This window comes from Pantoea sp. USMM079 (assembly GCF_037153115.1).
Lineage (GTDB): Bacteria > Pseudomonadota > Gammaproteobacteria > Enterobacterales > Enterobacteriaceae > Pantoea > Pantoea communis.
This window is the reverse complement of record NZ_JBBCKX010000004.1, coordinates 227,849-284,468: the sequence shown is the minus strand read 5'-3', so window position 1 is coordinate 284,468 and position 56,620 is coordinate 227,849. Positions and strand designations below refer to the sequence as shown.

The 56,620-nt window shown below is 53.8% G+C and carries 57 protein-coding genes and 3 tRNA genes (1 of these 60 only partly in view); 40 read left to right on the top strand and 20 right to left on the bottom strand.

The window, feature by feature from the left end; translation table 11 throughout:
• On the bottom strand, nt 1-1,298 hold the 5' portion of the coding sequence (gene cycA / locus WFP70_RS09590; protein ID WP_058959632.1) for a D-serine/D-alanine/glycine transporter. The gene continues 94 nt to the left of window position 1, outside the view; only the first 1,298 of its 1,392 coding nucleotides appear in the window; the start codon lies at nt 1,296-1,298; its stop codon lies off the left edge, out of view.
• 284 nt (nt 1,299-1,582) lie between these two features.
• On the opposite strand from cycA, the gene WFP70_RS09585 reads away from it, so the two are divergent.
• Nucleotides 1,583-2,281, top strand: a complete 699-nt coding sequence (locus WFP70_RS09585) for an extensin-like domain-containing protein (protein WP_337023184.1) — start codon at nt 1,583-1,585, stop codon at nt 2,279-2,281.
• Here the strand turns inward: WFP70_RS09585 and WFP70_RS09580 are convergent, their stop codons facing one another.
• A complete protein-coding gene (locus WFP70_RS09580) occupies nt 2,282-2,956 on the bottom strand; it encodes a DUF4396 domain-containing protein (protein WP_337023185.1) in 675 nt (224 codons plus the stop codon).
• A 551-nt stretch (nt 2,957-3,507) separates the two neighbouring features.
• Between WFP70_RS09580 and sdiA the strand changes: the two genes are divergently transcribed.
• Both sdiA and WFP70_RS09570 read left to right on the top strand, forming a co-directional pair.
• Complete coding sequence (gene sdiA, locus WFP70_RS09575; RefSeq protein WP_034820310.1) at nt 3,508-4,230, top strand: transcriptional regulator SdiA; 723 nt, start codon at nt 3,508-3,510, stop codon at nt 4,228-4,230.
• Nucleotides 4,231-4,352: 122 nt separating this feature from the next.
• On the top strand, nt 4,353-4,964 hold the full coding sequence (locus WFP70_RS09570) for an acyl-homoserine-lactone synthase (protein WP_034820307.1): 612 nt from the start codon (nt 4,353-4,355) through the stop codon (nt 4,962-4,964).
• Between the two features lie 31 nt (nt 4,965-4,995).
• Here WFP70_RS09570 and WFP70_RS09565 read toward each other — a convergent pair whose 3' ends face one another.
• Nucleotides 4,996-5,223, bottom strand: coding sequence for a DUF2594 family protein (locus WFP70_RS09565; protein ID WP_034820303.1), 228 nt, complete (start codon nt 5,221-5,223; stop codon nt 4,996-4,998).
• Nucleotides 5,224-5,652: 429 nt separating this feature from the next.
• Here WFP70_RS09565 and uvrY point away from each other — a divergent pair, with 429 nt between their 5' ends.
• The 6 genes from uvrY (at nt 5,653) to WFP70_RS09535 (ending at nt 9,184) form a co-directional block, all read left to right on the top strand.
• On the top strand, nt 5,653-6,312 hold the full coding sequence (gene uvrY / locus WFP70_RS09560) for a UvrY/SirA/GacA family response regulator transcription factor (protein WP_337023186.1): 660 nt from the start codon (nt 5,653-5,655) through the stop codon (nt 6,310-6,312).
• Nucleotides 6,305-8,137 carry an excinuclease ABC subunit UvrC gene (uvrC, locus tag WFP70_RS09555; protein WP_034820298.1) on the top strand — a complete coding sequence of 611 codons (1,833 nt, stop codon included), beginning with the start codon at nt 6,305-6,307 and terminating at the stop codon, nt 8,135-8,137. Before uvrY ends, uvrC begins: the two co-directional genes overlap by 8 nt.
• A 68-nt stretch (nt 8,138-8,205) precedes the next feature.
• The gene (pgsA, locus tag WFP70_RS09550) at nt 8,206-8,754 is read left to right on the top strand and encodes a CDP-diacylglycerol--glycerol-3-phosphate 3-phosphatidyltransferase (RefSeq protein WP_034820295.1); all 549 of its coding nucleotides are present in this window, start codon (nt 8,206-8,208) and stop codon (nt 8,752-8,754) included.
• Between the two features lie 141 nt (nt 8,755-8,895).
• Nucleotides 8,896-8,971, top strand: a tRNA-Gly gene (locus WFP70_RS09545).
• A 42-nt stretch (nt 8,972-9,013) separates the two neighbouring features.
• Nucleotides 9,014-9,087, top strand: a tRNA-Cys gene (locus tag WFP70_RS09540).
• An 11-nt stretch (nt 9,088-9,098) separates the two neighbouring features.
• Nucleotides 9,099-9,184: transfer RNA gene (locus tag WFP70_RS09535), tRNA-Leu, on the top strand.
• A 586-nt stretch (nt 9,185-9,770) separates the two neighbouring features.
• On the opposite strand, the gene WFP70_RS09530 is transcribed toward WFP70_RS09535, so the two are convergent.
• A complete protein-coding gene (locus WFP70_RS09530; RefSeq protein ID WP_337023187.1) occupies nt 9,771-11,267 on the bottom strand; it encodes a SulP family inorganic anion transporter in 1,497 nt (498 codons plus the stop codon).
• A gap of 151 nt (nt 11,268-11,418) precedes the next feature.
• Entirely contained in the window at nt 11,419-11,676 is a 258-nt protein-coding gene (locus WFP70_RS09525) for a biofilm/acid-resistance regulator YmgB/AriR (protein ID WP_034820289.1), read from the bottom strand.
• A gap of 486 nt (nt 11,677-12,162) precedes the next feature.
• On the opposite strand from WFP70_RS09525, the gene WFP70_RS09520 reads away from it, so the two are divergent.
• The 23 genes from WFP70_RS09520 (at nt 12,163) to WFP70_RS09410 (ending at nt 34,012) form a co-directional block, all read left to right on the top strand.
• Entirely contained in the window at nt 12,163-12,594 is a 432-nt protein-coding gene (locus WFP70_RS09520) for a MarR family winged helix-turn-helix transcriptional regulator (protein ID WP_034820286.1), read from the top strand.
• A 2-nt stretch (nt 12,595-12,596) separates the two neighbouring features.
• Nucleotides 12,597-14,276, top strand: coding sequence for an MFS transporter (locus WFP70_RS09515; RefSeq protein ID WP_034820282.1), 1,680 nt, complete (start codon nt 12,597-12,599; stop codon nt 14,274-14,276).
• Nucleotides 14,273-15,361 carry an HlyD family secretion protein gene (locus tag WFP70_RS09510; RefSeq protein ID WP_097119580.1) on the top strand — a complete coding sequence of 363 codons (1,089 nt, stop codon included), beginning with the start codon at nt 14,273-14,275 and terminating at the stop codon, nt 15,359-15,361. Before WFP70_RS09515 ends, WFP70_RS09510 begins: the two co-directional genes overlap by 4 nt.
• Complete coding sequence (locus tag WFP70_RS09505) at nt 15,358-16,728, top strand: efflux transporter outer membrane subunit (protein WP_337023188.1); 1,371 nt, start codon at nt 15,358-15,360, stop codon at nt 16,726-16,728. The genes WFP70_RS09510 and WFP70_RS09505 overlap by 4 nt, the downstream gene beginning before the upstream one ends.
• 231 nt (nt 16,729-16,959) lie before the next feature.
• Nucleotides 16,960-17,352, top strand: coding sequence for a hypothetical protein (locus tag WFP70_RS09500; protein WP_097119582.1), 393 nt, complete (start codon nt 16,960-16,962; stop codon nt 17,350-17,352).
• A gap of 197 nt (nt 17,353-17,549) precedes the next feature.
• On the top strand, nt 17,550-18,281 hold the full coding sequence (locus WFP70_RS09495) for a beta-ketoacyl synthase chain length factor (RefSeq protein ID WP_337023189.1): 732 nt from the start codon (nt 17,550-17,552) through the stop codon (nt 18,279-18,281).
• Entirely contained in the window at nt 18,271-19,071 is an 801-nt protein-coding gene (locus WFP70_RS09490; protein WP_097119584.1) for a lysophospholipid acyltransferase family protein, read from the top strand. Before WFP70_RS09495 ends, WFP70_RS09490 begins: the two co-directional genes overlap by 11 nt.
• 3 nt (nt 19,072-19,074) lie before the next feature.
• The gene (locus WFP70_RS09485; RefSeq protein WP_034820252.1) at nt 19,075-19,332 is read left to right on the top strand and encodes a phosphopantetheine-binding protein; all 258 of its coding nucleotides are present in this window, start codon (nt 19,075-19,077) and stop codon (nt 19,330-19,332) included.
• 11 nt (nt 19,333-19,343) lie between these two features.
• The gene (locus tag WFP70_RS09480) at nt 19,344-19,598 is read left to right on the top strand and encodes an acyl carrier protein (protein WP_034820249.1); all 255 of its coding nucleotides are present in this window, start codon (nt 19,344-19,346) and stop codon (nt 19,596-19,598) included.
• An 8-nt stretch (nt 19,599-19,606) separates the two neighbouring features.
• Nucleotides 19,607-20,167, top strand: coding sequence for a hypothetical protein (locus WFP70_RS09475; RefSeq protein WP_337023190.1), 561 nt, complete (start codon nt 19,607-19,609; stop codon nt 20,165-20,167).
• Complete coding sequence (locus WFP70_RS09470) at nt 20,164-21,489, top strand: AMP-binding protein (protein ID WP_337023191.1); 1,326 nt, start codon at nt 20,164-20,166, stop codon at nt 21,487-21,489. The genes WFP70_RS09475 and WFP70_RS09470 overlap by 4 nt, the downstream gene beginning before the upstream one ends.
• Entirely contained in the window at nt 21,476-21,823 is a 348-nt protein-coding gene (locus tag WFP70_RS09465; protein WP_337023192.1) for an ApeI family dehydratase, read from the top strand. The genes WFP70_RS09470 and WFP70_RS09465 overlap by 14 nt, the downstream gene beginning before the upstream one ends.
• Complete coding sequence (locus WFP70_RS09460; protein WP_337023193.1) at nt 21,817-23,511, top strand: glycosyltransferase family 2 protein; 1,695 nt, start codon at nt 21,817-21,819, stop codon at nt 23,509-23,511. The genes WFP70_RS09465 and WFP70_RS09460 overlap by 7 nt, the downstream gene beginning before the upstream one ends.
• Nucleotides 23,504-23,920 (top strand): acyl-CoA thioesterase, encoded by a 417-nt coding sequence (locus WFP70_RS09455; protein WP_097119589.1) that lies wholly within the window; start codon nt 23,504-23,506, stop codon nt 23,918-23,920. Before WFP70_RS09460 ends, WFP70_RS09455 begins: the two co-directional genes overlap by 8 nt.
• A 17-nt stretch (nt 23,921-23,937) precedes the next feature.
• On the top strand, nt 23,938-24,528 hold the full coding sequence (locus WFP70_RS09450) for an outer membrane lipoprotein carrier protein LolA (protein WP_337023279.1): 591 nt from the start codon (nt 23,938-23,940) through the stop codon (nt 24,526-24,528).
• A complete protein-coding gene (locus WFP70_RS09445) occupies nt 24,494-26,815 on the top strand; it encodes an MMPL family transporter (RefSeq protein WP_337023194.1) in 2,322 nt (773 codons plus the stop codon). Before WFP70_RS09450 ends, WFP70_RS09445 begins: the two co-directional genes overlap by 35 nt.
• Nucleotides 26,812-27,387, top strand: a complete 576-nt coding sequence (locus tag WFP70_RS09440; RefSeq protein WP_097119592.1) for a DUF3261 domain-containing protein — start codon at nt 26,812-26,814, stop codon at nt 27,385-27,387. The genes WFP70_RS09445 and WFP70_RS09440 overlap by 4 nt, the downstream gene beginning before the upstream one ends.
• Nucleotides 27,384-28,541, top strand: coding sequence for a beta-ketoacyl-[acyl-carrier-protein] synthase family protein (locus tag WFP70_RS09435; protein ID WP_283216018.1), 1,158 nt, complete (start codon nt 27,384-27,386; stop codon nt 28,539-28,541). The genes WFP70_RS09440 and WFP70_RS09435 overlap by 4 nt, the downstream gene beginning before the upstream one ends.
• A complete protein-coding gene (locus WFP70_RS09430) occupies nt 28,534-29,007 on the top strand; it encodes an ApeP family dehydratase (protein WP_097119594.1) in 474 nt (157 codons plus the stop codon). The genes WFP70_RS09435 and WFP70_RS09430 overlap by 8 nt, the downstream gene beginning before the upstream one ends.
• Entirely contained in the window at nt 29,004-29,735 is a 732-nt protein-coding gene (locus WFP70_RS09425; RefSeq protein WP_337023195.1) for a 3-ketoacyl-ACP reductase FabG2, read from the top strand. Before WFP70_RS09430 ends, WFP70_RS09425 begins: the two co-directional genes overlap by 4 nt.
• Nucleotides 29,735-30,967: a beta-ketoacyl-ACP synthase gene (locus tag WFP70_RS09420; protein WP_097119595.1), complete on the top strand. Its 1,233-nt coding sequence runs from the start codon at nt 29,735-29,737 to the stop codon at nt 30,965-30,967. Before WFP70_RS09425 ends, WFP70_RS09420 begins: the two co-directional genes overlap by 1 nt.
• 357 nt (nt 30,968-31,324) lie before the next feature.
• Nucleotides 31,325-33,523: a TonB-dependent receptor gene (locus WFP70_RS09415; RefSeq protein ID WP_058959611.1), complete on the top strand. Its 2,199-nt coding sequence runs from the start codon at nt 31,325-31,327 to the stop codon at nt 33,521-33,523.
• 315 nt (nt 33,524-33,838) lie between these two features.
• The gene (locus WFP70_RS09410; protein WP_166931874.1) at nt 33,839-34,012 is read left to right on the top strand and encodes a hypothetical protein; all 174 of its coding nucleotides are present in this window, start codon (nt 33,839-33,841) and stop codon (nt 34,010-34,012) included.
• On the opposite strand, the gene WFP70_RS09405 is transcribed toward WFP70_RS09410, so the two are convergent.
• Nucleotides 34,009-35,157 carry a beta-glucosidase gene (locus WFP70_RS09405; protein WP_337023196.1) on the bottom strand — a complete coding sequence of 383 codons (1,149 nt, stop codon included), beginning with the start codon at nt 35,155-35,157 and terminating at the stop codon, nt 34,009-34,011. The two genes, WFP70_RS09410 and WFP70_RS09405, sit on opposite strands and share 4 nt — an antisense overlap.
• Nucleotides 35,158-35,312: 155 nt before the next feature.
• Here WFP70_RS09405 and WFP70_RS09400 point away from each other — a divergent pair, with 155 nt between their 5' ends.
• A complete protein-coding gene (locus WFP70_RS09400; protein WP_337023197.1) occupies nt 35,313-36,770 on the top strand; it encodes a phospholipase D-like domain-containing protein in 1,458 nt (485 codons plus the stop codon).
• 64 nt (nt 36,771-36,834) lie between these two features.
• On the opposite strand, the gene mdoC is transcribed toward WFP70_RS09400, so the two are convergent.
• The gene (mdoC, locus tag WFP70_RS09395; protein ID WP_337023198.1) at nt 36,835-37,986 is read right to left on the bottom strand and encodes a glucans biosynthesis protein MdoC; all 1,152 of its coding nucleotides are present in this window, start codon (nt 37,984-37,986) and stop codon (nt 36,835-36,837) included.
• A gap of 279 nt (nt 37,987-38,265) precedes the next feature.
• On the opposite strand from mdoC, the gene WFP70_RS09390 reads away from it, so the two are divergent.
• The 3 genes from WFP70_RS09390 (at nt 38,266) to WFP70_RS09380 (ending at nt 42,721) form a co-directional block, all read left to right on the top strand.
• Entirely contained in the window at nt 38,266-39,801 is a 1,536-nt protein-coding gene (locus tag WFP70_RS09390; RefSeq protein ID WP_182058499.1) for a glucan biosynthesis protein G, read from the top strand.
• Nucleotides 39,794-42,343 carry a glucans biosynthesis glucosyltransferase MdoH gene (mdoH, locus tag WFP70_RS09385; protein ID WP_058959607.1) on the top strand — a complete coding sequence of 850 codons (2,550 nt, stop codon included), beginning with the start codon at nt 39,794-39,796 and terminating at the stop codon, nt 42,341-42,343. Before WFP70_RS09390 ends, mdoH begins: the two co-directional genes overlap by 8 nt.
• A gap of 138 nt (nt 42,344-42,481) precedes the next feature.
• Nucleotides 42,482-42,721 (top strand): YceK/YidQ family lipoprotein, encoded by a 240-nt coding sequence (locus tag WFP70_RS09380; protein WP_211727775.1) that lies wholly within the window; start codon nt 42,482-42,484, stop codon nt 42,719-42,721.
• A gap of 3 nt (nt 42,722-42,724) precedes the next feature.
• Here the strand turns inward: WFP70_RS09380 and WFP70_RS09375 are convergent, their stop codons facing one another.
• The 3 genes from WFP70_RS09375 to WFP70_RS09365 all read right to left on the bottom strand — a co-directional run bounded on the left by WFP70_RS09375 (nt 42,725) and on the right by WFP70_RS09365 (nt 44,990).
• Complete coding sequence (locus WFP70_RS09375) at nt 42,725-43,123, bottom strand: MysB family protein (protein ID WP_337023199.1); 399 nt, start codon at nt 43,121-43,123, stop codon at nt 42,725-42,727.
• A gap of 118 nt (nt 43,124-43,241) precedes the next feature.
• A complete protein-coding gene (locus tag WFP70_RS09370) occupies nt 43,242-43,508 on the bottom strand; it encodes a hypothetical protein (RefSeq protein ID WP_034820172.1) in 267 nt (88 codons plus the stop codon).
• A gap of 558 nt (nt 43,509-44,066) precedes the next feature.
• Entirely contained in the window at nt 44,067-44,990 is a 924-nt protein-coding gene (locus WFP70_RS09365; RefSeq protein WP_034820169.1) for a Kdo(2)-lipid IV(A) acyltransferase, read from the bottom strand.
• A gap of 268 nt (nt 44,991-45,258) precedes the next feature.
• Here WFP70_RS09365 and trhO point away from each other — a divergent pair, with 268 nt between their 5' ends.
• Nucleotides 45,259-46,314, top strand: a complete 1,056-nt coding sequence (gene trhO, locus WFP70_RS09360) for an oxygen-dependent tRNA uridine(34) hydroxylase TrhO (protein ID WP_337023200.1) — start codon at nt 45,259-45,261, stop codon at nt 46,312-46,314.
• 44 nt (nt 46,315-46,358) lie between these two features.
• Here trhO and WFP70_RS09355 read toward each other — a convergent pair whose 3' ends face one another.
• The 10 genes from WFP70_RS09355 to mdtH all read right to left on the bottom strand — a co-directional run bounded on the left by WFP70_RS09355 (nt 46,359) and on the right by mdtH (nt 54,093).
• Nucleotides 46,359-46,934: a YceI family protein gene (locus WFP70_RS09355; RefSeq protein WP_337023201.1), complete on the bottom strand. Its 576-nt coding sequence runs from the start codon at nt 46,932-46,934 to the stop codon at nt 46,359-46,361.
• Nucleotide 46,935: 1 nt separating this feature from the next.
• Nucleotides 46,936-47,508, bottom strand: a complete 573-nt coding sequence (locus WFP70_RS09350) for a cytochrome b (protein ID WP_337023202.1) — start codon at nt 47,506-47,508, stop codon at nt 46,936-46,938.
• A gap of 294 nt (nt 47,509-47,802) precedes the next feature.
• Nucleotides 47,803-48,918, bottom strand: a complete 1,116-nt coding sequence (gene solA, locus WFP70_RS09345; protein WP_337023203.1) for an N-methyl-L-tryptophan oxidase — start codon at nt 48,916-48,918, stop codon at nt 47,803-47,805.
• Nucleotides 48,919-49,025: 107 nt separating this feature from the next.
• Nucleotides 49,026-49,280: a biofilm formation regulator BssS gene (gene bssS, locus WFP70_RS09340; protein ID WP_013508627.1), complete on the bottom strand. Its 255-nt coding sequence runs from the start codon at nt 49,278-49,280 to the stop codon at nt 49,026-49,028.
• Nucleotides 49,281-49,568: 288 nt separating this feature from the next.
• Nucleotides 49,569-49,838 (bottom strand): hypothetical protein, encoded by a 270-nt coding sequence (locus tag WFP70_RS09335; RefSeq protein WP_034820140.1) that lies wholly within the window; start codon nt 49,836-49,838, stop codon nt 49,569-49,571.
• 143 nt (nt 49,839-49,981) lie between these two features.
• Nucleotides 49,982-50,227, bottom strand: coding sequence for a DNA damage-inducible protein I (gene dinI, locus WFP70_RS09330; protein ID WP_034820137.1), 246 nt, complete (start codon nt 50,225-50,227; stop codon nt 49,982-49,984).
• Between the two features lie 68 nt (nt 50,228-50,295).
• The gene (pyrC, locus tag WFP70_RS09325) at nt 50,296-51,342 is read right to left on the bottom strand and encodes a dihydroorotase (RefSeq protein ID WP_045833074.1); all 1,047 of its coding nucleotides are present in this window, start codon (nt 51,340-51,342) and stop codon (nt 50,296-50,298) included.
• A 135-nt stretch (nt 51,343-51,477) separates the two neighbouring features.
• Nucleotides 51,478-52,041, bottom strand: coding sequence for a lipoprotein (locus WFP70_RS09320; RefSeq protein ID WP_034820132.1), 564 nt, complete (start codon nt 52,039-52,041; stop codon nt 51,478-51,480).
• A 110-nt stretch (nt 52,042-52,151) separates the two neighbouring features.
• Nucleotides 52,152-52,799, bottom strand: a complete 648-nt coding sequence (grxB, locus tag WFP70_RS09315) for a glutaredoxin 2 (RefSeq protein ID WP_058959598.1) — start codon at nt 52,797-52,799, stop codon at nt 52,152-52,154.
• A gap of 91 nt (nt 52,800-52,890) precedes the next feature.
• Nucleotides 52,891-54,093 (bottom strand): multidrug efflux MFS transporter MdtH, encoded by a 1,203-nt coding sequence (gene mdtH, locus WFP70_RS09310; protein ID WP_337023204.1) that lies wholly within the window; start codon nt 54,091-54,093, stop codon nt 52,891-52,893.
• A 244-nt stretch (nt 54,094-54,337) separates the two neighbouring features.
• On the opposite strand from mdtH, the gene rimJ reads away from it, so the two are divergent.
• The 3 genes from rimJ to WFP70_RS09295 are packed head-to-tail and all read left to right on the top strand — an operon-like array spanning nt 54,338 to nt 56,507.
• Nucleotides 54,338-54,931, top strand: a complete 594-nt coding sequence (gene rimJ, locus WFP70_RS09305) for a ribosomal protein S5-alanine N-acetyltransferase (RefSeq protein ID WP_034820126.1) — start codon at nt 54,338-54,340, stop codon at nt 54,929-54,931.
• A 12-nt stretch (nt 54,932-54,943) separates the two neighbouring features.
• Nucleotides 54,944-55,585, top strand: a complete 642-nt coding sequence (locus WFP70_RS09300) for a DUF480 domain-containing protein (protein ID WP_034820121.1) — start codon at nt 54,944-54,946, stop codon at nt 55,583-55,585.
• A 1-nt stretch (nt 55,586) separates the two neighbouring features.
• Nucleotides 55,587-56,507, top strand: coding sequence for a Gfo/Idh/MocA family protein (locus tag WFP70_RS09295; RefSeq protein ID WP_337023205.1), 921 nt, complete (start codon nt 55,587-55,589; stop codon nt 56,505-56,507).
• Nucleotides 56,508-56,620: the final 113 nt, after the last annotated feature.

Here is a 56,620-nt window from a genome sequence, read left to right as displayed (position 1 = left end):
GTCAGCAAGACAATTACAAAGGCGAAGAACGCCATGCACACCCAGCACATCAGCTTGCCCAGCGGCATCTTGAACTTCGACTCAGCGTGACGTTGCGGATGCTGTTTGCGGTAAGCCAGGTAGCTGCACAGGATGATGGTCCAGACGAACATAAACAGAATCGCCGATACCGTGGTGACCATGGTGAATACCGTCATCACATCGGGGATCAGGTAAATCAGCGCAACGCCGCACAGCAGGCAGAAGCAGGAGAAAAACAGCCCGGTGGTGGGAACCGCGCGTGCCGACAGGCGGCCAAATGCTTTGTGTGCCACGCCTTGTTCTGCCAAACCGTACAACATACGGCTGGTGGAGAAAATGCCACTGTTGGCGGATGATGCAGCAGAAGTCAGCACCACGAAGTTAACGATGCTGGCGGCGGCGGGTAATCCGATCAGCACAAACATCTCAACAAAGGGGCTGCGGTCCGGCATGACCTGATTCCACGGCGTCACCGCCATGATCACCAGCAGTGCCAGAACGTAAAACATAATGATACGCACCGGGATAGCGTTAATCGCACGTGGCAGCACCTTGTGCGGATCTTTGGTTTCCGCTGCGGCCGTGCCGACTAACTCAATGCCGACGAAGGCAAACACCGCAATCTGGAAGCCAGCAAAGAAGCCGCTCAATCCTTTCGGGAACATACCACCGTGATCCCAGATATTGCTCAGGGCTGCCGCGCTGCCGCTGGGCGAAGGATAATGCATGCTCACCAGCACGATGCCAGTCACGATCAGGGCAACAATCGCCACGATTTTAATAATCGCGAACCAGAACTCCATCTCACCAAACAATTTCACCGTCGCAATATTGAGTGCCAGGAACACAAATATACACAGCAGTGCACTCATCCAGATGGAGAAGTCGGGGAACCAGAGTTGGAAATAGGCACTAATGGCCACCACATCGGCAATGCCCGTCACCACCCAACAGAACCAGTAAGTCCAGCCGGTAAAATAGCCCGCCCACGGGCCGAGTAAATCGGCGGCAAAATCGCTGAAGGATTTATATTCGAGATTAGAGAGCAGCAATTCGCCCATTGCGCGCATCACGAAGAACAGCATAAAGCCGATGATCATATAAACGAAAATGATCGAGGGGCCGGCCAGGCTGATAGTTTTACCTGAGCCCATAAACAACCCGGTGCCGATCGCGCCACCGATGGCAATCAGTTGGATATGGCGGTTATGTAGATTACGCTGGAGCTTATCGGGCTGCTCGGCCTCGATAAGCGCCTCTTTGGATTGATCAACCATAAATATATCTTTCCTGTTTTGATGTTGTGTCAGCTCTACTGGCTGTTAGATAACGTGCCGTTTGATAGGGCAAGTGGCATAAGATAGTGGAAAGGTTGCAACTCTCGGTAATTGTTTTTTTACAATTGTGACCTTTTGCGGGGTTTACTCTGTCAGTAAATATTTACATGGCATAATTCACGGTGAATTTGCGTAAATCTTCAGCAATTAAGCCTTTTCTGCGTTATCTCTCCATTTTGCCACCTACACTTACGTCTTCTTTTTATGAGTAAATGTGAGGTGTGATGCGCGCATTATTAGCGATTGCTCTGTTGGCATTATGTGGCTGGTGGAGTTTGCCGTGGCTGAAAACGCATTTGCCGCCGCAGTGGAATCCATTTACACCGCTGTCGGTGACTGACCCTCCAGGATGGATGATGCGCTACAAATTGCAGCGCCTGAGTCACGATCCTGCGGCCTGTATGGCGGTGATGCATCGAGCCAGTCAGCAGGGGTGGGTACAATTTCGCGCCGTGCCAGCACTGCAAGGTGATTGCCCTATTGAACAACCTTTGCGCGTGACTGGTTTTGGTGAAGTGACATTGAGCAGCAGCTTTCTTGCCAGTTGCCCGATGGCGGTGAGCAGCACAATGTTTGTCGTCAACAGCACTCACGCCCTTCAGCAGGCAGGTATCAACAGCCCGATTCGGCGAATCACCCACGTCGGCAGTTACGCCTGTCGAAATATCTATCATCGCCAGCAGGGGCGTTTAAGCGAGCATGCAACAGCAGATGCATGGGATGTGACTGGGTTTCAGCTTGCAGATGGACGCTGGCTGCAGGTGGCAAAAAACTGGCATCAACCTGAGGATGCGGCTGCAGGGCTTCGCGCTTTATGGCACAACGGCTGTGCGACCTTTGGTAATGCGTTAGGACCGGATTACAACGCCGCGCATGCCGGACATTTTCACCTGGGCATGCGCGGCGCCGGATACTGTCGTTAGTCAGACGGCGGGATTAAGCCCTCGTTTTATCAGGAAATGATTAGCGGGCCAGGAGAATAGAAAACCGATGATCATGGCCAGTTGTAACATAAACCAGAAAGCCACCAGCAATGGATTGATTTGTTGGTTGAGAACAAATTTTAGTGCCAGTGCCATAAAGATAAAAATACCTAATTGATAAATCAGCAGGGGAAACGTTTCGGTTTTAAATGCTAATAATAACGCCCGGCCAAATGAACGTTTTTCACGTTGGCGGATAGCCAGGAACTGGAAAAATAAACCCACCACCAGAGAAACTATCAAGCAAATAATTGCCTGCATCCAGAGCGTTGGCATAATGGTGAACTGATTTAGCAAGGTGATTATTGGTAGGGTCATTATGTCGCCAAATATACAGGCCGCGGCAGATAATGAGGTGGAAATAAATATTGTTTGCCAGCTGGCATTACTCTGAATTTTTTGTGGAACCAGCAGCGCAAGTTTTACCTGACGTGAAGGTTTACGGCCCAGATACCACCAGGCTAACCATCCGATGAACGGCATATAGAGGCCGGTCAGCGGCCAGATGATATTCATGATGGCCACCGGATGCGGGTGACGGAAAAGATCTTTTAAGATCATCAGCGCTGTACAACCGCCCAGTACAAGGAAAGGTAATGCCAGTTGGTTCATCATAGTCAGCCCCGTTATGATGCTCGAATACGCATGACAATGCGCCAGTATGGGTGAGGGCGCAACGTCTTCCCCTGAAAAGTCCACAGCGTCATCCCCCGCACATCCTCTAAGCGTAGCTGGAAAAGAGGGTGACGGAAATCACGTTATACCGCTCACCACAGAAATCACTGGGATTAAGAATGAACCGAATAGCCGTCGTCCCACAAATACCGCTATTACCCTCAGTAACCGCTTTCAAAGTGAGTGATTTTAGTTAATGACGATGCTAAAAATTTATCAATCTAATGATGATTTTCGATGAATAGGGTGATTGAAACTCCTTCGGAAAAATCCTATTCTAATCAGGAAAGAGGATTAAAGTTGTGAAGCTGTTGGCAAAATGTATCTGCTTTCAGTTCCCCATAATGGTAACGCATTGACAACAGGATGGTTATGATTGTTACCCCGCGGGCTGCTCTCATTTCAATCAATATTTTTTCTCTAGTTAATTTATTTTTTGTGTTAATCAGAACGAATAACAAGTTAAAGCGTGAAACAACGCTGAGGCAATAATGACGACCGATAATTATTTCGTCTGGCGTGGCGAAACTGAAAATGAATTTCAGGCGCTGACGGAAGTGATTCAAGTAAAAACGCTATTACAAAAACACATTGAAGCGATGGGTTTCGATTCATTCGCTTTCCTGGTTCAACATCCCGTGCCTTTTACCCGGCCGCGCGTGTTTTTGTTCAGTACTTACCCGGAAAGCTGGGTTAAGCGCTATGAAAGCGAAAATTATTATGCTGTCGATCCGGTGCTGTTGCTTTGTCAGCGGCCGGGACGAGGCGTGGAATGGACGCGGGATTTATTTACCGGTGCCGGTAATTTATGGGCTGAAGCGAATGCGGCAGGGCTCAACAGCGGCTTTTCTTGTTCGGCAATGGCGCCAAATCGTGCCATTGGTATATTATCTATAGCATCATCGCTTCACAGTCAGACTCAACACTTACGCGTTCAACTGGAGGTGAAACTGCACCTTCTGGCGGAACTGAGTTTGCGCGTGCTGGAGCGGCTAAATGATAGTTCAATGGCGGTTTTATCTAACGATTTTAGTCAACGCGAACTGGAAATTTTGAAATGGACGGCGGAAGGAAAAACTTCTGCGGAAATTTCACTGATTTTAGCGATTTCAGAACATACGGTGAATTTTCACCAAAAGAATATGCAAAAGCGTTTTAATGTTTCCAATAAAACGCAGATTGCGTGTTATGCGGCGGCAATTGGCCTGATATAGCAAAAAGGCAACTACTAATTTTAGTAGTTCCCACTCTTTAGTCAGTTGTCTACCCTGCGCCGGAACTTTGCCAGGCTGGCGCAAAGAAATCATTGCAAACATGGGGATGTCAGGGGCGCATGATGAAAGTAATTCAAACACAGCTTAAGGATATGCCGTCCTCTCTGTTGGCAGAATTAGGAACGTATCGCTATAGCGTTTTTGCGCGGGGTGAAGGTTGGTCTATCCCGCCGCGCTTAAGTACGCCCGGACAGGAGTATGATCGCTTTGATCGCTCCGATGTCACCTGGATGATCGCCTGGAATGCGCGCCAGGGGATTTGCGGCTGTGCACGTTTGTTGCCCTGGCATGAACCAGAAGTGCCTGAAGGCATGGTGCTGCCGTTCGATCAGGAAAAAGTCTGGGAAATGTCACGCTTTTCAGCACGCCTTGAGGTGGATGCAGAACTGCCACTGACGATTTTGTGGCATGCGGTGCAGTTGGCGGAACTCAGCGGTATGGAGTACCTGATCAGTTCAGCAACGCCGATGCTGGAAAAAATGTTTGAGCAGCACCACGTCGTGTACGAACCTTTATCACCCGGGTTGATTCAATCTGAGGATAATCTGTTTGCCATTCGTATTCCGGTTCATCAGCCGGCACTGGCGGACAAGTATCGTGGCACACGCCGGTTTAGTCCGGAAGAGGTGCTGCCGTCACTGGGTGTTTCAGTGAACTGGCAGTCACACAGTTGACCACCCCGCGCATCGCGCGGGGCTTCACCGCTTACTGACGGTAGGCGGTTTTAATCTGACGAATGGTGTTGCTGAACACTTCCGCCTGCGGCTTATCCGCTAACGCGCTTTGCACATAGCGCTCCATGTTAATGATCACCTTACCGGCATCCGCCTGGCCCATCCCTTTCAGAATCAGCGTCACCATCATTTTCAGGCAAGCGACTTCATCGGCCAGTGCCTGGGTATCCCGCGATGTTGAAAAGTCTTCATCACTCATCTTTGACTCCTTGGTGGTGTTACTGAATGTAGACACAATATCTGTGTGTAAAAAACAGAGTATATCATATGGTTGAATGAGGAATTTATCCCAGGCGAAGCGGTGGAGATTAAACCAACATTAAATGGATGTTTGCGTTATTAACAGGCAGGAAAAATCAGGCGTTGAAGTTATTTTTATTAAGCAAAGCCCAGCGGTCAATGAAAAGAGCATAAATTATAACATAATGATATTAGTCACAATTTCACATTTTAATTCTTGCATGCTAAGCGTTTCACTCAAAAGATATCTGGGATTGAGCTCAATTTGATGTGTATCATTTCATTTGAGATTTATCTGCGTAGCCAGATGTTTTTTCCCCGGCAAACCCGGTAAGATGGCCCTCCTGAAATATATTTTTCCCCTCACTAACCTGCGGAGTACGTCCCGTTGATCAGTCTGCTTCTTGTTGATGACCATGAACTGGTACGCGCCGGTATTCGCCGCATACTGGAAGATATGAAGGGATTGGTAATTGCCGGGGAAGTGGCTTGTGGTGAAGACGCGGTGAAATGGTGCCGCAACAATCCGGTCGACGTGGTGCTGATGGACATGAATATGCCGGGCATCGGCGGTCTGGAAGCCACGCGAAAAATTGTGCGCTTCAATCCTGACATCCGCATTATTATGCTGACCATCCATACCGAAAATCCGCTGCCGGCAAAAGTAATGCAAGCCGGTGCGGCGGGTTATCTGAGCAAAGGTGCGGCCCCGCAGGAAGTGGTGAGTGCGATTCGTTCGGTGCACTCAGGCCAGCGCTATATCGCATCAGATATTGCGCAGCAAATGGCGCTTAGCCAAATCGAGCCGCAAAAAGCCGAATCGCCCTTTAGCTGTTTGTCGGAAAGGGAATTGCAGATTATGCTGATGATCACCCGAGGGCAAAAGGTGACGGAAATTTCCGAGCAGCTTAATCTCAGCCCGAAAACCGTTAACAGTTACCGTTATCGCATGTTCAGTAAGTTGAACATCAGTGGCGACGTAGAGTTAACGCATCTGGCCATTCGACATGGTCTCTATAATGCGGAGCCGTTAATCAGTAGTGAGTGACGTTTTCAATTCCAAAGCCTTTCTGAGCACCGTGACCAGTCAGCCCGGCGTCTACCGTATGTATGACGCGACAGGCACGGTGATCTATGTCGGTAAAGCGAAAGACCTCAAAAAGCGCCTGACCAGTTATTTCCGCACTCAGGTGGGCAGCCGAAAAACCGAAGTCCTGGTCAGTAACATCCAAAACATCGACGTGACGGTGACGCATACCGAAACCGAAGCGTTGCTGCTTGAACACAATTACATCAAGCTCTATCAGCCTCGCTATAACGTGCTGCTGCGTGATGATAAATCCTATCCCTATATATTTCTGAGTGCAGACGCGCATCCGCGACTGGCGATGCATCGTGGTGCCAAACACGCGAAAGGGGAATACTTTGGGCCTTTCCCTAATGGCTATGCGGTGCGTGAAACCCTGGCGCTGTTGCAGAAAGTGTTCCCGATTCGACAGTGTGAAAACAGTGTTTATCGCAACCGCTCTCGCCCCTGTTTGCAATATCAGATTGGCCGTTGCCTTGGGCCGTGTGTAGCGGGTTTGGTCAGCGAAGATGAGTATGCGCAGCAAACCGATTACGTGCGGCTGTTTCTCGCCGGCAAAGATGATCAAGTAATCAACCAACTGGTCAAACGCATGGAAGAGGCCAGCTATGGATTGCGCTTCGAAGAAGCGGCGCGTCTGCGCGATCAGATTCAGGCGGTACGACGCGTCACAGAGAAGCAGTTTGTCTCCAATCAGGGGGATGACCTTGATGTGATGGGGGTGGCATTCGACGCCGGTATGGCTTGTCTGCACGTGCTGTTTATTCGGCAGGGCAAAGTGCTGGGTAGCCGCAGTTATTTCCCGAAAGTGCCTGCTGATACCGATCTCACCGAAGTGGTGCAAACCTTTGTCGGCCAGTTTTATCTGCAGGGGAGCGAAGCACGCACTTTGCCAGCTGATATTCTGCTGGACTTCAGTCTGCCCGAACGTGAGTTGCTGGCCGATTCCTTGAGTGAATTGGCCGGCCGCAAGGTCAATATTCAAAGCAAACCGCGCGGCGATCGGGCACGCTACCTTAAACTGGCGCGCACCAATGCGGCCACCGCTTTGACCACTAAACTGTCTCAGCACTCCACTATTCAGCAGCGACTAGCGGCGCTGGCCGTCTTTCTCGAACTCGACAGCATCAAGCGCATGGAGTGTTTCGACATCAGTCACACCATGGGTGAGCAGACGATAGCTTCGTGTGTGGTCTTTAACCGCGATGGACCGCTGCGTTCGGATTACCGTCGCTATAACATTGAAGGCATCACGCCCGGCGACGATTACGCCGCGATGAACCAGGTACTACGTCGTCGTTATGGTAAAGCGCTGGAGGAGGACAAAATCCCTGATGTGATTATCATCGATGGCGGTAAAGGCCAGCTGGCACAGGCGAAACAGGTGTTCGCAGAGCTGGATGTGCCCTGGGATAAAGATCATCCCATTCTGCTGGGCGTGGCAAAAGGCACTGACCGTAAAGCGGGTCTGGAAACGCTGTTCTTTGAAGCGGAAGGCGAGGGCGTTTCGTTGCCGCCAGACTCGCCTGCACTGCATGTGATTCAACATATTCGTGATGACTCTCACAATCATGCAATTTCGGGGCACCGGAAAAAACGCGCTAAAGTGAAGAACACCAGCGCGCTTGAAAGCATTGAAGGGGTAGGGCCAAAACGGCGTCAACAGCTGCTTAAGTACATGGGGGGCCTGCAACCCCTGATGAATGCCAGCGTGGATGAGATTGCTAAAGTGCCGGGGATTTCCTTCGCGCTGGCGGAAAAAATCTACTACTCGCTGAAACACTAGCATTGAAACAGGGGGGGCAATGTAGGAACATACGTTAAATTCTACTCACACCAGACAGTTACTGGCATATGCAATTTAACATTCCGACGTGTCTTACCCTGTTTCGAGTTGTACTGATTCCATTCTTTGTGCTGGCATTTTATCTGCCTTTTCAATGGGCACCTTTTGCCACTGCATTGATCTTTGTGGTTGCCGCCGTGACTGACTGGTTTGATGGTTTTCTTGCCCGCCGCTGGAAGCAAACTACGCGTTTTGGCGCTTTCCTCGATCCTGTGGCAGACAAAGTGATGGTGGCCATTGCGTTGGTACTGGTCGCCGAGTATTTCCACGCCTGGTGGATTACCTTACCGGCAGCGACCATGATTGCGCGCGAAATTATTATCTCAGCCTTACGTGAGTGGATGGCGGAGATTGGTAAGCGCAGCAGCGTGGCTGTTTCCTGGATTGGCAAAGTGAAAACCACGGCGCAGATGTTCTCACTGTTCGCCTTGCTGTGGCGTCCAGACGCAACCGTAGTGGGCGTGGGCGTGGTGGCACTGTATATCGCCGCGGTGCTGACCTTCTGGTCAATGTTCCAGTATTTAAGCGCCGCACGCGGTGATCTGCTCGATAGCTGATCGATACGATTTAAAAAGCAGCAAACGGACGCGCTGTGTGGATAATTCTATTGACTCATTGCGTCAGATAAGTAGAATGCATCGCATCGAACGGCAGCGAGTCTGCAAGAAGCTGAATAAAATCAGCGAGTTCGGTGAATTGCGGGAATAGCTCAGTTGGTAGAGCACGACCTTGCCAAGGTCGGGGTCGCGAGTTCGAGTCTCGTTTCCCGCTCCAAATTTAGTCCTCCGTTGTTAACGGATGACACATCAGAATAAAGGCGCGTTGGCAGAGTGGCCATGCAACGGATTGCAAATCCGTCTACCTCGGTTCGACTCCGGGACGCGCCTCCAATTTACACCCTGCCCGGGTGGTGAAATCGGTAGACACAAGGGATTTAAAATCCCTCGGCTTATGGCTGTGCGGGTTCAAGTCCCGCCCCGGGTACCATATTTAGTAGTCGCTAAAACCAAATAAAATCAAAGCAATATGCAGTAATGTCGTGACCGCCCAAGGGCGGTTTTTTTGTGCCTGCAATACACTTCCGAATACCCATTCCAGTATCAATCCACGATATCAACTGCTCAACTGCTCAACTGCTCAACTGCTCAACTGCTCAACTGCTCAACTGCTCAACTGCTCAACTGCTCAACTGCTCAACTGCTCAACTGCTCAACTGCTCAACTGCTCTCGGGCACGATTAACCTTAAGCTTGCGGTTGCCCCACAGGCCCTTTGCTCATCGGCCCGCCCGGAATAGGCTGCTTGGTGGGCACGTTGGGGCGTCCATCTGGCCCAATTGGCCTGTCGGATTGCTGGCAGCCTATTAACGTTGCCAGACAAGTGATAATCATCATCCCAGCGAAAAAATGCTTCATCAATAACGTCCTTTCTTCGGGCAACCAGGCGTTGCCTCCTAAGCGTAGTTGATCTCTCGCTGACTCAAGCACATAAAAAAGCTGTCAGCTCGTTGGAGATGACAGCTCAGAGAATCATCATTCTGGATGAAGTGACTCAGACTCACTTCATTAAAATCATCACCCCAGGTTACCGCTCAGGCGATCGCGGAAATCGCTACTGCGATTATCCAGCCCGGTAACCGTGACCGTTGCACCATGGCGTTGATAGCGGTATTCAATGGCATCCAGTGCCGCAACGCTGGATGCATCCCAGATTTGTGCATGTGTCAGGTCAATGGTGACGACTTTCGGATCGTGCCCGTAATCGAAATGTTCGAATAAATCATTGCTGCTGCCAAAGAACAGCGGGCCGCGCACCGTGTAATAAACCTGTTCACCGTCATCGCTTAACTTGCGTTCAGCATGGATAACATGGGCAATACGACGTGCAAACAGCATCATGGCGAGGATGACGCCAATCAATACGCCCAGCGCCAGGTTGCCAGTCCAAACGGTGACCACAACCGTCAGGGCCATCACCGAGGTTTCTGACCACGGCATACGTTTTAGCGTGGCGGGTTGCAGGCTGTGCCAGTTAACAGTTTTCACTGCGACCACCATCATGATGGCCGCGAGGACCACCATAGGAATCTGCGCCATGATCTGACTCAGTCCGGTGACCAGCAGCAACAGCACAATACCTGCAGCAATGGTTGAGATGCGCGTGCGTGCTTTGCCCAGCTCAACGTTAACAATGGTCTGACCGATCATGGCACAGCCAGCGATACCGCCATAAAAACCGGCCAAAATATTACCGACACCCAGTGCCCAGGACTCGCGGCGCTTACCTGAAGGCGTATCGGTAATATCGTCCACCAGTTTGGCGGTGAGCAGAGATTCCATCAAACCCACGAAGGCGATACTCAGCGCGGTAGGCCAGACAATCTGTAACGTCTGTAAATTAAACGGCACCAGCAGCGTGGTAAATCCGGGCAAGCCTGAACTCATTGGCCCTTCATCGCCCACATTAGGCACGCGATAACCCAGCAACAACGCCACCCCGGTGACGACGACAATGGCGACCAGCGGTGACGGGACGCTTTTCAGGATTTTGGGTAACAGCAGCACAATCGCCAGGGTCACGGCAAACAGCACCCATACCAATCCCGATTGCCCCCAGACGTGGGGAACCTGCGCGAAGAAAATCAGAATGCCCAACGCATTCACAAAGCCCAGCATCACTGAACGCGGAATATAGCGCATCATGCGGGACAGCCCGGCAAGACCAAAAATAATCTGAATGATACCGCCGAGGATTACCGCAGGAAGAATGTATTCAACCCCATGCGCGTGCACCATCGGTCCAATCACCAGTGCCACCGATCCCGCTGCTGCCGTGACCATGGCTGGGCGGCCACCTAAAATCGACAAGGTCAGACACAGCACCACCGAGGCGACAAGGCTCACTTTGGGATCGACACCCGCAATAACAGAAAAGGAGATCACTTCCGGGATCAGTGCCAGTGCGGTAATCACTCCCGCCAGACACTCACGGGTAAGCAGCGCAGGCGAGCGTAAAACGCTGCCCACGGTAATATCGTTCGCCGCAGGGGCGTGTTCTGTAGATCGGCTCATAAATGTGCAGGCTCTTTTATTATTTTGCGCATACCGTCACGGCATGGCAGCAACCAGTTGGACACTAAACGCGGATGATGTTAGCGGGCATTGAGGGATGAAGCTAGCGGGAGAGCGAAGAAGAGAGTGATTCCGTCCCTGGAATCCGGTATTACACCGAGAGATCGTCAGGCGTTTTGTTAACCACCAGTTCGAGAAGATGACGATAAATATCCAGTTGGATCACATCACTTTCCATCTCAAGGCGATTAATCAGCGAAGCGATGATGGCTTTATTGGTGACCGGCATGCCGGCTTGCAGGATTTCAGCGATGATCTGCCCGAAAACTTCCATCTCGGTGCTGTCGCTGTTACCGGCGAGTTTAAAGTAGTCAGCGATAGCGTCACTGCTGGTGGCGGCGTTTTGCATGTATGAAGCCCTTCAGATCGGTCTGATGGCAACCTGGCCTTCAGTTCCATGATGAAAAAACTTACGCGCGGACAGGCGCGTAAGACCCAAACTCATCAACCAACGCAAAAAAGACACCTCTGAAGGTGGAAATCCAAAAACACCTTCAGAGGCGACGCAAAGTGCATCATTCGTTACGGAGCCAGTCGTTGGCTCACGGGAAGTAAACTTATACAATGAACCCTAACTTGTACAATGATATTTTTGAGGGATTTGTGCTTATTATTATTTATCAGTGATTTAAATAATTTTATTTACGCGAAACTTATACAAAATAGCTGTACAGGGATAGGCTTTGTGGCAAGCCGTATCTATTTTAGAACTGAGTGGAAGGGCAGAGGCGCGCGAACTACAGTGCTAATGTAAGCAAACTTTTCATCAGGCTGACACTTTGTTTATAATAACGCACTTGTTTAGTTAGATCTCTAATCATTAGGCTGCTACGTTTTGAGTGACTATCCGCAACCTTTTTCGCGTTTATTACATCTTACGGCACATGCATGGCGGCTGGCAGTCGATCGTCGCCTTAAAGAGAGTGGCTTAAGTATGAGCAGCTGGATGGCCATCGCGACAGTGGCCACGGCCACGGAGCCGCCGACCCAGAAAGCGCTGGCCCAACTGTTGGGATTAGAAGAAGCGAGCGTGGTGCCACTGGTAGATCGACTGGTAAAACAGCAGTTACTGGCGCGCGTGCAGCCGAAAGAGGATCGCCGTAAACGCCTGCTGGTGTTGACCGAGCAGGGCAGCGTCGCGTTTGCTGAAGTGAAAACCCAGGCAGATAGCTTGCGCGCACAGTTGCTGGCAGACATCGATCCTGAAGCGCTGGCAGTGACCGAGAAGGTTTTGCAACAGCTGCTGGCTCGACTGGGAAGTATCTAATCGTGGCAAAACGCAATCCTTATGCACAACGTGAATGGCTGCCTCATGAAAAACCGATGCTGCCGGGTTCACCTTCCACCCCAATCCACTCGCCCTCAAAGCGCGTGGCGTTTGGCATTATTGGACTGCTGATCTCCATCACCGGCGCGCTCAGTAATGCGCTGGTGACGGCCAATCTCACCAATCTTCAGGGCACCTTTGGCGCTTATAGCAATGAGATTGCCTGGCTGCCGGCTGTCTACGTGATGGGCAACATTTCCATCAACCTGCTGCTGGTTAAATTTCGTCAGCAGTTTGGCCTGCGGTTGTTTACCGAAGCTTTTCTCGTGCTTTACGTCATCGTGGCGTTCTTCCATATCCTGGCCAACGATCTCAGTTCCGCCATTATTGTGCGCACCGCTCACGGGATGGTGGGCGCGGCGCTTAGCTCCCTTGGTATCTATTACCAAATTCAGGCCTGGCCGGCGAAACACCGACTCAAAGCCCTGGTGATCGGCATCACCGCATCGCAGTTGGCGATCCCGCTCGCCCGTTTATTCTCTACCGAATTGCTCCAGCTGGAAGAGTGGCGCGGTCTTTATCTGTTTGAGTTAGGGCTGGCGATGATAGCGCTCGGTTGTGTTTTGGTGGTGAAGTTGCCGCCGGGCGATCGTATCAAGGCCTTTGAAAAGATGGATTTTGTCACCTTTATCCTGCTGGCACCCGGCATGGCACTGCTGTGCGGCGTGCTATCGCTGGGCCGTATCGAGTGGTGGTTTACCACGCCGTGGTTGGGTATTTCATTAGCCCTTTCGTTGGTGCTGATTGTTGCGGCAGTGGTGGTGGAACATAACCGCGCGAATCCGCTGATTAACACCCGATGGCTGAGTAACGGCATGATTGTGCGATTGGGCATTGTGATGATCATGATGCGCATTGTGTTGGCCGAACAAAACACCGGCGCGGTGGGCTTCCTGCAACAGCTTGGGCTGCTGAATGACCAGATGCGTGGGTTGGCTTTAGCGATTATCGCTGGAGTGATTTTTGGCATGATCGCCAGTGCATTGACCATCAAACCGACGCATCTCAGTTGGCCTATTGTCACCTCGCTGGTGGTGATGATCATCGCCTCGTACATGGATGCACAATCCAGCCCAGTCACGCGTGGCAACAATTTGTATGTCAGTCAGTTTTTACTCGGCTTTAGCAGCGCGTTCTTCCTCGCGCCCGCGATGCTGTTAGGGATTGGCGGTGTGGTGACGCAGCCGAAAAATCTGGTGAGTTTTGTGGTGCTGTTTGGCATGAGCCAAAATCTGGGCGGGCTGATTGGCTCGGCTATACTCGGCACCTTCCAGACGTGGCGGGAGAAGTACCACTCCAGCCTGCTGGGCGATCAGCTGTCACAGCTTGATCCCAATGTCATCGAGCGCCTCAGCCAATACAGTTCACTGTTTAGCAGCCAGTTGCCCGACAACGTTCTGCTCAGCGCGCAGAGCAGCAGCCAGCTACAAGCTGTGGCCACACTCCAGGCTAACGTGCTGGCCTACAACGACACCTATTTATTGACTGCCGCGATGGCGCTGATCACCCTGATGTGGGTGCTGTGGCGATTGACGCGGCTGCGTTATATCAACTGGCGTCAGGCACGCCATAATTTGACGGAACAGCGTCAGCAAGCTTCAAACCCGACGGAGAATTCATGAGCCAACAGGACGATATTCAGGCTGCGGAGCGCGAACGCGCCAACCGCCGACGCATTCTTTCCATCGCTTTCGGCAGCGGCATCGTGATCGTTGGCGTATTGGTGATTTTATACGCCTGGCAGCTGTGGCCGTTTACCAGCACGATTCAGTCAACGGAGAACGCCTATGTGCGCGGGCAGGTCACCTTTATCAGCCCGCAGGTCAGCGGCTATCTGACCGACGTGAATGTGGTGGATTTACAACCGGTCACCAAAGGGCAGTTACTGATGACCATTGACGATCGTATCTATCGCCAGCGCGTGCATCAGGCGCAAGCGCAGCTGGATATGAAAATCGCTGCGCAAAACAATAACCAACAGCAACGCCGCAGTGCGGAAGCCAATATTCTCAGCAATAAAGCTGCGCTGGAGAATGCCAAAGCCCAGGCGCTGAAAAGCAGCCTTGACCTGAAGCGTGTAGAAAATCTGGCGGCCGATGGGTCGCTCTCCGTGCGTGAACGTGACGCGGCGCGTGCCGCTAACGCGCAGGCGCAAGCGCAACTTCGCCAGGCAGATGCGCAGGTTGCGGTATCGCAGCAGAGTTTACAAACGGTCATCGTGAATCGCGGTTCCCTGGAAGGCGATGTAGCCAGTGCCAAAGCCGCGCTGGAACTGGCCAATATCGATCTGGCCAATACACGTATTATCGCGCCCGACAGCGGACAGCTGGGACAATTGTCGGTGCGTAAAGGGACCTATGTCACGGCGGGCACGCGCCTGACATCAGTGGTGCCGGATAACAAATGGGTGATCGCCAATCTGAAAGAAACACAGCTGGCACGTGTGCGTCCAGGATTACCCGTGACGATTCGGGTTGATGCACTGGACGGCAAGCGTTTTGACGGCCGGGTTGAATTTATTTCCCCCGCCGCCGGTTCGGAATTCAGTGCCATTTCACCGGACAATGCCACCGGTAACTTTGTGAAGATCGCACAGCGTATTCCGGTACGTATTCAAATCCTCGGCGATACTGAAGAATTGCGTCCCGGCATGTCGGTTGAAGTCAATATTGATACTGCAGCAGAGCCGCACAAGGATGCGCCATGAAGCGGTTAATCCTCGCCTCGCTGATGACGTTGATGGTCAGCGGCTGCGCGACAGAAGTGGAAAAGGCCCCATCATCCTTACCGATCCCGGACAGTTGGCGCCAGCAGGTTGGCCCATCGGCAGCACCCGAAGCACAGTGGTGGCAACGCTTTGGCGACGATAACCTTAACCGCTTAGTGAACCAGGCGTTGCAACATAACAGCGATATCCTGATTGCCCGTTCACGGGTCGATCAGTACCGCGCGCAATTGCGTGCTGCGCAGGGGGATAATTTCCCCACGCTATCCGCCGGGGTTGCCGCCACACATCAGCGCGCATTGTCGGCAGTAACCGGGCAACCGTATGAGAATGCCGTCTTCCAGGGACTGTTGCAGGCAAACTATGACGTAGACCTCTGGGGCAGTCGCAGCAACAGCATTCTTGCTTCGCAAGCGTCTCTGGATGCCCAGCGTGCTGCAGCTTCCGCGGCTGAACTAACGGTGGCCAGTTCGGTGGCCTCCGGTTACCTCAGTTTGTGCGCGCTGGACGAACAATTGCGTGTCACCGAAGCGACGCTGGCCACGCGTGAAAACTCGTTAAATCTGGCGCAGCGCCAGTTTGAAACCGGCTATACCTCACGACTGGAGTGGATGCAGGCGGCATCGGAATATCAGACCGCCAAAGCGCAGGTGCCGCAGTTACAGCATCAAATTGAACAACAAGAGAATGCACTCAGCGTGCTGGTGGGCATGAATCCGCGCGAGATTGCCCGTACCCGCAACTTCGACCATATCAAACCGCAAACGCTGCCGGCGTTGTTGCCGTCTCAGCTGCTCAACCGCCGCCCGGATATCGTGCAGGCACAGCGTCAGTTGATTGCCGCGGATGCCTCGCTGGCTTCGGCGCAGGCCGATTTATTGCCTTCACTTAATCTGACGGCGACCGGCACGCTGCAAAGTTTTCAACTGCATCAGTTACTCGAGAATCCCTTCCGCCTGTGGAGCATTGGCGGCAGCATTCTCGCACCACTATTAAATCGCGAAGCACTGACGGCGCAGGTGGATGTGGCGATGGCCGCACGTAACCAGGCGCTTTATGGCTATGAAAAGGTGGTACGCAGTGCCTTTTCGGATGTGGACAACGCGCTGGATGCCATTCGTCGCAGCCAGGAACAGCTAACGGAATTGCAGAAGCAAGAAGGCTATGTGACAGAAGCATACCGCATCGCACGTAATCGTTATCAGAACGGTTATGCCTCTTATCTGGATGAACTGGACGCGCAGCGCACCTTGTTTAACACTCAGCTCAATATTGTCTCAGTGAAAAACACTCTGTTGCTCGCACAAATCGATCTTTACCGATCGCTCGGCGGCGGCTGGCAGGGCTAAACATCATGCCACAAGCCGGTTTTGCGGCAGATTTTACGCTGTAAACCCGGCAATTTCTGCTTTTGCCATGAAATGAGGCGCTGCTTAAGTCATTCGTGCTTTTTTTTACTTGTCTTTACATATAGTGGTATTATTCGCGCGCTTTACAAAGTCTGAACGGATCAGTGCAAGTTCAATTACGCACACGGTCGCCATTAGTGGTGATTGGCTACGACAGGGGAAACAAAGGAAATGATGAATAAAAAAGCGGCGCTTGCCTTAATCGTGACAGCGGCATTAATGACGGGTTGCGCACCGCGCACCGCGCCCATTCAGAACGTGAGCCAGACCGTTGGGCAGAGCTACACGGATAGTCAAATGCAGCGCGCCATTGTTGAAGCCGGTGCGGCCAACCACTGGGTGATTTCCCCGGCAGGCCCAGGCGTGATGAACGGTAAGCTGTCCGAGCGCGGTCATACGGCCGACATTCGCATCACTTATGCTGCAAACAGCTACCGCATTGATTACGTGAGCAGTACCAATCTGAAAGCGGGCAGTGGCCAGATCCATCGTAACTACAACCGCTGGATTCAGAATCTGAACCAGGGTATTCAGACGCGTCTTGCGGTTCAGGCCGTAAAATAAGCGCCATGCGTGATCGCTGACATAATGTTTTAAAGAAAGCGCTAACGCTGCCGAAAGAGAAAACAGGCGGGCCACGTGCCCGCCTTGTTAATCGGCGACATTCGCATGAGACGGATGACGGACTCGAACGCAAGCAGGGAAGGGATGCCGCACAGCGAAAATCTGACCATCCCTGAGGCTGAAGAAAGAATACAGGTATGAAACTCGCTTACACCCTGGTTGACTGGCACGCGATTGCACCAGGTCACAGCACTGCCGATGAGTGGCAGCACTGGGCCGGACAGCAAACCGCGTTGGACGCCACCCTACCGATCGCCAAACCCCAATTTTTGCCGATGATGACTGCACGCCGCCTGAGTGCGGGCAGCCGTGCGGCTGTGGAGAGCGGGCTGGCGCTACTGGCACGTCAAACGGTGGATGCCATTGTGTTTACCAGCCGCCACGGTGAGCTGGAACGTAATCTGCGCATACTCACGGCGTTAAAAGATCAGCAGGCGCTCTCTCCGACCGATTTTGCCATGTCCGTACACAACTCTGCGGTGGGGAGTTTAACCATTGCGGCGCGACAGCCGCAGGTCTCTTCGTCAATTTCAGCGGGCATGGACAGTTTTCAACAGGGTTTGCTTGAGGTCGCGGCTTTGCATCAGGCGGGCTACGCGCAGGTGCTGCTGGTGGATTTTGACGGCGTTGTACCTGCCTATTATCAGCCGTGGCTACCCGAAATTGACCGCTTCAACGCCCCTTACGCGGTGGCTTTGTTGCTGCAATCTGGCAATGAGTGGCGCTGCACAGCAGAGCCCGCGCGCCCCGCAGCCGAGACTTTGCCGCAAAGTCTGCAATTCCTGCAGGCGATGTTGCAAGGTGACGAACGAATGACGATTGCCGGTAAACGTCACCTGTGGCACTGGGAGCGTCATCATGGCGGATAATTCGTTAGCCCTGCGCTGGCGTGCTGGCTGCAACTTTTACTGGCGACTGGTGATGACTGCCGTGAGTTTTACGCTGTTCAGCGTGGGCGGTCTGCTGCTGTCTGTGACCTGGTTTAACCTGCTGTTGCTGATTCAGCGCGATGGCCTGCGTCGTCGTCAGATTGCACGCAGCAGCATTGCCTGGAGCTTCCGCTGTTTCCTGCGCTTTTGTCGCTTTGTCGGTGTCTACGATTATCGGATCATTGGTGCGGAGCTACTGCGCCAGGATCGCGGCTGTCTGATTGTCGCCAATCATCCTTCGTTAATTGATTATGTGATGATTGCTTCGGTGCTTCCGGAAATGGATTGTCTGGTCAAAGCCGAACTGCAGCACAATATTTTTTTTAATGGCGTCATCAAATGTGCCGATTACCTGATTAACAGCGAAGCCGATACCTTGTTGCCCGATAGCCAGCAGCGTTTAGCGCGCGGCGATACCATCCTGATTTTTCCTGAAGGGACGCGTACCCGTTATGGTGAACCGTTAAAGCTGCAACGCGGTGCCGCCAATATCGCGGTGCGTGCCGGATGCGATCTGCGCGTGGTACATATTAGCTGCACCCAGCGTATGCTCGATAAGCAAAGTCGCTGGTATCAGATTCCGCTGGTTAAACCCGTTTTTACTGTACGCGTACAATCGCGTATTGATAGCCAGGCCTTTAGTGAAGCCGAAGAAGATGCGCAGCCGCTCGCCGCGCGTCGCCTGACGCGTCACCTGCAACAGGCGCTGGTCCCTGAAGAGACAAAGTAAGTTATGCAAGCACTGATTGACGACATCAAACTGATGATTATCGACACGCTGAATCTGGAAGATATCAGCCCGGACGATATAGAAACCGACGCCCCCTTGTTTGGCGAAGGGTTGGGACTCGATTCAATCGATGCCCTTGAGCTGGGACTGGCGGTGAAAAATCGCTTCGGCGTACAGCTTTCTGCAGAAAGCGAAACCTTACGCGCGCACTTTTTTTCCGTGGCCACGCTGGCCGCGTTTGTTGAACAACAGCAAGCCTGAGAACAGTCAAAATGATGAATAAAGACGAAATTTACCAGGAAGTGGCCTCGCTGCTCACCTCGCTGTTTGAAATTGATGCCGATGATATCCGCCCGGATGCCCGTCTGTATGAAGATCTCGAACTCGACAGCATTGATGCGGTGGACATGGTGGTGCACCTGCAAAAGCGTACCGGCCGAAAAATCAAACCTGAAGCCTTCCGTGCGGTTCGCACCGTGCAGGATGTGGTGGATGCCGTCGATCAACTGATGCGCGACGAAGCCTGATTTCCGGCATGCCAGCCTTTCTGCGCCTGATAAATGGTCTGGCCCTGCTGGCCTGGCCGTTTCTGGTGTGGCTTGCCGTCACCCATCCGCAATGGCGCGGCGTGATTGCTCTGTTAGCCCTGCTGTTTGGTTGGCGCATCTGGCAGTTACGTCATGCGCAGGGCGCGATGGGGCGAGTGATGCTGTCGCTGGCGCTGGTGGGGACCTTACTGTGCCTCGCCAGCATGCTGTTGCGCAGTCAGCATTTGTTGCTGTGGTATCCGGTGGTGGTGAATGGGCTGATGCTGCTGCTGTTTGGCACATCTTTGTGGAGCCCGATGCCGCTGGTCGAGCGTTTAGCGCGGCTGCGTGAAGCGGATTTCCCCGCGCGGGCCGTGCGCTATACGCGGCGCGTGACACAGGTATGGTGTGGATTTTTCATTATTAATGGCAGCGTGGCGTTGGTCACTTGCCTGCTCAATGATCTCTCGCTGTGGACACTCTGGAATGGGTGCATCAGCTATCTGCTGATGGGCACGCTGATGGGCGGCGAATGGTTGCTGCGTCAGCGTATGAGGAACAAGGCATGAAGGTGGTGAGTATCCGCGACTGGCTGGCTGCGCCGGATCGCGTGGTGGCCTGGCAAGGGCAGCAACAGCATTGGTTATCGGAGATGCGTCAGCAGGTGCTGGCGTTAATGGAAAAACTCCAAAGCCAGCCGGGTCAGCACTGGGCGTTGTGCTTCGATAACAGTTATCACTTCACGGCGGCGCTGCTGGCGTTATGGCACGCCGGTAAAACCCCGGTGATCCCCGGACATTGTCGGGCCGCGCAGCTGGAAGAGATGGCAGAACAATTGGATGGCGTGATCAGCGATATGCCGCTGGCGGTGTCCCTGCCACAATTGCGCTGGGACGGTGCACTGGCGCTGGGCGAACTGCCTGCCATCGCCGAAGATGCCGAACTGGTGCTATTCACCTCCGGTTCCACCGGGACGCCGCGTCGCGTGGTGAAATCACTGCGTGCACTCGATCTTGAAGCGCAGTGGCTGGCAGCGTTATGGGCCGACCGTCTGCAGCAATGCCACGTGATTGCGTCAGTGAGCCATCAACATCTGTATGGCCTGACGTTTCGCATTGTGTTGCCGATGGCGCTGAGCTTGCCACTTGCCGCTCAGCAAATTTTTTACGGTGAACAGCTCGCCGATCAGCGTCGCGATCGTCGCTATGCCTTTATCAGTAGCCCGGCTTTTTTGCGTCGCCTGGATTCTGCCCTGGATGCACCTTCATGTGCGCTGATTGTTTCGGCTGGCGGGGCATTGCCCTGGGCTGATGCACAGCACGCTCAGCGCGCCTTTGAGTGTGCGGTGGATGAGATTTACGGCAGCACCGAAACCGGCGTGATCGGCTGGCGCTGTGCGCAGGAAGAAAACGCCCCGTGGCACTGTTTCCCCCAAGTTAAGCTGGTACAGCAGGAAGCCGGCTGGCGGGTGTTTTCAGCTCTGCTGGAAACCCCTGAAGGTTGGCCGCTCGACGATCGCATCGTGCAACAGCCCTCCGGCGTATTTCAGCTGGCGGGGCGTCAGGATCGGGTGGTGAAGATAGAAGATAAGCGCGTTTCACTCAGTGAGATCGAGCGAAGACTGCTGGCCTTACCCGGCGTAGAAGACGCGGCCGCTCTGGCGATTCAGCGTCACGGACGCCAGGCGATTGGCGTGGTGCTGGCTTTGCCGGACACGCTGGATGCCGCAACGCTGACCCAACGCAAGAAACAATGGAAAATCGCGCTACAACCCTGGCTGGAGCCAGTCGCCATGCCGCGTTACTGGCGTGTCGTCAACGCGATTCCGGTTACGGCGCAGAGTAAACGCGCCTGGCCCCAAATTGAGGAACTGTTTGATGTTGCCGGTTGAACTCAACGCCCTGCAGCAGGGCGCAACACTGACGCTGCGCCTGCATGCTGCCGCGGATCTGTTTTGGTTCCGCGGCCACTTCCCGACCTTACCGATTTTACCCGGCGTGGCGCAGCTCGACTGGGCTTTACATTACGGCCTGTCACGCCTGGCCATCGGTAAACAGTTCCGTTCAATTGAGAACATCAAGTTTCAGCAGCCGGTGCCGCCTGATGCGGAGCTAGAGCTGCAGCTGAGCTGGCAGGAAGACAAATCACTGCTGAGCTTCAGCTACAGCCTGATTTACGCGGACAGCACTGAGATTGCCAGCAGCGGGAAGATTCGCCTGTGCTGAATGCGCCTTTCAAACCCTGTGTGCTGATTCCCTGCTACAACCACGGCGCCATGCTGGCCTCGGTGCTGGCGCGGCTGGCTCCCTTTAATCTGCCGGTGATTATCGTCGATGACGGCAGTGATACGCAGACTCAGCAGCAGATCGCTGACCTCGAGGCTCCACAGCTGGATATCCTCACCTTACCGGTTAATCAGGGCAAAGGTGCGGCGGTAATCGCCGGGATGCGCCGGGCCGCCGCAGCAGGATACAGCCACGCGCTACAACTCGACGCGGATGGTCAGCATCAGGTGGAAGACACGCCGCGCATGCTGGCGGAAGCGGAAAGCCATCCCGATTGCCTGATCTCCGGCCAGCCTGTTTACGATGATTCCATTCCGAAATCCCGCTTGTATGGCCGTTACATCACCCATTTTTGGGTGTGGATTGAAACGCTCTCTTTCTCGCTAAAAGACAGCATGTGCGGTTTCCGCGTCTACCCGCTGCAACCCTCATTGGCACTCTGCGATCGCCACCCGATTGGCCAGCGCATGGATTTCGACACCGAAATCATGGTGCGACTCTACTGGCAGGGCACGCCGAGCCGCTTTATCAGCACGCGCGTCACCTATCCGGAAAGTGGCCTGTCACATTTTGATGCCTTGCACGACAACCTGCGTATCTCATGGATGCACACGCGCCTGTTCTTTGGCATGGTGCCGCGCATCCCACAGTTACTGAGCCGGGGTAAAACGGCGCAGCACTGGGCCGCCACGCCAGAACGTCGGGGTCAGAGCGGGTTGCGTTTTATGCTGTGGTTGTATCGTCGCGCCGGGCGACTGCCGTTTGTGCTGTTGCTATGGCCGGTGGTGGCGGTTTACTGGTTGAGCGGACGTGAGGCGCGTACCGCTTCTCAGCAATGGCTGACGCGGGTGCAGGCAGAAGCCAGTAAACAGCAGATTGCCCTGCCGACGCCGATCAATAGCTATCGCCACTTTGTGCGCTTTGGTTACAGCATGCTGGATAAAGTCGCCAGCTGGCGCGGAGAGGTACAGTGGGGACGCGATATTGATTTTGCGCCGGGTGCCGAAGCGGTCATCCGTGCTGCGGAGGGCAAAGGACATTTGATCCTCGCGTCGCATCTGGGTGATATCGAGGCCTGCCGCGCCATGGCAAAGCAGGTCAGTGGGCTGGTGATCAATGCGCTGGTGTTTACCGATAACGCCCAGCGCTTTCGCGAGGTGCTGGAGAGCATTGCACCGCAGGCCGGGGTGAATCTGATGCCGGTCACCGATATCGGCCCGGATACGGCCATCCTGCTGCAGCAAAAACTGGATGCCGGGGAATGGGTGGCGATTGTTGGCGATCGCACCGCCGTGCATCGTCAGCGCGGGGGCGAACGCCGCGTGGTGTGGAGTGCATTTATGGGCCGTCCGGCACCGTTTCCGCAGGGGCCTTTTGTCCTGGCCGCCGCCTTACGCTGTCCGGTGCTGTTGATGTTTGCCTTACGGGAACAGGGCAGACTGCGAGTGCATTGTGAACCCTTTGCCGATCCGATCCTGCTGCCGCGCGCCCAACGACAGGCGGCGCTGCAGGCCACGGTGGATCGCTATGCCGAACGACTGCAGCAGCATGCGCTGATGGCGCCGCTGGACTGGTTTAACTTTTACGATTTCTGGACGTTACCAGAGGAGAAGAGCCGCGATGAGTGAACATATCTGGCGCGCTGAGGTTGAATTAACCGTGTCGTTCCACGACTGCGACCCGATGGGCGTGGTGTGGCACGGCAACTATTTCCGCTTTTTTGAAGTGGCGCGTGAAGCGCTGCTGCGCAGCATCAACTACAGCTACGGTGAGATGACCGCCAGCGGTTTTGTCTGGCCAGTGGTAGATACGCGTGTCAAATATCGCCAGCCGTTACGCTGTGAAGAGGTGATCCGCGTGGAAGCCCGCATTACCGAATACGAAAACCGCCTGCGTATCGATTATGTCATCCGCAATGTGGCGGGCCAGATCACCACCAAAGCACACACGCTGCAGGTGGCGGTTGATGCGGCAAGTCAGGAAATGAATTTCGTTTCACCCGATATTTTATTTGAACGCCTGGGAGTCAAACCGTGATCAGAACTCTTTGTCTGATGCTGACGTTGCTGTGTGCCAGCGCACAGGCCATCACGTTGGATCAGCTGCAGCAGCGTTTTGCCAGCCAGCCGGTGATCCGCGCCAACTTCGAGCAGGTGCGTACCATTTCTGGTATGTCGCAGCCGCTGGTGTCGCGTGGCCAGTTATTAATCGCCCAGCAACAAGGTTTGTGGTGGCATCAGGCCACGCCGTTTGTGATGACCTTGATTCTCGATGATAAGCGCATGGTGCAGAGCATGAGCGGTCAGCCGCCGCAGGTGATCACCGCCGACAGCAATCCGCAGATGTTTCAGTTCAATCATCTGCTGCGCGCCTTGTTTCAGGCCGACGAAAAGGTGCTGCGCGAGAATTTCGAACTCGATTTCCATGATAAAGGGAATGACCAGTGGCAGCTCAGCCTGACGCCTAAGGCGGCACCGCTGAACAAAATTTTCAACCGCATCGATCTGCAAGGAGCAGCCTTCCTTAACAGCATTACGCTGGATGATAAGCAGGGCGATAAAACCTCCATCACCTTAAGTGATACCCGCACCGAGCCGAAACAATTGACTGATGAAGAGCGAGCGCGTTTTGCCCCAGCGCAGTGAGAAAACCGCTGCGCTGCTGTGGCTGGCGGTTTGTCTGGCATTGGCGGTGGCCCTGGCCATCCTGTTGCCGCGCAGCCAGCTGAACAGCAGCGTGCTGGCTTTACTGCCGCAACAAAATCTGGGGCAGGCACCCGCTGAAATCCAGCAAGGCTTTATGCAGCGGCTGGATCGTCAGCTGGTGTGGCTGGTGAGCGCCGATAACGATCACGGCGATGAAGCGGCAGAGTGGTGGCAAGCGCAGCTGCAGGCGCTGCCGATGCTGAAACAGGTGAGCGGTGCGCTGGATGATGACCAGATGCAGCGTTGGGGCACCTACGCCTTCCAGCATCGTAACGGCCTGATCGATCCGTTAACGCGCGCCCGTCTGCAAAACGGCGGTACGGCACAAGCCGACTGGATTCTGGCGCAACTGTTTTCAGCGTTTGCCGGTGTGAGCAGTAAAGAAATTCAAAACGATCCGCTGATGCTGGTGCGTGGCGCGCAGCTGGCACTGCAGCAGAATGCCAGCAAAATGGTACTGCATAACGGCTGGTTAACCGTGAATGACGCCCAGCAGCGCCGCTGGTATTTCCTGCACGGTGAACTGGCGAGCAATGCCTTTAGCATTCAGCAAAGTCATCAGTTGGTGACCGCCCTCAACCAGCTTGAACAGCAGTTAAAAACGCGCTGGCCAGATGCGCAGCTGTTAACGCGTGGCACAGTGCTGTTTAGCGATGATGCCAGCCAGCGCGCGCAGCATGATGTCGAGACGCTCGGCAGCGTCACACTGGCCGGCTTGCTGCTGCTGGTGTGGCTGGTGTTCCGCTCGCTGCGGCCCCTGGCGCTGTGTGCGCTCTCGGTGGCGATAGGCGCGATGGCGGGTACGGTGCTGACCTTGATCTGTTTTGGTGAGCTGCATCTCACGACTTTAGTGATGAGCCTCAGCATTGTCGGCATCTCTGCCGATTATACCTTGTACTATCTGACGGAACGCATGGTACACGGCGAACAAAACACGCCGTGGCAAAGCCTGCATAAAGTGCGCGCCACGTTACTGCTGGCACTGGGCACCACGGCGATTGCCTGGTTGCTGATGCTGCTGGCACCGTTCCCCGGTTTGCGCCAACTGGCGGTGTTCGCCGCCAGCGGGTTAAGTGCATCTTGCCTGACGGTGATCTGTTTTTATCCATGGCTGGTGCGTGGCCTGCCGGTGCGACCGATTCCCGGTATGGTGTGGCTGGCGCGCTGGTTAGCGGCATGGCGCCGCAACACGCTGTTAAAAGTCGGATTGCCACTGCTGGTGGCGCTCTATGCATTGAGCGGCATGATTCAGCTGCGCGTCGATGACGATATTGCTCATCTGCAGAGCGCTCCGGCTAAATTGCTGGCTCAGGATCGGCAACTGGCACAGCTCACGGGACAACAGGCCGACCAAACCTGGTTCGTGGTGTGGGAGGATAACGAGCAGCAGGCATTGCAGCGTCTCAGCGCACTGACACCCAAGCTACAACTGGCGCAGCAGCAGGGCTGGATGGCAGGTTATCGCGTATTGCCGCTTAATTCGCTGGATCAGCAACAGCAGGATCTGCAGCTGTTGCAGCAGGCTGCGCCGAATATCCTGACGCGGTTAAAACAGGCGGGAATCTCGTTAGCCAATGCCGATCTTGCGGCGATGCCAGTCAATGCCGATGACTGGCTGGCAAGTCCGCTGAGCGAGGGCTGGCGTTTGCTGTGGCTCTCGCTGCCGGATGGACGCAGCAGCGTGCTGGTGCCGGTCAATGGCGTGAAAAACAGTGCGGCGTTACTCGATTTAGCAACGCAGCAGGCGGGCGTGAGCTGGGTCGATCGCAAAGCCAGCTACGATGAACTGTTCCGTTTCTGGCGTACGCTGCTGAGTGGCCTGTTGGCGCTGGCGTTGTTGCTGATCACCGTCAGTTACATCGTGCGCCTTGGCCTGCAAGCGGGTTTACGCAGCGCCTTGCCTTCCTGGCTGTCGCTGGCGGCAGCGCTGGCGACATTAGGCTGGATTGGCGCCAGCCTGAACTTATTTGCCTTGCTGGCGCTGATTCTGGTGCTGGGCATCGGCATCAATTACACGCTGTTCTTCAGTAATCCGCGCGGTACGCCGCTGACCTCTATGCTGGCCGTCACGCTGGCGATGATGACCACACTGCTGACGCTGGGCATGCTGGTGTTCAGCAGCACAGCGGCGATCAGTGGTTTTGGTACGGTGCTGTGCAGCGGGATCTTTTGTGCATTCTTGTTAGCGCCGCTGGCGCTGGCACCAGGGAAAAGGAAGCAACGATGAAAACAGGTGCTTTGTTGTTGATGCTGAGCCTGCTGTTAAGCGGTTGTGCGCAGCATGACAGCCCATCCGAACGGCCCACCGCGTGGCTGAAACCGGGCGTGCGCGTCACGTTGCCTGCGCCGGGCATTTCACCCGCGTTTCAGCAGCAGCAACTGCTGACCGGCCACGCCAAAGGTAAAACCCAGTCACTGCTGGTGCTGCTGAGCGCCGATTCACAGCAAATCAGCCTGGCGGGTTTGTCCTCGCTGGGCATTCGCTTGTTCCGTGTGACCTATGATAAAAACGGGATTCATACGCAGCAGATGATGGCGCTGCCCGAAATGCCGCCAGCCAGCCAGGTGCTGGCAGATGTCATGCTGAGCCACTGGCCGCTGAGTGCGTGGCAGCCGCAGTTGCCGCCAGGCTGGCAGTTGATCGACAAGGGCGATCGTCGTGAGTTGCGCGATCCTGCCGGTAACGTGGTGACGTTGATTCGCTACCTGCAACGGGGAACCGTACGTGAACCGATCAGCATCGATCAGCGCGCCTTCGGTTATCAAATTCAAATCCAGCATCTGGACGCATCGTCATGATCTACATTTCGGCGTTTGGCATGGTGAATGCGCTTGGCAACTCATTGGAGCAGATTGCCGCGCAGTTAACCTCAGGCCACGCACCCGGCATGCAGCCGCGCGAAGGCTGGTTGCAGCAAGGTAAAACCTGCTGGCTGGGCGAGGTGCCGGGCGAACTGCCAGCTGTGCCCGCCGCACTTGCCACGCATAACACGCGCAATAATCAGCTGCTGCTGGCGGCGCTGGCGCAGATCCGTCCGGCCGTGGATGCGGCGATTGCCCGCTTTGGTGGTGAACGTGTCGCGGTGGTGCTGGGCACCAGCACCTCGGGCGTGGACGAAGGCGATCGTCAGGTTGACAGAGGCTTACCGGGTTACGATTACCGCATGCAGGAGTTGGGCGATCCGTCGCGTTTCCTGGCGCACTACCTTGAACTGGACGGCCCGGCGTACACCATTTCTACTGCCTGTTCCTCCAGTGCACGCGCGTTGATCAGTGGACAGCGCTTGATTGAGGCCGGTCTGGTGGATGTGGCGCTGGTGGGCGGTGCGGATTCATTGAGCCGCATGCCAATAAACGGTTTTGCCAGCCTGGATTCGTTATCCGAACGCCAGTGTGCACCGTTCAGCGCAGAACGTGACGGTATTTCTATCGGTGAAGCGGGGGCGCTGCTGCTGCTGACGCGTGAGCCGCAGTCGCTGGCGCTGCTTGGTGCGGGTGAGTCATCAGACGCCTGGCATATGTCGGCTCCGCATCCAGAAGGCATTGGCGCCGAGCAAGCGATGAAGATGGCGCTGAAGCAGGCCCAATTGCAGCCACAGGATATCGGCTACATTAATTTGCACGGCACCGCGACACCACTCAACGATCAGGTCGAGTCGGGCGTGGTTCATCGTTTGTTTGGCGATAGCGTGCCCTGTAGTTCCACTAAGCACCTAACGGGCCACACGCTCGGCGCGGCGGGTGCGACCGAGGCGGCGCTGGCGGCACTCATCGTGCAGCAGAATCTGGCGTTACCGGCGCAGGATTTTAGCGCCACTACCCTGGATAGCACGCTGCCGGTTTGCGGACTGCTGACTTTGCCACAGCCGCTGGCGCGTCCCATCATCGCCTCAAACTCTTTTGCCTTTGGCGGGAACAACACCTGCCTGATTGTAGGAAAGCCTCATGACTGATTTTCTGCCGGTGGGCGACTATCTGCCGCACCGTGCACCGATGCTGCTGCTGGATCGCGTGATTCAGGTCAGCGACGAGCGTGTGGTGTGTGAAGTGACCATCAACCACCAGGGCGTACTCGCGCCGTTTCTTAATGCGCAGGGCGAGCTGCCCGCGTGGTTTGGCGTCGAGATCATGGCGCAGACCGTTGGCGTCTGGTCTGGCTTTCATGCCCGACAGCGCGGCGATCGGAATATCCGCCCCGGCATGTTACTGGGGGGACGCGGCTATCGTGCCGCTGCTGCCACCTTTGCCGCAGACAGCACGCTGCGGGTGGAAATGCATCTGCTGATGCGTGACGACAAGCTCGGTAGCTTTGAAGGCGAGATCCGCAGTCAGGATACGGTCCTTGCCAGCGGTCGGCTGAATACCTATCAGCCGGATGAACAGGAACTTAACCAATTACAACAAGGGATGCAGGCATGACGCGCAGCGTATTAGTGACCGGCGCCAGTAAAGGGATTGGCCGCGCCATTGCGCTTCGCCTGGCGCAGGATGGTTTCAACGTGGTGGTGCATTACCACCGTGATGCAGCGGGTGCACAACAGACGCTGGCGGACATCACGAATGCGGGCGGAGTGGGGCGCACTCTGCAGTTTGACGTGGCCGATCGCGAAGCCACACGCACGGCAATTGAAAACGATATCGCCGAACACGGCGCCTATTACGGCGTAGTGAACAATGCCGGTATTACGCGTGACGGCGCTTTCCCGGCCCTGACCGAAGATGAGTGGGACAGCGTGATCCACACCAACCTCGACAGCTTCTACAACGTGATTCATCCCTGTGTGATGCCGATGATTGGTCTGCGTAAAGGCGGCCGAATCGTCACCCTATCCTCGGTGTCCGGTATCATGGGCAATCGCGGTCAGGTGAATTACAGCGCGGCCAAGGCAGGGATTATTGGTGCCACCAAAGCGCTGGCCATCGAGTTAGCAAAACGCAAAATCACCGTGAACTGTATCGCGCCAGGTTTGATTGACACCGGCATGCCGGATCTGGAGCCGATGGTGATCGACGAAGCGCTGAAAATCATCCCGATGAAACGGATGGGCGCGGCTGAGGAAGTCGCCGGGCTCGCCAGCTATTTGATGTCGGATATTGCGGGCTACGTAACGCGTCAGGTGATTTCAATTAATGGAGGTATGCTGTGATGCAGCGGGTCGTGGTAACCGGAATGGGGGGCGTCACTGCCTTTGGTGAAAACTGGCCAGCGGTGGCTGCGCGCATTAAGCAGGGGCAAAATGCAGTGCGTAAAATGCCGGAATGGCAGATTTACGACGGCTTACACACCTTGCTCGGTGCCCCGGTCGATAACTTCGAACTGCCTGCGCACTACACGCGCAAACGCATTCGTTCGATGGGGCGAGTGTCGCTAATGGCGACGCGCGCCACCGAGTTGGCGCTGGAACAGGCCGGCTTGATCGATCACCCGGTGCTGACCAGCGGGGAAACCGGTATTGCCTATGGTTCATCTACTGGCAGCACCGGCCCGGTCAGTGAATTTGCCACCATGCTGACAGAAAAACATACCAACAACATTACCGGCACCACCTATGTGCAGATGATGCCGCATACCACGGCGGTGAACGCCGGGCTGTTCTTTGGCCTGCGCGGCCGGGTGATCCCGACTTCCAGCGCCTGCACCTCGGGCAGCCAGGCGATTGGCTATGCGTGGGAAGCGATCCGCCATGGATATCAAGCCGTGATGGTGGCGGGCGGTGCGGAAGAGTTGTGTCCTTCCGAAGCGGCGGTGTTTGACACGTTGTTTGCCACCAGCCAACGCAACGATGCACCGCATTCTTCACCGTCACCTTTTGATCAGCATCGCGATGGGTTGGTGATTGGCGAAGGCGCGGGAACCTTGATCCTCGAATCACTGGAGCATGCCCAGGCACGCGGCGCCACCATTTACGCCGAACTGGTGGGTTTCCACACCAACTGTGATGCGGCGCATATTACCCAGCCGCAGCGTGAAACCATGCAGATCTGCATCGAACGCGCGCTGAAAACGGCGGGTGTGACGCCGGAGCAGATTGGCTATATCAACGCCCATGGCACGGCCACCGATCGCGGCGACATCGCTGAAAGTCAGGCCACCGCGGCGATTTTTGGCAATGACACGCCAATCTCCTCGCTGAAAAGCTATTTTGGTCACACGCTCGGTGCTTGTGGTGCACTGGAAGCCTGGATGAGCATTGAGATGATGCGAGAAGGGTGGTTTGCGCCCACGCTGAATCTGACGCAGCCCGCGGCAGAGTGTGGCGATCTGGACTATATCATCGGCGAATCACGCTCGATCGATACCGATTATATTCAATCCAACAACTTTGCCTTCGGGGGTATCAACACCTCGCTGGTGTTTAAACGCTGGCGCGACGCCTGAATTCCCGACTGTCAGCGGCTTCAATAAGTGAAGCCGCGACGCCTAAATTCCCACACAGTCAGCGGTTTCAATCAACGAAGTCACAACGCCTAAATCCCCCAGACTGACGGCGGTTTCAATAAACGAAGCCGCGGTACTCTTATTTTTACCGGCCTTAAATCCCCACATTTTCTGAGTGAAATTACAGTGGTCAGGGCAATTAGCGCAGGGTGTTTTCGTTTTCTTAACAAATAAGCGCATCTGACCACGCTGAGTTGAGGAAGTTCAGCGATTTTGCTTGCTTTCGTAATAACACTCCGCATAATCGCAAACCGTAATAAAAATGATTATCAATATATTTCGTATCAGGGGATATCCATGCGTACTTCGCCTTTCAATCCCGGACTGAAACCGACGCTGCTTGCTGTTCTGGTCAGTGCCGGTTGTTTGCCAGTGATGGCTGCTACCACCAACACCACAACGTCTTCAACCGCGGCCAAAAACGAGCAGCAGACGCTGACTGTGACCGCAACGCCACAAGCTGACTTCAAATCCGGCGGCAATGATTTAGTACCCGCGTACCTCGACGGGCAAATCGCCCACGGCGGCCGCCTTGGCATGCTGGGTGAGCAGAATGCCATGGACGTGCCGTTTAACGTCATCGGCTTCACCTCGAAAATGATTCAGGATCAGCAGGCGAAAACCATCGCTGACGTGGTGCGTAATGACGCAGGCGTTCAAAATGTTAAAGGCTACGGTAACTTTGCCGAGGCTTATCGCATCCGTGGCTTTGAATTGGATGGCGACGACATGACCTTCGGTGGTCTGGCAGGCGTGGTGCCGCGTCAGGTGATGGACGCTTCCCTGATTGATCGCGTCGAAATTTTCAAAGGCGCTAACAGCCTGGTTAACGGCGCGGCGTCATCTGGCGTCGGTGGCATGATCAACCTTGAGCCGAAGCACGCGGAAGATACGCCGATTACCCGCGTTGGCGTGGATTACACCTCTTCTTCTCAGGTCGGCGGAACGCTGGACGTGGGTCGTCGTTTCGGTGATAACAACCAGTTTGGCGTACGTTTCAATGCAGTTCATCGCGAAGGTGAGACTGGCGTCGATGGCGAAAAGAAACGCACCACGGCAGCATCATTGGGCCTGGATTATCGTGGCGATCGTCTGCGCACCTCACTGGACGTGGGCTATCAGAAAAAGACCTATCATGATGCGCTGCAAGGCGTGAAATTCGGCGACTTCATTCCAGAAGTTCCCTCCAATTCGCATAACTACAGCCAGAAATGGGTGTATAGCGATATGGAATCCGAATTCGGAATGGCGAAAGCGGAATACGATATCACCGATAGCTGGACGGCCTATGCCGGACTGGGTGCGCAGCACGCCCACGAAACCGGTAACTATGGTTCGCCAACGGTTACCGACACTAATGGTGATGGCACTATCAGCAGCTTCTACTCCAACCGCATTCAGGACAACATGAGCGGTATGGTGGGTCTGCGCGGTGATTTCCACACCGGTTTCGTCAGTCATAAAGTCAATGTGGGCTATTCAGCATTAACCACCAATGCCAAAAACGCCTACAACATGTCGCTGGTCGGCACGCCGTTCAACATTTACAACAGCGGTGATGTTGCAGAGCCGGCAGCGACCTTCGCCGGTGGTAAATTCTCAGATCCGCTGACGACAGCCCGCACACGTACGCAAGGTTATCTGCTGAGTGACACATTAGGCGTGTTTGACGATACGCTGCTGTTCACCGTGGGTGCGCGTCATCAGAAAGTGGTGGTGCGTAATTATGCTTACGGAACAGGCGCGGAAGATGTCAGTTCTCGTTATACCAATGATCGCTGGATGCCAACTTACGGCGTGGTTTATAAGCCGTGGAAACAGGTGTCCTTCTACGCGAACCACACCGAAGCGTTACAGCCAGGCAGCGTGGCACCTAACACCGCGACTAACTATGGCAGCGTAACGGGTGTTGCACACTCCAAGCAAAACGAAATCGGGGTGAAAACCGACTTCGGTCGTATGGGCGGATCGTTAGGTCTTTTTGAAATCAAGAAACCATCAGGCCTGTTAAACAGCGACGGCGCTTATGTGATGGATGGCGAGCAGCGTCACCGTGGGCTGGAAGCCAACGTCTTTGGTGAGCCGGTTCTGGGTCTGCGCTTGAATGCCAGTGCGACCTGGATCGATCCAGTGATGACGAAAACCTCCGGCGGCACCTATGATGGCAAACAGGCTATCGGTGTGCCTCGTTACAACTATGTGCTGGGTGCTGAGTACGACATCAAGCCTGTTGATGGTTTGACCGCGACAGCCATGCTGAATCACTCCGGTTCGCAGTATGCTAACTCAGCCAATACGTTGAAACTAGGTAGCTATACCACGCTCGATTTGGGTGTGCGTTACCGCATGAAGGTCAGCCAGAACGATCTGGTCTGGCGCGTGGGTGTGGATAACGTGACCAATGAGAAATACTGGGCCAACGTAGATGGTACCGGCACCTATCTGGTGCAGGGCGATCCTCGCACCCTGAAAGTCTCCATGAGCTACGATTTCTAATCCGCTCTTAACAGGGACGCCATCGCGTCCCTGTTGTCATTTCATACTGAAATAATTCTGTACCTTGCCACGCATTCCATTACACTCAGTGCGGCAATCCCGCGCACAAAAGTCTTTTGTTATTGAGTCGACATGAGTTCACCCGCGCCACCTGACGATCACGACGAGCCTTTACGACAATCTCTGGATGATGCGCACTTCGCTATTGTGGTACTTGCAGTGACCTCTGTTACCCTTATAATCTTCGTCCTGATGGTGACGTTATGGATGAGCTAAGGTCAGCAACAGTTCATGGAAGCCTGCAAGGAGATGTCGATGGAAGCCCGAGATGACAAACTGATTGCCATAATTGGCCTGCTCTCCGCCTGTTTAATTGGCGTGGTGTTCCTGTTCACCATGACATGGCTGACCGATGTGCGCCATCCCGCCGATCCCACGCTTGATGTACAAACCTGTCCGCCAAAAGTTCATCCGACGCAACACTCTTAATTCTGTTTTTCCCGGTTGTGCCACTTAATTTGCTGACTGCGTAGCTCTAACGCCAGGGCTTCGTGTAGCGTGCGATTGCCATTGGGATCGCCCAGGCCAAACAGCGCGCCAGGTGAACGTCGATCGTCTGCCCAGGCCGGATATTCGACTACCGGATAGAGCGAAATGCCTTCCAGCGCCACCCCTTCGTCCAGGGCTAACAGCGCCTGTTCCGTGACATGCCGCAGCCAGGGCGCGCGCGCGTCTCCTTCGGCACCGGTTTCTGCCAGCAGCAATGGACGTTGATAGCGCTGCCAGCATTGCAACAACAGGCGATGCAGCGGTTGATAAGTGGCGTGTTCAGCAGGGATGGTGTCGCCGGAAAAGAACCAGTGGTTATCGGGATAGTAATTCAGGCCGAGGATATCGAGGAAATCCTCACGTCCGCCCAGTTCCGGCGCATCACGCCCGGCAATCCAGTCCCAGGCTTCAAACTGGGCCTGATGTTGTGCATTTGCGTAGGGTTTGCTGTCGGGGTTGTTAGGATCGGCGGCGATTTGCACCAGCGGATCGGTGATTACAAAGCGCGCATCAGGATAAACGTCGCGAATCGCATGCATCGCCGCCAGCGAGGCGCGTACCAGCTGACGTTTTAGCTCGCGGCCGCGCTCGCTGGCATAGGGATCAAGCCAGGAAACATCTGCCCCGGCCCATGACCAAAAGGAGATTTGGTTGATTGGGGTGAAAAAAGGGTGTTCAACGCCTTCATCACGCATCAACTGCGCCATGGCACGTGCGAAACGCTCAAAATGATCGACAAAGGCGCTACGCCAGATATCAAGGTGTTCCGGGTAGCCAAAATGGGCTAATTCCCAGATGATCTGCATATCGTGACGTGCGGCGGCATGGACCATCGGTAAAAAGCTGCGCCAGTCATATTCACCAGGCGTGGCTTCGATTAAATGCCAGCGTGCACCGTCGCGGGCAGTGTGTAATCCTTCCTGCGCCAGCGCAGCGTAATCTTTCTCCAGTAACATGTCGTGACCGCTACTGATCACCATATCCATACGACGACCGCCGCTGCGGCAGGCGGTAGAGCAGGGGAAGCTACCCTGGAAGAAACTGCGGAAAAGCTGCGGGTGATGGCGCGGGGATTGCTGAGTCATCATCCTCTCCTCACGGTAAACGTCGGATGCAGAACGCAAGCCTAAGTCTAGACTGTAAACTAAAGACGCGTCAGCGAGCGGTAGCAGATGTCTCTGATTGCCATCCGACGCGGTAAGACCAACAATAATAGATCCAGTGAATTCAGGGATTCGGTATGAGTGAAGCAGCATCCGTTCAGCAACCGCCAGCGGGCGAAGGGTTACGAGAGATTGTTGATGTACGTTGTGCGCTGCATCCTGGGATGAGTGGCATTCATCCCCTTAACGATGGTCTGGACGCTTTTGCCGCGCGCTATCTGCTGATGGGCATGGCGCAACACACAATTGATGTGCAGTACTACATCTGGCACAACGACATGTCTGGCCGTCTGTTATTTAGCGCGTTGCTGGATGCCGCCGAACGTGGCGTCAACGTTCGCTTGCTATTAGATGACAATAATACGCCGGGCCTGGATGACACGCTGGCCGAACTCGATCGCCATCCCAATATTGCGGTGCGCTTATTCAATCCCTTTTCCTTTCGCACCCTGCGCGCGCTCGGTTACCTGACTGATTTCGCCCGCCTTAATCGACGCATGCACAATAAGAGCCTGACGGTGGATGGGGCCGTGACACTGGTCGGTGGGCGCAATATCGGCGACGAATATTTCGGGACTGGCGTTGAGCCGCTGTTTACCGATTTGGATGTGCTGGCGATTGGCCCGGTGGTACAACAAGTCGCGCACGATTTCGAGCGCTACTGGCAGAGCAAAGCGGTTTCACCCTTGCGCGCGGTAGTAGATGTCTCGGGCGATGCCCATCAGGCTGTGCGTTTACCGGCAGAGTGGCAGCAGAGTGAAGCCGTTCAGCGTTATCTGGCGCGGCTGGAGCACTCTTCTTTTGTCAGCCAAATGGAACAGGGATCAATGCAGATGACGTGGGCTGAATCGCGTCTGTTGAGTGATGATCCACGCAAGGGACTTGGCAAAGCGAAACGTTCCAGCCTGTTGCCGCAGCGCATGCTGGAGGTGATTGGCACACCGCAACAGCAGTTCGATATCATCTCGGCGTATTTTGTGCCCACGCGTGCCGGCGTGGCTCATCTGGTCGCACTGAAGCGGCGGGGTGTCAAAATCGCCATACTCACCAATTCACTGGCGGCCAATGATGTGTCCGTGGTGCACGCAGGTTATGCGCGCTGGCGTAAAAAGCTGCTGCGTCATGGAATTGCGCTGTATGAGATGAAGCCACAAGCGAATGCCAGTGACGCCCCACATGACCGTGGGTTAACCGGTAATTCCGGCTCAAGCTTGCATGCGAAAACCTTCACCGTTGATAACCGAAAAGTGTTTATCGGCTCGTTTAATTTTGATCCCCGCTCTGCGGTGCTAAATACCGAAATGGGACTGGTGATTGAAAGTGAAGCCCTGGCGCAGCAAACCCATCAGCGCTTTATTGCCGGGATGCGCGATCGCGCCTGGACACTGCGTCTGGACAACTGGGGGCGGGTGAACTGGGTTGAGTATCCCGGTGAAGCAGGTGAGGTGGTGCACAAGCATGAGCCGCAGTGTACGTGGATACAACGACTGCTGGTGCGATTGGTGTGGCGCTTACCGGTGGAGTGGTTGTTGTAAATGACGCAGGACATGCTGGCGCACCGGACAACAATCGCCCCCACATTGTGGGGGCTGATGCCGATTACCGTGTAGCAGAGGGCGCTTTAACCGCATTGCGCTGGGGTTTACCGGAGAACAGGAAACGCAGCAGTGGGATGCGCAGATGGATTTCATACAGCATAAAAGCAATGCCAAACACCATCAGCAGACCGACAAAGAAACCTAGCGTGTTGCTGCTTATGTGCGGGGTAACGTAAATGCCATACAGAATTGTCAACGGATGGTGCACCAGATAGATAAACAGTGAGGCATTGACTAAATACATGATGCGCGGGGAATGGCTGTTCAGCAGCTTGTGACCAAAGCTAAAGCAGACATTCAGCATACAAAGTCCCATCAGGGTTGAGATTACCTCATCGATTTCATACAGCCAGCCATCGCCGCTGCTGTATCGCTGATTCAGGCTGTAAGCGATAAATACCGCAATGGCGCCAAAACACATCACCGGATTGAAACGCACAAACAAGGCTTTGAGCGCCTGATGTTTCCATGCTAATGCGCCCAGCATAAAGAATGGCAGGAACGTCAGGGTTTGCATCACGGCCACGCTGAACAGACCGTCGGCGAACACGGCCGGTACGGCATAGAACAGCACGCGGCGGAACAGACACCAGACCAATGCATAAGCCAGAAATGCCAGCGTCAGTTTCCCCCAGCCTACCTGCTGATAATCAATCTTCCGCTGCTGAGTGCTCAGCCAGCGGAAGGTCAGCATGCCGAATGCCGTTAGAATCACTAAAACCAGTAAAAACCACAGATGAGAAATCAGTTCCCACGCCAGCGTGTTGTACTTGTCATACCAAGAAAAGCTATTCCAATGACCCACTTTGTCGGTCAGATTTTTTAGCATAAAAAACTGCGGCAGGGTAATGAGCGGAATGGCGGTTAACAGCGGGATACCTACACGCTCCATGCGGACCTTCAGCCAGTGTTGTGGCTGATAGCGCAGGTAAAGCATGTAGGAAAAATAACCAGAAATAACAAAGAACACCTGCATGCGGAAGGCGTGGATGAAGTCATTCAAAACGGTTAACCACATCGAGGCATCGTGGCTATTCACGGCCCAGCGCTGTGTGGAGTAAATCAACGAGACGTGAAAGGGCACGCCTAATAACATTAAGTACGCTCGAATGGAGTCAAGAAAATATTCGCGTTCGGGTTTTGCTGAACTCATAAGCTTCCAATTTGTCAGTTTACTTGCCGGTTTCACCCTGAAACCGGATTATGCTGGATGAAAATTCTACCGCCTGTAAACAGCGTATACTATCAGGTGATTCTGTATCTTAACCTGAAGGGTTTAATTATCCGAAAAGCACACTTTCAGCTTACAAATCAGCGGAACAATCTTGTGCATAAGCTGTCGGAAAACCGAATAATCCTTTAAGATAAATGGGTTTGATCTGAGCACACGAAAGGGGGGGATGTGCTAAATAAAGTGAATAAAAAAGTGGGACTGGTAAAAATGCGCTGGGTAGGCGCGGCAGTTCTGCTGGCGTTGTACGCCAACAATAGCTGGGCGTTCAACATTGATGATGTGGCAAAACAAGCCAAGGCGCTGGCAGGGAAAGGTTACGAAGCGCCGAAGAGCAATTTACCCTCTCAGTTTCGTGATATGAAATTTGCGGATTATCAGCAGATCCAGTTTAACCACGACAAAGCATACTGGGGCAAACTGCGCACGCCGTTTAAGCTCGAGTTTTACCATCAGGGGATGTATTTCGATACGCCGGTGAAAATTAATGAAGTCACCGCCTCATCAGTACGTGAAATCAAATATAACCCTGACTATTTCAACTTCGGCAACGTGAAACACGATGCTGATTCCGTCAAGAACCTCGGGTTTGCCGGATTCAAAGTACTGTATCCTTTAAACAAAAAGGGTAAAGACGACGAAATCACCAGTTTCCTGGGCGCCAGCTATTTCCGCGTGATTGGCGAAGGTCAGGTGTATGGTCTTTCAGCGCGCGGCTTAGCGATTGATACTGCACTGCCATCAGGTGAAGAGTTCCCGCGCTTTAAAGAGTTCTGGATTGAACGTCCAAAACCTCAGGACAAGCAGCTGGTGATCTATGCACTGCTGGATTCGCCACGTGCGTCCGGAGCTTATCGCTTCATTATCAAACCGGGCAAAGAGTCGACGGTGGATGTGCAGTCTAAGGTTTACCTGCGTGACAACGTCGGCAAACTGGGCGTGGCACCACTGACCAGCATGTTCCTGTTTGGTGCTAACCAGCCATCACCGGTGACCAATTTCCGTAACGAGTTACATGACTCGAATGGGCTGTCCATTCACGCGGGCAACGGTGAGTGGATTTGGCGTCCGCTGAACAACCCGAAACACCTGGCGGTGAGCACCTTTACCATCGAAAATCCGAAAGGGTTCGGATTGCTGCAGCGTGGCCGTGATTTCAGCCATTACCAGGATCTCGACGATCGCTACGATCTGCGTCCAAGCGGTTGGGTTGAGCCACAGGGTGACTGGGGTAAAGGCCGTGTCGAACTGGTCGAAATCCCGACAGCGGATGAAACCAACGACAACATCGTGGCTTTCTGGACGCCTGAGAAACTGCCAGAGCCGGGCAAAGAGATGAATTTCCAATATCGTCTGCACTTCACGCGTGATGAAAACCAACTTCATCAGGATGATGTGGCCTGGGTGAAAAACACGCTGCGTTCTGCGGGTGATGTGAAGCAGTCTAACCTGGTACGTCAGCCGGATGGCTCAATTGCCTTTACTATCGACTTCGTCGGTAAAGCGATGAGCAAACTGCCGGACAATACTCAGGTCGCGCCTCAGGTCAGTGTAGGCAACAATGCCGACGTGGTTGAGCAGAGTGTACGCTACAACCCGGTGACCAAAGGCTGGCGTTTGGTATTGCGTCTGCGCGTGAAAGATAACAAGCAGCCGACCGAAATGCGTGCGGCGCTGGTGAGCGGCGACAAGACATTGACGGAAACCTGGAGCTATCAGCTACCTGCCAATGAATAAATCGACTTTTTTACCTCAATCTTACGTGGAGGCCCTGCCGCTTGATGCGGCGGGGCGCGCTCGTCTGAGTGATTCGTTACAGAATGCCCAGGCGTTCCACGCTATTCATACGGCGCTGGGGCAAGATGTTGCCGCCAGCGATCGCCCGGATGATGCGCCGCTAAAATCGGTGTCATCACGCGTACAGATGGCCTGGCCGGATTCACTGGCCGAGGGTCAACAACTCAGTAAGGATTATCTCGACCGCACCACGCTGAAGGCGATGCCTAAAGTGAAGCGCTCGCTGATGTTCCCTGAGATCTGGCGCACCAACCCGATCGCGCGTGCATGGGATTCTGTGCGTGGGAAAAAATCCACGCCGCGTTATGCCACAGCGGAAGAGCAAAAGACCGAAGATAAGTGGCGTCATGTCGGTTCTATGCGCCGTTATGTCCTGCTGATTCTGACGATTTTACAGACGGTAGTGGCGACCTGGTACATGAAAACCATTCTGCCATATCAGGGCTGGACGCTGCTCGATCCTATCGAGTTGTTTAACCAGAACTGGCTGCAGTCGGTAGAGCTGATCCTGCCTTACATTTTGCAAACCGGGATATTGTTCCTGTTTGCCATTCTGTTCTGCTGGGTGTCCGCTGGTTTCTGGACCGCGTTGATGGGCTTCCTGCAGTTGATGATGGGTCGCGACAAATACAGCATTTCGTATTCGACCACGGGTGATGAGCCGCTCAATCCGGAGCATCGCACTGCGCTGATCATGCCGATCTGTAACGAAGACGTTGAACGCGTATTCGCCGGTCTGCGTGCCACCTGGGAATCGGTGCAGCGCACAGGTAATGCCGAGCACTTCGATGTCTATATCCTGAGCGACAGCTACGATGCCGATATCGCCATCGCTGAGCAGAAAGCCTGGATGGAGCTGGTGCGTGATGTCGGAGGCGCAGGCAAGATTTTCTATCGCCGTCGCCGTCGTCGTGTGAAGCGTAAAAGCGGTAACATCGATGACTTCTGCCGTCGCTGGGGCAGCAATTACAGCTACATGGTGGTGCTGGATGCTGACAGCGTGATGAGCGGTGAGTGTCTCACCGGACTGGTGCGCATGATGGAAGCCAATCCGAACGCCGGTATTATCCAGTCGTCGCCAAAAGCGTCAGGCATGGACACGCTGTATGCGCGTTGTCAGCAGTTCGCGACCCGCGTCTATGGCCCGCTGTTTACCGCCGGTCTGCACTTCTGGCAGTTGGGTGAATCGCACTACTGGGGCCATAACGCCATCATCCGTGTTCAGCCGTTCATCGAGCACTGTGCGTTAGCACCGCTGCCTGGTGAAGGTTCTTTTGCCGGTTCAATTCTGTCACATGACTTCGTTGAAGCCGCGCTGATGCGCCGTGCCGGTTGGGGGGTGTGGATCGCCTATGACCTGCCGGGCTCTTACGAGGAACTGCCGCCGAACCTGCTGGATGAACTGAAGCGTGACCGTCGCTGGTGCCACGGTAACCTGATGAATTTCCGCCTGTTCCTGGTGAAGGGGATGCACCCGGTTCACCGTGCGGTGTTCCTGACCGGTGTGATGTCTTATCTGTCAGCACCGTTGTGGTTTATGTTCCTCGCCTTGTCCACCGCGTTGCAGGTGGTACATACGCTGATGGAACCGACCTACTTCCTGCAACCGCGCCAGCTGTTCCCGGTGTGGCCGCAGTGGCGTCCTGATTTGGCGATCGCGCTGTTCTCTACCACGTTGGTACTGCTGTTCCTGCCGAAGCTGCTCAGTGTGGTGTTGATCTGGTTCAAAGGTGCCAAACCATACGGTGGTGCCATTCGGCTGTTCTGCTCGCTGATTCTGGAAATGCTGTTCTCGGTGTTGCTGGCACCGGTGCGTATGCTGTTCCACACGGTATTCGTGGTCAGCGCGTTCCTCGGCTGGGAAGTGGTGTGGAACTCACCGCAGCGTGATGACGATGCTACACCATGGGGCGAAGCTTTCCGTCGTCATGGTTCTCAGATGCTGTTAGGTATCGTTTGGGCGGCCGGTATGGGTGTGCTCGATCTGAACTTCTTATGGTGGCTGGCGCCGATTGTGTTCTCACTGATTCTGTCGCCGTTTGTTTCGGTGATGTCGAGCCGTGCAACGGTGGGACAGAAGAGTAAGAATGCGAAGCTGTTCCTGATCCCGGAAGAGTATGAACCACCAAAAGAGCTGGTTGATACCGATCACTACCTGCAGTTGAACCGCGAGCGGGCGTTGAAGAATGGCTTTATGCATGCCTTGTTCAACCCGGCATTCAATGCACTGGCAACCGCAATGGCCACGTCGCGTCACAAACAGAGTGCGTTGCTGGATCATGCACGCGACCGCCGTGTCGATCAGGCACTGAGCGATGCGCCTGAGAAACTGAACCGCGAGCAGCGTTTGCAGCTCATCAGTGACCCAGTAGTGCTGGCGCGCGTGCACTCACGCCTGTGGGAAAGTGCAGAGAAATATCATCAATGGGTGGAGAGTTATCAGAAATTGACACTCAATCCTGAGGCGCTTCCACAGCGCTAACCTCGAAAACCTAAAAGCGGCAGCGATGCCGCTTTTTTTTTGCCAACATTCTGACTAACACAATCTTTACGCGCACAGGTGTAGTTATTCCACCCGTGACCCGGTTAAACTAACGCCAGTTCATTGTGAGTAAATGTTGTGAATTATTTCCTTAAATTAACCCTATTGTGTGCAACCACACTCGTGTTGAGCGGCTGCGGCAGTATTATCAGCCGAACCGTCCCGGGACAGGGACATGGCAGCCAGTATTATCCCGGTGTGCAATGGGATGTGCGTGACGGGCCATGGCGTGTGCTGACCATCCTTGATCTGCCACTCTCGCTGGTGATGGATACGCTGTTGCTGCCCGTCGATGCCAGCCACGGCCCTTACGAGTAACGCTTACGCCCATTTATCCGATGGGCTATCGTCATCTTCCCATTCCTCTGCCGCAGCTTCACCCTCTTCGAGATCGCGTGGTGGCTCCAGCTGGAATTCCCCTTCATCCCACTCGTGCAGGGTGTTTTCCGACTGCCACTCCTGACGCAGTTCCACCTCGTCGAAATCGCCGTCAAATATCGCCTGGGCTGCTTCGCCGCTGCAGATCGGCAGGCATTCACCTTGCTCATCTTCACCGTCAAAGAACTCTGCCTGCCACATGATGTCACCATCCTGCATCACGTACTTTTGTAGCGAGAACTGGCTCACGCTGGCATCGTCTTCGTGCACAACCGTCTGGCTGGCGAGAAACTCCTCGCGTGCGGCGTCGATAGCTTCTTCAAGCGTGCTGTACAAGCTCATAATGAACTCCATGTCTGTTGAAAGGGATTTCACAGAAGAATAGACGAAAAATGGAAGTGTGCAGGGCAGGCATAGAATAACGGCGGGCGGATGAATGCAATTCAACCGCCCGAACCGTTTAGATCATCTTTTGCGGGAAATGCAGTACAGGACGTACTGACTCGCGAATAATAGGAGCAGAGTAACGAATGCAGCATTTAATACAGGGTTTCACCTTTTTAAAATTAATACGAGCGGTTGATAAAGCCTGATTTAAATTATAGAGCGTACCGATAAAAACCATATCCTCCTTAACGGGTAGACGTTTACACTCTTTCCGATGCAAGAGGTGGTAGCCCTCTTGATCAGTACTGATTGTCACGTAGTAATAGATGCCTTTATTCATATTATAGGTTCCTGCGATATATTTGCTGTGTGTAATCTTTTTATATTTTTAGAAGGGCAGTTATTTGGCTAACTGTCACGGTTGAAATTAACTGGAATCGATTTCGCTAACAAATTCCAGAAAGGAATAAGCATAGCTCTTCTTTTGTAGAAACAGAATATAAAGGGGGTGGACTAAGACAATACCTTGTTATGTAAGTTAATTTTACTGGATTGATAAGCGGAGCAAAAGCATTCAGCAATATTAAATAGGAATAGGCCTGGAATGCGTGAAAATTAGATCCGTGGCCACCTGTTTCAATTGATGAAGCTTTTTGATGCTGCTGGATGGGAATTCAAAGAGATGCGCATTTTAGTGTTTACATTTCGTTAACAAAGATTAATATTCTGCATTTCTACAGGTTATTCTGCTCCATGGATTAAGTTCAAGCTGGACCGAACAATGCCATCAGCCTGAATTCAGACTGGTCCGGTTTGACTAAAATTGACAGACTATCGTCGTGAAATAACGCAAATTTCTTCAGGAAAGCGTGGAGCACAGACTGTGCTCCACATCACATTAATACAGCGATGGTTGACCTTCAGGGCGGGTTTTAAAACGGCGGTGCAACCACATGTACTGCTCTGGTGCCAACAGAACGGTTTCTTCAACCACTTTATTCATCACGATAGCGGTATCGAGTTCATTCTCGAGCGAGAACTTATGGCGAATGTCAGGCATCATTTTAAGCTCATAACCGCGTCCGTTGGGCAGGCGGCGGGCGAGAAACGGGATCACGCTGGGATTGCCCAATCGAATCAACATATGCGTGCCCGTGGTGGTTGCCGCATCCTGCACGGCAAAGAACGGGGCAAACACGCTACTGCGCGGGCCATAATCATGATCAGGCGCGTACCAGATGATGTCGTTGTTCTTCATGGCGCGAATCATGCCTTTGAGATCTTTGCGATCCAGCATGCTCTTATTTGAGCGCATGCGTCCCCAGGTTTGCAGCCAGTCGATGAGCTTATTGTCATTCGGCCGGTAAACGCCAATGCCTGGGTTGTGCATGCCAAACACGCGAGCACCCAGCTCCAGCGTCAGGAAATGCATGCCAATCAATAAAATGCCGCGTTTTTCCGCAAGCGCATGGCTGACATGTTCGAGCCCGGAAGTGGCCACCCATTTTTGAATACGCCAGTCAGGCCAGAACCACGCCATACCGGTTTCAATCAGCCCCATGCCAACCGATTCAAAGTTGTGCTTCACCATGGCTTCACGTTCGCTGGTAGGCATATCCGGAAAACAGAGTTCCAGGTTACGTTGCGCGACTTCCACACGACGTTTTAAGAAGCGCATGGCAATGCGGCCCAGGCCACAGCCAATCGTATGCAGCACCGGGTAAGGAAGTAACACCAGCAGATAAAGAAAGCCGATACCTATCCAGGTCAGCCAGTAACGCGGGTGAAGAAGTTCACGGGAAAATTGGGGAAGTTGAGTCATGGAAATGTCAGTATCCTGCGTCTTGTGCCAGAGAGTCCGGTTTCTGTTATTTGGCGTGATTATGCCATTTTTTCGTGCTGACTGAAATCAAGCATAGCCTGCAGGCGGGTGTAAGGCAGTCAGATTGCGCATTAATCTACCACTGCGGCGGAGAATTGCGTCGGTAATCACGCCATTCAGGATTATCTGACCAGGGGCTTTGCATCGAGCGGAATTCAGGTATCATGTGCGCGCTAAATTTCTCTGATTGCTAACAGGATCGAACACCATGCCAGTGTTACATAACCTTGTTTCCAATAAAGAGCTGAAAGAACGTATGCTGGCTGAAAACGAGCCGCGTACCACAGTCTCTTTTTACAAGTACTTCCAGATTGCCGACCCGAAAGTCTTCCGTGATGCCCTCTACATTGCGCTAACAAAGCTCAAGGTCTTTGGACGCGTCTACGTGGCAAAAGAGGGGATCAACGCGCAAATCAGCGTTCCTGCCAGCCATTACGAAGCCATGAAAACTGCACTGTATGCGTTTGACCCGGCGTTAAATAACCTGCGAATGAACATTGCGCTGGACGATGATGGCAAATCTTTCTGGGTACTGCGCCTGAAAGTTCGTGAGCGCATTGTGGCCGATGGCATTGAAGATGAAAGCTTTGATGCCAGCGATGTCGGTGCCTATTTAAAAGCCGCAGACGTCAATGCGATGCTGGATGATCCCGATGCGGTGTTTGTCGACATGCGTAATCACTACGAATTCGAAGTGGGCCATTTCGATCAGGCGATGGAAGTCCCGGCCGACACCTTCCGCGATCAGCTGCCGATGGCCGTGGATATGCTGCAGGAGCATAAAGACAAAAAGATTGTCATGTACTGCACCGGCGGTATCCGCTGCGAAAAAGCCAGTGCGTGGATGAAACACAAAGGCTTCAATGATGTTTACCACATTGAAGGCGGCATCATTGAATATACCCGCCGTGCGCGTGAGCAGGGTTTGCCTGTCCGTTTCAAAGGTAAAAACTTTGTCTTTGATGAGCGTATGGGCGAACGTATTTCTGACGATATTCTCTCCAGTTGCCACCAGTGCGGCGTGCCGTGCGACAGTCACACCAACTGCGTTAATGACGGTTGCCATCTGCTGTTCATTCAGTGCCCAAGCTGTGCGGAGAAATATCAAAACTGCTGCAGCCCGCTGTGTATGGAAGAGGCGACATTAGCACCAGAAGAGCAGCGTTCACGCCGCGCAGGCCGTGAAAACGGTAATAAGGTGTTCAATAAGTCACGCGGTTTACTCAACATGACGATGGCGATCCCCGCGCCAGAGAAGAAGTAAACTGCATCCAGCCTGAGGCCGCATGACCTCAGGCTGGTTCTGCCTTACTGCCGCACGCCTTCCACTGAGATAATCAGCTCAGCTTTCTGCGATGCCGGTCCAAGATCTTTAGTGATATTGAATTCCTTCAACACAATTTCACCGTTAGCTTCAAATCCGGCACGATAGCCGCCCCAGGGATCCTTGCCTTCGCCCAGCAGTCGGGCGTCCAGCGTGATCGGCTTTGTCACGCCGTTGAGCGTCAGGTCACCCGTGATCTTGTACTCTTTGCCCTCTTTTTTCACTGCGGTTGAGGCAAAGGTGGCTTGTGGGAATTTGGCGGTGTTAAGGAAATCCGCGCTGCGAATATGCTTGTCACGTTCGGCATGGTTAGTATCAAGGCTGGCGGTGTTCAGGGTCACGTTAACCTTATCGGCCGCTGGGTTGGCTTCGTCAAAAGTAAAAGTGCCGTCAAAGTCTTTGAACGTCCCGTATAGCCAGCTGTAACCCAGGTGCTGAATGCGGAACTGAACAAAGGCGTGCTGGCCTTCTTTATCAAATTTATAGTCTGCTGCGCTGGCCAGCAAACTGGTGCCTAACAGGCTGGCGGCGCTCAGTGTCAGTAACGTCTTCTTTAGCATTTTACTTCTCCTTTTCAGAGGTTAACGGGATGCGGTAACCCAGCATCCTTTTCAATGTGACGTCTCGATCAATAAAATGGTGTTTTAATGCCGCCAGCCCATGCAGCGCAGAAAATAGCACTAATCCCCAGGCCAGCCACAAATGCAGATCGCCAGCCAAATCAGCCTGTTCACCTGCTCCACTTAACAGGGCGGGCACTTCGAACCATCCGAACACCGAGATAGCTTTGCCATCGGCGGTCGATATCAGGTAGCCGCTTACCAGTAGCAGCAACATCAAGCCATACAACAGCCCGTGAGCCAGGCGGGCGGAGCGGCGAATTAAGGGAGAATAGTGTGGTAAGAGTGCGGGTGGGGGAGAAATAACACGCCAGCCAAGGCGCAGCAGTAATGTGGCAAATAGGAGCATGCCAATGCCTTTGTGGATTTCCGGGGCGCTGTGATACCAGCCATCGTAATATCCCAATCCGACCATCCACAGACCCAGCGCAAACATGCCGTAAATGACCAGCGCCATTAGCCAATGCAACATAATGGTCATTAGCCCGAAATGTTGTCTGGAGTTACGCCACATAAAAGTGAATCCATATCTGGAAATAGGTGGTAATAAGCATCCATACTTTGAAATATGAAAGCAATTAAGCTTACCTTTCTATAAAATTTAAAAAGATATTCGGAAATTGTGCGTTTATATCGATGTCTGCGTCAGAAATATTGACGATGGTTGTATAGGTGGCGGGGAAATAAAATTGAATTGAATATTGCTACACCTAATGCGGCAATCTTAACGCTAAAATGTCAGGAAATAACTATTAATGTAAGCTTGCGTCAATATAAGGCTGGCGCCTGAGGCGCCAGCGAGACAATGTTAAGCAAAGCGCGAAAGTGAAAACGGCTTCAGGTCAAAGGAGAAGGGCTTATCCTGGGCAAATTCACTGGCAAGTTCACCTAATACGCTGGAAAATTTAAATCCGTGTCCACTCAAGCCGGTAATAATTAATCGATTTGGCTCGCCTGGAAGGGTATCTATAATAAAGTCTTCGTCAGGTGTGTTGTCATAACTGCAGGCCTCACCGTGTAAGCAAACGCCAACCCCTGGTAAGAACGGACGCAGGAAACTGAAGGCTTCGCTGCCGTCTGCAGCGATACTGCCGAAAGGTTTACGATCTTCGGGTTTCTGCATCAGCTGCCCGCCATCGTGACGTCCCATTTTTATTGCATTGTTGTCGGCAGGGAAGCCATAAAAGTGACTGCCATCAGGCATCTCCACCGTGAAGCCAGGAAATTGGTTGTTCTCGCTATAACGTCCATCTGCCTGATACCAGGCAAAGACTTTACGCACCGGTTGTACTGGCAAATCTTTTACCAGCTCACTCACCCAGGTTCCGGCACTGACCAATAATTTACGCGCGCGAAACACGCCGTCGCGGGTAGTGACTTGCTGCAAGTCACCATCGCGTGCGATCTCACTCACCGGGCAATTAAACAGTTGTGCGCAGCCCGCCTGTTCAGCCAGCTGTATCCAGCTACGAACCGCCTGCTCACATTTCAGGAAGCCGGAGTGAGGTTCGAATACCCCAATGTAGCCGTCGGGCACAGAGATCTGCGGCCAGCGCTTGCGCACTTCGTCTGCCTGCAGGATTTTTACTTCCAGTTGATACGTTTTGGCGCTGTCGATGACATTTTGGATAAATGAGGAAGTGAGGGGGGCCAGATTGAGGATGCCGCTTCGATGCATAATGCGTTCACCGCTCTGACGTTCCAGCTCATCCCACAAGGTTTGTGCGCGCAGCACCAGCGGGACATAGCGTTCACCTTCGCCATAGGCATGGCGGATCAGGCGTGTTTCACCGTGGTGTGTGCCCTGGCTGTGCGGAGGATGGGCACTATCAATCATCAATACCGATAAGCCTGCCTGGGTTGCGTAAAAACCGGCGGCGGCTCCCACCGATCCGCTGCCCACCACAATCAGATCATAAACCATAACCACATCACTCCTGCCAAACGACGAAATTTTTCAACAGCATAGCAAAAAAATCGTGTCCATGAAAAAGGCACCCTATTGGGTGCCCTTTCACGCGAAGTAAGAAATTAGTGCTTTTGATTATCGCGTAGGTATTGCTCTGTGGACTCAATCTTTGCAATGCCAGCTTCGAGTATCGAGATGAACTGTCTGGCTACGTCGGTAGTCAGCCAGTAGGTGGGTCCCACGTCAGCTTCTTCTTCTTTCTGATCCTGCGATGATAGCGAGTGCAGGCGGATCATCATGGCGTCATAACTGTCTACGGTACTGATGTCCCATCCAACCAGCGGATGAGTCTGAATGACGTCTTTATTTCTGTCCATTATAACCTCCTTATTACTCGTTAAACGAAGTGCTTCTTGAGGTTCAATGCGGCTTTTCTTGCACTAGCGGGACAATTATAACATGAAACAGGCGGTACAATAGTTAAAACGTGTGGTGATTAAAAAGAGAACGATAATAAATGCGTTCAGAATGCGACTTTTGTCGAATAATAAAGTGCCCGCTGCTTCGGGCCTTTATTCGATAATCGTGACAGTGGCTACACCTTAGTTATCGGCGGCGTTAGGGGAAAACTTTACGCTGCAGCGACAAGTAAAAAAAGGCCAGTTTCAGGCCTGCGCTTCTGGAGGCAGCTGGCCATTACGCCGCTGAATCTCTTCAGCCAACCGAGTAAAGTGCTGCTGTAACTGTGCGTCGTGGTTCTGATTTTGCGCTTCGAGCGACAGATTATGCACCAGTAACTGACTGGCACGATCGTCGAGGCAGAACGTCAAACTGGCAAAGGCATTTTCCAGCACCGTTAAACGTCGCTGCTGTTCAGCAATTAATGCCAGCAATTCACCGAAGGTCATCGCCTCTTCTGGTTTTTCAGTAGTCATGTAAAACACCTCCCGTAAGCATGACGAGGCAAGGATAGGGGATCGTTAAACATGAGTCTAGATGCAGCGACTTTATCTGGCGAGAGGGAAATTAAAACAAAAAAACCGGGTGGCGAAACCCGGCAAAAACGGCACAGTGGCAGTTAATCAGTAATAAACCAGTCGTCTGCGCTTTCCCACGTTTCTTGTAAAATATCGCTAATGCGTTCGCGTGACGCTTTACAGCCACCAAATACGCTCAATTGATTGCCACCCGCATAACGGACTTTGACATGGTGATCGTCATCGGGAAAATCACGGGAAATACGACGGGTAAGTTCGGCACTGAGTGCATCCAGTGCACCTGCGGGAAGGGGCTGAGTTTTCGCTACGGTAATTTCAACACGCATAAAAGCCTCCGGGATAATATACTGGTTATTTGTACAGTAAAGTTATCCCAAAGGCAAGCTGTGCAATATTATTCTTTGATACGCCAGTTTAGGGTTTCACCTGCCAGGAACGGCACCAGCGTGTCATCGGCCACGTTGATGGTGTCCTGCACTGTCCAGGACTCACGTACCAGCGTCAGTGTGCCCTCATTTAGCGGCAGGCCGTAGAAGTTTGGACCGTTTTCTGAACAGAACGCTTCGAAATGTTCCAGCGCATTCAACTCTTCGAATACCGTGGCATAGGCAGGCAGTGATGTCGGGGCGTTAAACACGCCGGCACAGCCGCAGCTCGCCTCTTTAAGGTGACGCAGATGTGGTGCGGTGTCCGTGCCAAGGAATACGCGACGATTGCCGCTGGCCACCAGGCTGCGCAGTGCTTCCTGGTGAATGTTGCGTTTCAGAATCGGCAGGCAGTAGAGATGAGGACGTACACCGCCCACCAGCATGTGATTGCGGTTAAACATCAAATGCTGCGGCGTGATGGTGGCACCCAGCAGATCGTTGCCCGCAGCCAGATATTCTGCCGCTTCTTTGGTGGTGATGTGTTCCATCACCACTTTCAGGGCAGGGAAACGCTGACGCAGCGGTTCCAGCACGGTTTCGATAAAGCGTGCTTCACGGTCAAAAATATCGATGTGCGAATCCGTGACTTCACCGTGTACCAGCATCGGCATACCGATCTGCTGCATACGATCCAGCACGCTGGCAATGGAGTCAATATTGGTGACGCCGTGGCTGGAGTTGGTGGTGGCATGCGCGGGATAGAGTTTCGCTGCGGTAAAAGTCCCGTTGCGGAAGCCACGCTCAATTTCATCCGGATCTAAGGAATCAGTGAGATAGCAGGTCATCAGTGGCGTAAAAGCGTGTTCTGCAGGCAGCGCAGCCATAATGCGCTCGCGATAGGCAATGGCGGCCTCGACGCTGGTCACCGGTGGAACCAGGTTTGGCATGACAATCGCACGACCATTGACCGCACTGGTATAAGGCAAAACTGCATTAAGCATCGCGCCATCGCGCAGATGGATATGCCAATCGTCAGGGCGGCGAATCGTGATTTGCTGGGGTTGGGCTGTCATTCAAAAAGGCTCCGGCTGAGAAAAAACGAATGGGCACGTTTAGGCCGGGGAGTAATCATAAGGGTGTGAGCAACCGTTTGCACGGGATTTTATTGCCGGAAACAAAAACCGCACCCGAAGATGCGGTGGTTGAGGTTAATCCGTAAACGGAATCACCAACTGTCCCGGCTTCACTTCAATGCCTTTAGCAAATTTCTTCGCCAGCGCTTCGCCTTTGCTCCGATCTTCGCTCAGCACATAGGCGGGCTTCTCATTGAAGTAGCGTTTGAGTGATTCATTCAGATAAGGCGTCAGCGTTTTCATGATGGATGCCATCTTTTCTGGCTGAACCTGCGCATCGACAATTTCAATATCATGCAAATAAATCGCGCCTTCCTGAGCATTGAAAATCGGCTGAGCTTTCATCTTCAACTGCATTTCAGCCTGCTGTGGGCCAAACAGCGAACTGACATTGATGTTCGCTTTGCCGGACAAAGTAATCTTGCCGGGCTCCTCACGACCAATCTGGCTGTTGAGATCGCTCAGCACAATATGTGCATTCACTAATCCGGACACGCCGATGTCTTTTTCGAAGTTATTACGCTTCTGCAGCGCCTGATTCACTTCCTGTTCGCTGATGGTGTATTGCGTCAATTGGTTGCAGCCGCTCAATAGCACGGCTAAAAACAGGGCCAGCAGCCCAGACATCGCCTTTTTCATAGTTCCTCATCCTGAACGATACGGCAAAACAGCCATAGCCTGCCTGAAACCGGGCCAGGTGTCACCAGGAGAGGGATGAGAAACGCCGCAGCGTTTCTCATCGGACGGGGCTATGCCGCGATGGAAGAGAGCAGGTTAATCTGGGTTTGCTTCGCCATATTGTCGCGGTAATCCGCTACGCGACTCGGCCATTCGATGCCAGCCACTAAGGTGAGCGAACGCAGGAGCGGAAACAGATTGATATCGTCTTCAGACAGTTCGCCATTCACGGCATTGGGTTTGACGATGAGCTTATCGAGTTGACGCAGGTCATCACTGATGTTTTTTATCAGCCCGGGCGCGTGTTTACGCAGCTCAGTGAAATCTCCGACGCTGGCCTGTTTTTTCTCACGGAAGTAACTCCGCGCTTCCGGCGTGGCAAATTCCGCAAACGAGGCATCAGCGATGCGCGGAATCAGCAGCTTATTGATATAGCCGTTAACGCGGCGCAGCCATTCGCTGATGGCGGGGTTGTTTTTGCCATTAAGCAGCGGCTCGCGATCCTGCTTATCCACCAATCGGACAATGTCCATACTCTCTGGCATCGCACTGCCATCGGCTTTTTGCAGAATGGGGGCCATCTTCTGCCCGATGAGTTTTTTTGGCATCTGCTCATCGTCATTGAGCATAACGATCAATTCAACCGGCAGGTTCTTTAAGCCAAAAATCATGCGTGCTTTCACGCAGAAAGGGCAGTGATCGTAGATGTAGAGTTTCATCCCGTTTCTCCTGTGTAAATCTGAGGGTGACAAAGGTCACCCTTTTTCCGGACGTGCGGGAAGTATGGAAGAGATCCTCCGAAGGGGCAAACTAGCTGCTGAAGATGATCGGTGCCACCGGGCGCGGCTGGAACTGCCACCACAATGCCAGCAGAGTGATGATGCCAACGCTGCTCAGCAACATCCAGGGCAGTTCAGGCAGAGCCAATTGCTGGCCCATGTCGAACATCCACCCACCACCGGAGTAGCCAATCAGACCGCCGATGGCCAGACCTAAACGACTGAATCCCATGTAACTGCCCCGCGCGCGTGAACTGGCCAACGATGCGCTGAGCGTCTCGCGTGCCGGTTCAGCGATGATGGACCCCAGGTAGAACACGCCGATTAACAAAAACAGCGAAGGGAGAGATTGGGTCATGCCGACAGGCAGCAGGCTAAAGGTCATCAGGAATAAACCCGCCATAAGCCGGGTTTCCAGGCGGAAGCGTTTTTCGCTCCAGCGGGCCAGCGGATAGAGCAGGCTGAGCGACAGCATGGCTTCGATGGCGTACATCCATTTCACGGCGGCGGGCGCACCAGCCACCTGATTCACCATCACCGGCAGCATCAGCATGACCTGCACGGCCAGAATATAGTAGCCGGTCAACGTCAGCACATAGAGGCGAAAACGTTTATCCTGCCAGACACGCTGCATACCTTCGCGCACCGCAATGCGTTCCGTTGAGATGCGCCACGCCGGTAGCCACACGGCGTTAAATATCGCCGCAGCGACAAACACCGCTGCACCCACCCAGCACACCAGGCGGAAATCCCACGCCAGCAACCAACTGCCAATCAGCGCCCCTAGCACCGCTCCCGCGCTGTCCTGCATCATCAGCAGCGAGAAGAAGCGACCGCGTTCACGAGCGCGCACCAGTTTTACCACCATGGCGCTGCGGGGCGGGTCAAACAAGGTGCCACCGAGGCCGGAAAGCAAACAGGCCAGCCACAGCATCCAGGGTTGATGCGCCAGCGCCATGCAGGCAAATCCAGCTGCGCGCATTAGCATGCCCGTCACAATCAGCGGACGTGCGCCAAAACGGTCCGCAATCGCGCCGCCGAAAATGCCTAGCCCCTGCTGTACAAATTGACGCAAACCCAGCGCGATACCCACCATTAACGCCGCCCAGCCCAGTTGCTCAACGAAATGGATAGAAATCAGTGGAAATACCACGAAAAAGCCTAACACCACCAACATGTTATCGACTAAGAGGAATGTTTTACCGAGGCGTCGTGCCCGCGCTACCCGAGACATGCTTAATCCTGAGCAAGAGAAGAGAAAAGTGACCAGTTGGTCTATTTTCCGCCTGCGCTGACGGGAAAGACAGCGTATCCAGGATGATATTTTTTCATCGAATCCGCAGAAAAATTAATCCTGGATAAGGATGAATTGCGTGGCAGGGTCTTGAGGGTTTTACCGTAGTGAAAGGGACGGTTATAGTGAGAAGTATCGCCTCAGGCGTACATCTTTCTTAAAGTTATGGATTTCAGGAGTCATGATGTTTGGCTATCGTTCTGCTGGACCCCGCGTGCGCCTGACTACCGATCGTTTGGTGGTCCGTTTAGTTCACGAGCGCGATGCCTGGCGATTGGCAGATTATTATGCAGAGAACCGCGTCTTCCTCAAACCCTGGGAGCCGGTGCGCGACGAAAGCCACTGCTACCCCTCGGGCTGGCAGGCACGCCTTGGGCTGATCGCGGATATGCATAAACAGGGCTCTGCCTACTATTTTGTGCTGATGGACCCGGAAGAGCATGAAGTGCGCGGAGTGGCCAATTTTAGCAACGTGCTGCGCGGTTCATTTCACGCCTGTTACCTCGGTTATTCATTAGGCGAGAAGTGGCAGGGGCAAGGCATGATGTTTGAAGCGTTGCAGTCAGCGATTCGCTATATGCAACGACAGCAACGCATTCACCGCATTATGGCTAACTATATGCCGCATAATCAGCGCAGCGGTGATTTGCTGGCGCGTCTCGGATTCGAGAAAGAGGGTTATGCCAAAGATTACCTGCTGATTGATGGACGCTGGCAGGATCACGTGCTGACCGCGCTGACGTGGCAGGAGTGGACCGCGGATCGTCGTGGACAATAAAAGGAAAACCGCATGAAGATGGCTTTATCCGCGCAGGCGCTGCGTGTGATCGGTTGCCTGTTAGAGAAACAGGTCACCACTCCGGATCAATATCCGCTTTCCCTTAACGGCGTGGTCACCGCCTGTAATCAAAAATCCAACCGTGAACCGGTGATGAACCTGAGTGAAATGGAGGTGCAATCTCAGCTTGATGAGCTGGTGAAAAAGCATCTGGCCACCTCCAATAACGGGTTCGGTCAACGCGTCAGTAAGTATGAACAGCGCTTCTGTAACTCTGCATTCGGGAATTTGCAGCTTAACAGCGCAGAAGTGGCGGTGCTGACGCTACTGTTCTTACGCGGCGCACAGACGCCGGGTGAGCTGCGTACCCGCAGTGGACGTTTGCATGAGTTCAGCGATATGAATGAGGTCGAGCAAACGTTGAACGGCTTAATCACCCGTGATGACGGCCCGATGGTGGTGCGTCTGGCACGTGAGCCGGGTAAACGCGAAAGCCGTTATATGCATCTGTTCGGCGGCGATGTGGCTGAAGCACCCGCCGCGAGCACGGATGAGATGGACAGTGAAGATTTGGTCAGCCGGGTTGCGCAGTTGGAACAACAGGTGGCTCAGCTGCAATCCCAGCTGGAGCACCTGTTGCAGAAGGAGCAATAACATGACGCTACGTATCGGTATTGTTGGATTAGGCGGCATCGCGCAGAAAGCCTGGTTGCCCGTGTTGTCTCACGCCACCGAATGGCAACTGGCGGGGGCGTTTTCGCCGAGCCCGGCAAAAGCTCAGCCCATCTGCGACAGTTATCGCATGCCTTATTTCAATCAGCTGGACGCGCTGGCAGCCGCCAGTGATGCGGTCTTTGTGCACAGCAGCACCGCCAGTCATTTTGAAGTGGTGCAGGCGTTGCTGCTGGCGGGCAAAGATGTTTGCGTGGATAAACCATTAGCCGAAACCCTGCAGCAGGCGGAAGCGCTGGTGGCACTGGCAGAGAAGCGCAAACGTAAACTGATGGTGGCGTTTAATCGTCGCTTTGCGCCACGCTATCAACAGTTGAAAGCGGAAATGCCGCGAGCGGCTTCACTGCGTATTGAGAAGCATCGCGCGGATAGCGTGGGTCCAGGGGATTTGCGCTTTACTCTGCTGGATGACTACCTGCACGTGGTGGATACGGCGCTGTGGCTGGCAGGGGGCAAACTCACGCGTGAGCAGGGCTTTATTGAAACCAATGAGGAGGGGGCGATGCTGTACGCCGAACATCACTTCTCGGCGGGAGCGTTGCAAATCACCACCAGTATGCATCGTCGCGCCGGCACACAGCGCGAAGTGGTGAGCGCCATCTGCGACGGTGACTACATCGAAATTAATGAGATGCGTGACTGGCAGCAGGAGAACCTCGGCGGCTTACGTATAGACCCGGTAGCCTCCTGGCAAAGCCATCTTGCTCAGCGTGGTTTCAGCGGTGCGGCACAGCATTTTATCCAGTGCGTACAAAATCAGACGATGCCTGAAACCAGCGGTGAACAGGCGCTGGCGGCGCAGCGTCTGGTGGAAAAACTGTGGCGCGATGCCGAACAGGAATAACCCCTTGTAACACTCAATGCTGGTCATTTCCCGCAGTGGCAGTAGACTATCGCCGGACATCAGCAGATGTCCGCGCTAAGTTGCTCATTTATCCGACACTTTTCAGGATGCGC

What these genes read in the sequence shown, in the direction of transcription:
- WFP70_RS09585 (WP_337023184.1), top strand. Translation starts at nt 1,583, where the DNA reads ATGCGCGCATTATTAGCGATTGCTCTGTTGGCATTATGTGGCTGGTGG.
- WFP70_RS09580 (WP_337023185.1), bottom strand. Translation starts at nt 2,956, where the DNA reads ATGATGAACCAACTGGCATTACCTTTCCTTGTACTGGGCGGTTGTACA.
- sdiA (WP_034820310.1), top strand. Translation starts at nt 3,508, where the DNA reads ATGACGACCGATAATTATTTCGTCTGGCGTGGCGAAACTGAAAATGAA.
- WFP70_RS09570 (WP_034820307.1), top strand. Translation starts at nt 4,353, where the DNA reads ATGAAAGTAATTCAAACACAGCTTAAGGATATGCCGTCCTCTCTGTTG.
- WFP70_RS09565 (WP_034820303.1), bottom strand. Translation starts at nt 5,223, where the DNA reads ATGAGTGATGAAGACTTTTCAACATCGCGGGATACCCAGGCACTGGCC.
- pgsA (WP_034820295.1), top strand. Translation starts at nt 8,206, where the DNA reads ATGCAATTTAACATTCCGACGTGTCTTACCCTGTTTCGAGTTGTACTG.
- WFP70_RS09530 (WP_337023187.1), bottom strand. Translation starts at nt 11,267, where the DNA reads ATGAGCCGATCTACAGAACACGCCCCTGCGGCGAACGATATTACCGTG.
- WFP70_RS09525 (WP_034820289.1), bottom strand. Translation starts at nt 11,676, where the DNA reads ATGCAAAACGCCGCCACCAGCAGTGACGCTATCGCTGACTACTTTAAA.
- WFP70_RS09510 (WP_097119580.1), top strand. Translation starts at nt 14,273, where the DNA reads ATGAGCCAACAGGACGATATTCAGGCTGCGGAGCGCGAACGCGCCAAC.
- WFP70_RS09505 (WP_337023188.1), top strand. Translation starts at nt 15,358, where the DNA reads ATGAAGCGGTTAATCCTCGCCTCGCTGATGACGTTGATGGTCAGCGGC.
- WFP70_RS09500 (WP_097119582.1), top strand. Translation starts at nt 16,960, where the DNA reads ATGATGAATAAAAAAGCGGCGCTTGCCTTAATCGTGACAGCGGCATTA.
- WFP70_RS09495 (WP_337023189.1), top strand. Translation starts at nt 17,550, where the DNA reads ATGAAACTCGCTTACACCCTGGTTGACTGGCACGCGATTGCACCAGGT.
- WFP70_RS09490 (WP_097119584.1), top strand. Translation starts at nt 18,271, where the DNA reads ATGGCGGATAATTCGTTAGCCCTGCGCTGGCGTGCTGGCTGCAACTTT.
- WFP70_RS09485 (WP_034820252.1), top strand. Translation starts at nt 19,075, where the DNA reads ATGCAAGCACTGATTGACGACATCAAACTGATGATTATCGACACGCTG.
- WFP70_RS09480 (WP_034820249.1), top strand. Translation starts at nt 19,344, where the DNA reads ATGATGAATAAAGACGAAATTTACCAGGAAGTGGCCTCGCTGCTCACC.
- WFP70_RS09475 (WP_337023190.1), top strand. Translation starts at nt 19,607, where the DNA reads ATGCCAGCCTTTCTGCGCCTGATAAATGGTCTGGCCCTGCTGGCCTGG.
- WFP70_RS09470 (WP_337023191.1), top strand. Translation starts at nt 20,164, where the DNA reads ATGAAGGTGGTGAGTATCCGCGACTGGCTGGCTGCGCCGGATCGCGTG.
- WFP70_RS09465 (WP_337023192.1), top strand. Translation starts at nt 21,476, where the DNA reads ATGTTGCCGGTTGAACTCAACGCCCTGCAGCAGGGCGCAACACTGACG.
- WFP70_RS09455 (WP_097119589.1), top strand. Translation starts at nt 23,504, where the DNA reads ATGAGTGAACATATCTGGCGCGCTGAGGTTGAATTAACCGTGTCGTTC.
- WFP70_RS09450 (WP_337023279.1), top strand. Translation starts at nt 23,938, where the DNA reads ATGCTGACGTTGCTGTGTGCCAGCGCACAGGCCATCACGTTGGATCAG.
- WFP70_RS09445 (WP_337023194.1), top strand. Translation starts at nt 24,494, where the DNA reads ATGAAGAGCGAGCGCGTTTTGCCCCAGCGCAGTGAGAAAACCGCTGCG.
- WFP70_RS09440 (WP_097119592.1), top strand. Translation starts at nt 26,812, where the DNA reads ATGAAAACAGGTGCTTTGTTGTTGATGCTGAGCCTGCTGTTAAGCGGT.
- WFP70_RS09435 (WP_283216018.1), top strand. Translation starts at nt 27,384, where the DNA reads ATGATCTACATTTCGGCGTTTGGCATGGTGAATGCGCTTGGCAACTCA.
- WFP70_RS09430 (WP_097119594.1), top strand. Translation starts at nt 28,534, where the DNA reads ATGACTGATTTTCTGCCGGTGGGCGACTATCTGCCGCACCGTGCACCG.
- WFP70_RS09425 (WP_337023195.1), top strand. Translation starts at nt 29,004, where the DNA reads ATGACGCGCAGCGTATTAGTGACCGGCGCCAGTAAAGGGATTGGCCGC.
- WFP70_RS09420 (WP_097119595.1), top strand. Translation starts at nt 29,735, where the DNA reads ATGCAGCGGGTCGTGGTAACCGGAATGGGGGGCGTCACTGCCTTTGGT.
- WFP70_RS09415 (WP_058959611.1), top strand. Translation starts at nt 31,325, where the DNA reads ATGCGTACTTCGCCTTTCAATCCCGGACTGAAACCGACGCTGCTTGCT.
- WFP70_RS09410 (WP_166931874.1), top strand. Translation starts at nt 33,839, where the DNA reads ATGGAAGCCCGAGATGACAAACTGATTGCCATAATTGGCCTGCTCTCC.
- WFP70_RS09405 (WP_337023196.1), bottom strand. Translation starts at nt 35,157, where the DNA reads ATGACTCAGCAATCCCCGCGCCATCACCCGCAGCTTTTCCGCAGTTTC.
- WFP70_RS09400 (WP_337023197.1), top strand. Translation starts at nt 35,313, where the DNA reads ATGAGTGAAGCAGCATCCGTTCAGCAACCGCCAGCGGGCGAAGGGTTA.
- mdoC (WP_337023198.1), bottom strand. Translation starts at nt 37,986, where the DNA reads ATGAGTTCAGCAAAACCCGAACGCGAATATTTTCTTGACTCCATTCGA.
- mdoH (WP_058959607.1), top strand. Translation starts at nt 39,794, where the DNA reads ATGAATAAATCGACTTTTTTACCTCAATCTTACGTGGAGGCCCTGCCG.
- WFP70_RS09375 (WP_337023199.1), bottom strand. Translation starts at nt 43,123, where the DNA reads ATGAGCTTGTACAGCACGCTTGAAGAAGCTATCGACGCCGCACGCGAG.
- WFP70_RS09370 (WP_034820172.1), bottom strand. Translation starts at nt 43,508, where the DNA reads ATGAATAAAGGCATCTATTACTACGTGACAATCAGTACTGATCAAGAG.
- WFP70_RS09365 (WP_034820169.1), bottom strand. Translation starts at nt 44,990, where the DNA reads ATGACTCAACTTCCCCAATTTTCCCGTGAACTTCTTCACCCGCGTTAC.
- trhO (WP_337023200.1), top strand. Translation starts at nt 45,259, where the DNA reads ATGCCAGTGTTACATAACCTTGTTTCCAATAAAGAGCTGAAAGAACGT.
- WFP70_RS09355 (WP_337023201.1), bottom strand. Translation starts at nt 46,934, where the DNA reads ATGCTAAAGAAGACGTTACTGACACTGAGCGCCGCCAGCCTGTTAGGC.
- WFP70_RS09350 (WP_337023202.1), bottom strand. Translation starts at nt 47,508, where the DNA reads ATGTGGCGTAACTCCAGACAACATTTCGGGCTAATGACCATTATGTTG.
- solA (WP_337023203.1), bottom strand. Translation starts at nt 48,918, where the DNA reads ATGGTTTATGATCTGATTGTGGTGGGCAGCGGATCGGTGGGAGCCGCC.
- bssS (WP_013508627.1), bottom strand. Translation starts at nt 49,280, where the DNA reads ATGGACAGAAATAAAGACGTCATTCAGACTCATCCGCTGGTTGGATGG.
- WFP70_RS09335 (WP_034820140.1), bottom strand. Translation starts at nt 49,838, where the DNA reads ATGACTACTGAAAAACCAGAAGAGGCGATGACCTTCGGTGAATTGCTG.
- dinI (WP_034820137.1), bottom strand. Translation starts at nt 50,227, where the DNA reads ATGCGTGTTGAAATTACCGTAGCGAAAACTCAGCCCCTTCCCGCAGGT.
- pyrC (WP_045833074.1), bottom strand. Translation starts at nt 51,342, where the DNA reads ATGACAGCCCAACCCCAGCAAATCACGATTCGCCGCCCTGACGATTGG.
- WFP70_RS09320 (WP_034820132.1), bottom strand. Translation starts at nt 52,041, where the DNA reads ATGAAAAAGGCGATGTCTGGGCTGCTGGCCCTGTTTTTAGCCGTGCTA.
- grxB (WP_058959598.1), bottom strand. Translation starts at nt 52,799, where the DNA reads ATGAAACTCTACATCTACGATCACTGCCCTTTCTGCGTGAAAGCACGC.
- mdtH (WP_337023204.1), bottom strand. Translation starts at nt 54,093, where the DNA reads ATGTCTCGGGTAGCGCGGGCACGACGCCTCGGTAAAACATTCCTCTTA.
- rimJ (WP_034820126.1), top strand. Translation starts at nt 54,338, where the DNA reads ATGTTTGGCTATCGTTCTGCTGGACCCCGCGTGCGCCTGACTACCGAT.
- WFP70_RS09300 (WP_034820121.1), top strand. Translation starts at nt 54,944, where the DNA reads ATGAAGATGGCTTTATCCGCGCAGGCGCTGCGTGTGATCGGTTGCCTG.
- WFP70_RS09295 (WP_337023205.1), top strand. Translation starts at nt 55,587, where the DNA reads ATGACGCTACGTATCGGTATTGTTGGATTAGGCGGCATCGCGCAGAAA.